General features: G+C 60.9%; 51 protein-coding genes (1 of these 51 running past the window's edge). 22 read left to right on the forward strand and 29 right to left on the reverse strand.

Annotation, left to right across the window (positions count from 1 at the left end; genetic code table 11):
- Positions 1-312: 312 nt before the first annotated feature.
- Complete coding sequence (locus tag ACIPQ1_RS16435) at positions 313-1,026, reverse strand: FadR/GntR family transcriptional regulator (protein ID WP_446534443.1); 714 nt, start codon at positions 1,024-1,026, stop codon at positions 313-315.
- 336 nt (positions 1,027-1,362) lie between these two features.
- Here ACIPQ1_RS16435 and ACIPQ1_RS16440 point away from each other — a divergent pair, with 336 nt between their 5' ends.
- Positions 1,363-2,709 (forward strand): MFS transporter, encoded by a 1,347-nt coding sequence (locus tag ACIPQ1_RS16440; protein WP_446534444.1) that lies wholly within the window; start codon positions 1,363-1,365, stop codon positions 2,707-2,709.
- 29 nt (positions 2,710-2,738) lie between these two features.
- Positions 2,739-4,082 (forward strand): glucarate dehydratase, encoded by a 1,344-nt coding sequence (gene gudD, locus ACIPQ1_RS16445; RefSeq protein WP_411385085.1) that lies wholly within the window; start codon positions 2,739-2,741, stop codon positions 4,080-4,082.
- A gap of 306 nt (positions 4,083-4,388) precedes the next feature.
- On the opposite strand, the gene glgB is transcribed toward gudD, so the two are convergent.
- The 3 genes from glgB to ACIPQ1_RS16460 form a co-directional block, all read right to left on the reverse strand.
- Complete coding sequence (gene glgB, locus ACIPQ1_RS16450; protein ID WP_186708576.1) at positions 4,389-6,623, reverse strand: 1,4-alpha-glucan branching protein GlgB; 2,235 nt, start codon at positions 6,621-6,623, stop codon at positions 4,389-4,391.
- Between the two features lie 11 nt (positions 6,624-6,634).
- On the reverse strand, positions 6,635-9,979 hold the full coding sequence (gene treS / locus ACIPQ1_RS16455) for a maltose alpha-D-glucosyltransferase (protein WP_411385087.1): 3,345 nt from the start codon (positions 9,977-9,979) through the stop codon (positions 6,635-6,637).
- Between the two features lie 223 nt (positions 9,980-10,202).
- Entirely contained in the window at positions 10,203-12,200 is a 1,998-nt protein-coding gene (locus ACIPQ1_RS16460; RefSeq protein WP_411385088.1) for an alpha-1,4-glucan--maltose-1-phosphate maltosyltransferase, read from the reverse strand.
- Between the two features lie 211 nt (positions 12,201-12,411).
- Between ACIPQ1_RS16460 and ACIPQ1_RS16465 the strand changes: the two genes are divergently transcribed.
- Complete coding sequence (locus ACIPQ1_RS16465; protein WP_411385089.1) at positions 12,412-12,576, forward strand: hypothetical protein; 165 nt, start codon at positions 12,412-12,414, stop codon at positions 12,574-12,576.
- 233 nt (positions 12,577-12,809) lie between these two features.
- Here ACIPQ1_RS16465 and ACIPQ1_RS16470 read toward each other — a convergent pair whose 3' ends face one another.
- Positions 12,810-13,310, reverse strand: a complete 501-nt coding sequence (locus tag ACIPQ1_RS16470) for an MgtC/SapB family protein (RefSeq protein WP_186708554.1) — start codon at positions 13,308-13,310, stop codon at positions 12,810-12,812.
- 135 nt (positions 13,311-13,445) lie between these two features.
- On the opposite strand from ACIPQ1_RS16470, the gene ACIPQ1_RS16475 reads away from it, so the two are divergent.
- From ACIPQ1_RS16475 to mapR, 3 genes are all read left to right on the forward strand, one after another.
- The gene (locus ACIPQ1_RS16475; RefSeq protein WP_411385090.1) at positions 13,446-13,682 is read left to right on the forward strand and encodes a DUF3203 family protein; all 237 of its coding nucleotides are present in this window, start codon (positions 13,446-13,448) and stop codon (positions 13,680-13,682) included.
- A 401-nt stretch (positions 13,683-14,083) separates the two neighbouring features.
- A complete protein-coding gene (ccoG, locus tag ACIPQ1_RS16480) occupies positions 14,084-15,496 on the forward strand; it encodes a cytochrome c oxidase accessory protein CcoG (RefSeq protein WP_250965329.1) in 1,413 nt (470 codons plus the stop codon).
- Between the two features lie 155 nt (positions 15,497-15,651).
- Positions 15,652-17,061 carry a GntR family transcriptional regulator MpaR gene (gene mapR / locus ACIPQ1_RS16485; protein WP_250965328.1) on the forward strand — a complete coding sequence of 470 codons (1,410 nt, stop codon included), beginning with the start codon at positions 15,652-15,654 and terminating at the stop codon, positions 17,059-17,061.
- Between the two features lie 150 nt (positions 17,062-17,211).
- Here mapR and ACIPQ1_RS16490 read toward each other — a convergent pair whose 3' ends face one another.
- Both ACIPQ1_RS16490 and ACIPQ1_RS16495 read right to left on the reverse strand, forming a co-directional pair.
- A complete protein-coding gene (locus ACIPQ1_RS16490) occupies positions 17,212-17,958 on the reverse strand; it encodes an SDR family oxidoreductase (RefSeq protein ID WP_186708540.1) in 747 nt (248 codons plus the stop codon).
- Positions 17,959-18,035: 77 nt separating this feature from the next.
- On the reverse strand, positions 18,036-18,914 hold the full coding sequence (locus tag ACIPQ1_RS16495) for a Dyp-type peroxidase (protein WP_250965327.1): 879 nt from the start codon (positions 18,912-18,914) through the stop codon (positions 18,036-18,038).
- Positions 18,915-19,141: 227 nt separating this feature from the next.
- On the opposite strand from ACIPQ1_RS16495, the gene ampC reads away from it, so the two are divergent.
- A complete protein-coding gene (gene ampC / locus ACIPQ1_RS16500) occupies positions 19,142-20,290 on the forward strand; it encodes a class C beta-lactamase (protein WP_446534445.1) in 1,149 nt (382 codons plus the stop codon).
- A gap of 177 nt (positions 20,291-20,467) precedes the next feature.
- On the opposite strand, the gene ACIPQ1_RS16505 is transcribed toward ampC, so the two are convergent.
- From ACIPQ1_RS16505 to ACIPQ1_RS16520, 4 genes are all read right to left on the reverse strand, one after another.
- Positions 20,468-21,016: a DUF4174 domain-containing protein gene (locus tag ACIPQ1_RS16505; protein WP_446534446.1), complete on the reverse strand. Its 549-nt coding sequence runs from the start codon at positions 21,014-21,016 to the stop codon at positions 20,468-20,470.
- Between the two features lie 136 nt (positions 21,017-21,152).
- Positions 21,153-22,511 carry an erythromycin esterase family protein gene (locus ACIPQ1_RS16510; RefSeq protein WP_446534447.1) on the reverse strand — a complete coding sequence of 453 codons (1,359 nt, stop codon included), beginning with the start codon at positions 22,509-22,511 and terminating at the stop codon, positions 21,153-21,155.
- Between the two features lie 69 nt (positions 22,512-22,580).
- On the reverse strand, positions 22,581-23,366 hold the full coding sequence (locus tag ACIPQ1_RS16515) for a sulfite exporter TauE/SafE family protein (protein WP_186708523.1): 786 nt from the start codon (positions 23,364-23,366) through the stop codon (positions 22,581-22,583).
- A gap of 106 nt (positions 23,367-23,472) precedes the next feature.
- Entirely contained in the window at positions 23,473-24,177 is a 705-nt protein-coding gene (locus ACIPQ1_RS16520) for a hypothetical protein (RefSeq protein WP_250964640.1), read from the reverse strand.
- Positions 24,178-24,518: 341 nt separating this feature from the next.
- Here ACIPQ1_RS16520 and ACIPQ1_RS16525 point away from each other — a divergent pair, with 341 nt between their 5' ends.
- Positions 24,519-25,667, forward strand: coding sequence for an aldose epimerase family protein (locus tag ACIPQ1_RS16525; protein ID WP_446534448.1), 1,149 nt, complete (start codon positions 24,519-24,521; stop codon positions 25,665-25,667).
- Positions 25,668-25,828: 161 nt separating this feature from the next.
- Complete coding sequence (locus tag ACIPQ1_RS16530) at positions 25,829-26,650, forward strand: aldo/keto reductase (protein WP_250964639.1); 822 nt, start codon at positions 25,829-25,831, stop codon at positions 26,648-26,650.
- A 148-nt stretch (positions 26,651-26,798) separates the two neighbouring features.
- Here ACIPQ1_RS16530 and ACIPQ1_RS16535 read toward each other — a convergent pair whose 3' ends face one another.
- Positions 26,799-29,162, reverse strand: a complete 2,364-nt coding sequence (locus ACIPQ1_RS16535) for a DNA polymerase II (protein ID WP_446534449.1) — start codon at positions 29,160-29,162, stop codon at positions 26,799-26,801.
- A gap of 375 nt (positions 29,163-29,537) precedes the next feature.
- Here ACIPQ1_RS16535 and ACIPQ1_RS16540 point away from each other — a divergent pair, with 375 nt between their 5' ends.
- The 5 genes from ACIPQ1_RS16540 (at position 29,538) to ACIPQ1_RS16560 (ending at position 33,493) form a co-directional block, all read left to right on the forward strand.
- Positions 29,538-29,978, forward strand: coding sequence for a CBS domain-containing protein (locus tag ACIPQ1_RS16540; RefSeq protein WP_030138503.1), 441 nt, complete (start codon positions 29,538-29,540; stop codon positions 29,976-29,978).
- Positions 29,979-30,047: 69 nt separating this feature from the next.
- Entirely contained in the window at positions 30,048-30,644 is a 597-nt protein-coding gene (locus tag ACIPQ1_RS16545) for a paraquat-inducible protein A (RefSeq protein WP_186708496.1), read from the forward strand.
- Positions 30,641-31,300, forward strand: a complete 660-nt coding sequence (locus tag ACIPQ1_RS16550; RefSeq protein ID WP_411385094.1) for a paraquat-inducible protein A — start codon at positions 30,641-30,643, stop codon at positions 31,298-31,300. Before ACIPQ1_RS16545 ends, ACIPQ1_RS16550 begins: the two co-directional genes overlap by 4 nt.
- On the forward strand, positions 31,281-32,939 hold the full coding sequence (locus tag ACIPQ1_RS16555) for a PqiB family protein (RefSeq protein WP_411385095.1): 1,659 nt from the start codon (positions 31,281-31,283) through the stop codon (positions 32,937-32,939). Before ACIPQ1_RS16550 ends, ACIPQ1_RS16555 begins: the two co-directional genes overlap by 20 nt.
- Positions 32,940-32,956: 17 nt before the next feature.
- Positions 32,957-33,493: a PqiC family protein gene (locus ACIPQ1_RS16560; protein ID WP_446534450.1), complete on the forward strand. Its 537-nt coding sequence runs from the start codon at positions 32,957-32,959 to the stop codon at positions 33,491-33,493.
- 103 nt (positions 33,494-33,596) lie between these two features.
- Here the strand turns inward: ACIPQ1_RS16560 and ACIPQ1_RS16565 are convergent, their stop codons facing one another.
- A complete protein-coding gene (locus ACIPQ1_RS16565) occupies positions 33,597-34,226 on the reverse strand; it encodes a glutathione S-transferase family protein (RefSeq protein ID WP_250964634.1) in 630 nt (209 codons plus the stop codon).
- A gap of 221 nt (positions 34,227-34,447) precedes the next feature.
- On the opposite strand from ACIPQ1_RS16565, the gene ACIPQ1_RS16570 reads away from it, so the two are divergent.
- Positions 34,448-34,921 (forward strand): phage infection protein, encoded by a 474-nt coding sequence (locus ACIPQ1_RS16570; protein WP_446534451.1) that lies wholly within the window; start codon positions 34,448-34,450, stop codon positions 34,919-34,921.
- 199 nt (positions 34,922-35,120) lie between these two features.
- Here ACIPQ1_RS16570 and ACIPQ1_RS16575 read toward each other — a convergent pair whose 3' ends face one another.
- The 8 genes from ACIPQ1_RS16575 to ACIPQ1_RS16610 form a co-directional block, all read right to left on the reverse strand.
- On the reverse strand, positions 35,121-36,215 hold the full coding sequence (locus tag ACIPQ1_RS16575; RefSeq protein ID WP_411385098.1) for a DUF1615 domain-containing protein: 1,095 nt from the start codon (positions 36,213-36,215) through the stop codon (positions 35,121-35,123).
- Positions 36,216-36,745: 530 nt separating this feature from the next.
- A complete protein-coding gene (gene hemB, locus ACIPQ1_RS16580) occupies positions 36,746-37,720 on the reverse strand; it encodes a porphobilinogen synthase (protein ID WP_186710862.1) in 975 nt (324 codons plus the stop codon).
- A 116-nt stretch (positions 37,721-37,836) separates the two neighbouring features.
- On the reverse strand, positions 37,837-38,694 hold the full coding sequence (locus ACIPQ1_RS16585; RefSeq protein ID WP_411385099.1) for a PhzF family phenazine biosynthesis protein: 858 nt from the start codon (positions 38,692-38,694) through the stop codon (positions 37,837-37,839).
- On the reverse strand, positions 38,691-39,389 hold the full coding sequence (locus ACIPQ1_RS16590; protein ID WP_411385100.1) for a glutathione binding-like protein: 699 nt from the start codon (positions 39,387-39,389) through the stop codon (positions 38,691-38,693). Before ACIPQ1_RS16590 ends, ACIPQ1_RS16585 begins: the two co-directional genes overlap by 4 nt.
- Positions 39,390-39,518: 129 nt before the next feature.
- Positions 39,519-40,685: an alkaline phosphatase family protein gene (locus ACIPQ1_RS16595; protein ID WP_250964629.1), complete on the reverse strand. Its 1,167-nt coding sequence runs from the start codon at positions 40,683-40,685 to the stop codon at positions 39,519-39,521.
- 10 nt (positions 40,686-40,695) lie between these two features.
- Entirely contained in the window at positions 40,696-42,135 is a 1,440-nt protein-coding gene (locus ACIPQ1_RS16600) for an FAD/NAD(P)-binding protein (RefSeq protein WP_411385101.1), read from the reverse strand.
- Entirely contained in the window at positions 42,132-43,154 is a 1,023-nt protein-coding gene (locus ACIPQ1_RS16605; RefSeq protein WP_411385102.1) for an AMP-binding protein, read from the reverse strand. Before ACIPQ1_RS16605 ends, ACIPQ1_RS16600 begins: the two co-directional genes overlap by 4 nt.
- On the reverse strand, positions 43,043-43,741 hold the full coding sequence (locus tag ACIPQ1_RS16610) for an AMP-binding protein (RefSeq protein ID WP_446534452.1): 699 nt from the start codon (positions 43,739-43,741) through the stop codon (positions 43,043-43,045). The genes ACIPQ1_RS16605 and ACIPQ1_RS16610 overlap by 112 nt, the downstream gene beginning before the upstream one ends.
- Positions 43,742-44,642: 901 nt before the next feature.
- On the opposite strand from ACIPQ1_RS16610, the gene ACIPQ1_RS16615 reads away from it, so the two are divergent.
- Positions 44,643-45,317: a histidine phosphatase family protein gene (locus tag ACIPQ1_RS16615; protein ID WP_411387534.1), complete on the forward strand. Its 675-nt coding sequence runs from the start codon at positions 44,643-44,645 to the stop codon at positions 45,315-45,317.
- A gap of 182 nt (positions 45,318-45,499) precedes the next feature.
- On the opposite strand, the gene mnmH is transcribed toward ACIPQ1_RS16615, so the two are convergent.
- Positions 45,500-46,603, reverse strand: coding sequence for a tRNA 2-selenouridine(34) synthase MnmH (gene mnmH / locus ACIPQ1_RS16620; RefSeq protein ID WP_446534453.1), 1,104 nt, complete (start codon positions 46,601-46,603; stop codon positions 45,500-45,502).
- A complete protein-coding gene (gene selD, locus ACIPQ1_RS16625) occupies positions 46,603-47,637 on the reverse strand; it encodes a selenide, water dikinase SelD (protein WP_411385105.1) in 1,035 nt (344 codons plus the stop codon). Before selD ends, mnmH begins: the two co-directional genes overlap by 1 nt.
- 184 nt (positions 47,638-47,821) lie before the next feature.
- On the opposite strand from selD, the gene ACIPQ1_RS16630 reads away from it, so the two are divergent.
- The 3 genes from ACIPQ1_RS16630 to ACIPQ1_RS16640 all read left to right on the forward strand — a co-directional run bounded on the left by ACIPQ1_RS16630 (position 47,822) and on the right by ACIPQ1_RS16640 (position 49,793).
- Entirely contained in the window at positions 47,822-48,106 is a 285-nt protein-coding gene (locus ACIPQ1_RS16630) for a hypothetical protein (protein WP_250964624.1), read from the forward strand.
- Positions 48,107-48,334: 228 nt separating this feature from the next.
- Complete coding sequence (locus ACIPQ1_RS16635; protein WP_250964623.1) at positions 48,335-49,120, forward strand: hypothetical protein; 786 nt, start codon at positions 48,335-48,337, stop codon at positions 49,118-49,120.
- Positions 49,121-49,205: 85 nt separating this feature from the next.
- Positions 49,206-49,793, forward strand: a complete 588-nt coding sequence (locus ACIPQ1_RS16640) for a hypothetical protein (RefSeq protein WP_250964622.1) — start codon at positions 49,206-49,208, stop codon at positions 49,791-49,793.
- A gap of 387 nt (positions 49,794-50,180) precedes the next feature.
- On the opposite strand, the gene ACIPQ1_RS16645 is transcribed toward ACIPQ1_RS16640, so the two are convergent.
- The 4 genes from ACIPQ1_RS16645 to ACIPQ1_RS16660 form a co-directional block, all read right to left on the reverse strand.
- Positions 50,181-50,897 carry an alpha/beta hydrolase gene (locus ACIPQ1_RS16645; RefSeq protein ID WP_446534454.1) on the reverse strand — a complete coding sequence of 239 codons (717 nt, stop codon included), beginning with the start codon at positions 50,895-50,897 and terminating at the stop codon, positions 50,181-50,183.
- A 65-nt stretch (positions 50,898-50,962) separates the two neighbouring features.
- A complete protein-coding gene (locus ACIPQ1_RS16650) occupies positions 50,963-52,075 on the reverse strand; it encodes a succinylglutamate desuccinylase/aspartoacylase family protein (protein ID WP_446534455.1) in 1,113 nt (370 codons plus the stop codon).
- Between the two features lie 103 nt (positions 52,076-52,178).
- On the reverse strand, positions 52,179-52,958 hold the full coding sequence (locus ACIPQ1_RS16655) for an ABC transporter substrate-binding protein (RefSeq protein WP_446534456.1): 780 nt from the start codon (positions 52,956-52,958) through the stop codon (positions 52,179-52,181).
- 363 nt (positions 52,959-53,321) lie between these two features.
- Positions 53,322-53,756: a rhodanese-like domain-containing protein gene (locus tag ACIPQ1_RS16660; RefSeq protein WP_446534457.1), complete on the reverse strand. Its 435-nt coding sequence runs from the start codon at positions 53,754-53,756 to the stop codon at positions 53,322-53,324.
- Positions 53,757-53,859: 103 nt separating this feature from the next.
- Here ACIPQ1_RS16660 and ftrA point away from each other — a divergent pair, with 103 nt between their 5' ends.
- On the forward strand, positions 53,860-54,819 hold the full coding sequence (gene ftrA, locus ACIPQ1_RS16665) for a transcriptional regulator FtrA (protein ID WP_186710052.1): 960 nt from the start codon (positions 53,860-53,862) through the stop codon (positions 54,817-54,819).
- A 210-nt stretch (positions 54,820-55,029) separates the two neighbouring features.
- Here ftrA and cobF read toward each other — a convergent pair whose 3' ends face one another.
- Together cobF and ACIPQ1_RS16675 are read right to left on the reverse strand one after the other, a co-directional pair.
- Positions 55,030-55,788, reverse strand: coding sequence for a precorrin-6A synthase (deacetylating) (cobF, locus tag ACIPQ1_RS16670; RefSeq protein ID WP_446534458.1), 759 nt, complete (start codon positions 55,786-55,788; stop codon positions 55,030-55,032).
- Entirely contained in the window at positions 55,785-56,363 is a 579-nt protein-coding gene (locus ACIPQ1_RS16675; protein ID WP_250964616.1) for a histidine phosphatase family protein, read from the reverse strand. Before ACIPQ1_RS16675 ends, cobF begins: the two co-directional genes overlap by 4 nt.
- 300 nt (positions 56,364-56,663) lie before the next feature.
- Here ACIPQ1_RS16675 and ACIPQ1_RS16680 point away from each other — a divergent pair, with 300 nt between their 5' ends.
- Positions 56,664-57,518 carry a MurR/RpiR family transcriptional regulator gene (locus tag ACIPQ1_RS16680; RefSeq protein WP_411385112.1) on the forward strand — a complete coding sequence of 285 codons (855 nt, stop codon included), beginning with the start codon at positions 56,664-56,666 and terminating at the stop codon, positions 57,516-57,518.
- A 2-nt stretch (positions 57,519-57,520) separates the two neighbouring features.
- On the forward strand, positions 57,521-57,671 hold the 5' end (the start) of the coding sequence (locus tag ACIPQ1_RS16685; protein WP_250964614.1) for an isochorismatase family cysteine hydrolase. Its footprint extends 494 nt past the window's final position; 151 of the gene's 645 nt are visible here — the first part of the coding sequence; it begins with the start codon at positions 57,521-57,523; its stop codon lies beyond the right edge, outside the window.

A 57,671-nucleotide genomic window follows, 5' to 3' on the forward strand; every position in this document is an offset into this window, starting at 1 on the left:
CCGCTGATCCTTTGTGGGAGCGAGCCTGCTCGCGATGGTGGTGGGTCAGTTGAGGGAGATGTCGGCTGGACCGCCGCCTTCGCGAGCAGGCTCGCTCCCACAGTGGTTTTGAGGGGGTCTCAGGTATCGCTGCACCGCTGATCCCTTGTGGGAGCGAGCTTGCTCGCGATGGTGGTGGGTCAGTTGAGGGAGATGTCGGCTGTACCGCCGCCTTCGCGAGCAGGCTCGCTCCCACAGTGGTTTTGAGGGGGCTCAGGTATCGCTGCACCGCTGATCCTTTGTGGGAGCGAGCCTGCTCGCGAAGGCGGTGGGTCAGGCTCCCGCGCCGAATCGGTCACGGCTGTTGGTCAGGTGCAGCCACATGGCGGCGCGGGCGGCGTCCGGGTCCTGGCGCTTGATGGCGTTGAAGATCGCCTCGTGCTCAAGGCTGGCAAACTGCGCCAGCTTGCCCAGATCCGCCTGGCCGCGCTCGGCCACGTTCACACGGGTCCTGGGAATCATCGCGCTGCCCAGGTGCTGCATGATCTCGACAAAACAGGCGTTGTCCGTGGCTTCGGCGATGAGCAGATGGAAACGCCGGTCAGCTTCGACACAGCTGTCGTTGTTGCTGGACAACCGCTGGTAATCCTCCAACGCCTGGCGCATCTGCTGCAGTTGGTGTTCGCTGCGACGCTGGGCCGCCAAGGCGACGGCCTGGGTTTCCAGGCCCAGACGCAGTTCCAGCATCGCCCGCACCCCCGCAGCGGTGTCGACATTCAGCCGCAGCCCCTGCTCGCCAGTTTGCGCCAGCACAAAGGTGCCGATGCCGTGGCGAGTCTCCACCAGCCCCGAGGCCTGCAATTTGGAAATCGCCTCACGGACCACCGTACGACTGACGCCATGGGCCTGCACGATGGCACCTTCCGACGGCAACTTCTCGCCCGGTTTCAACTGCCCCAGCAGGATGCTCTGGCTCAGCTTCGCCACCAGGTCATGGGCCAGGTTGTGGGTGCGCTTGCGCAGGGGCGCTTCGGTATCTTGCGGCATCGCCGGGGTTCCTTGAAAACAGGCTGGCTGATCGTATCACCAGCGGGCGCGGGAAATCTCCTCGGCGAACCCTCAACTTGTATGACAACACTCAAGATCAATCGATTTTCATTGAAATCCGCACTCATTAGATAGTGCTACCGATACCTTCAAAAACCCTGAATAAAATCGACGACTTCGGCAAAAGCCAACAAACACGCAATAAAAACCTTTCCCACCCAATCCAATCATGCTGAAAAACTGCTTGTCATCCAAAAAAATCAAGTTGTATGATGTCTATCAACATCGACACATAGACGATGCCCCGCATAAAAATAACGAGTGGGAGAGAAACCAGTGAACACATCCAGCCCCAAGGCGAATGCCGGAGCGGATCCGGTGCTGCTGTCGGCCATCGCCAAGGTCAAGCGCCATATCCTGCCGCTGTTCGTCATCATGTTTATCGTCAACTACATCGACCGCGTGAACATCGGCTTCGTGCGTGCCCACATGGAGCACGACCTGGGCATCGGTGCGGCGGCCTATGGCTTTGGCGCCGGCCTGTTCTTCATCGGCTATGCGCTGTTCGAAGTGCCGTCCAACATCCTCTTGCAACGAATCGGTGCACGCATCTGGCTGACCCGCATCATGCTCACCTGGGGCCTGGTGGCTGCGGGCATGGCCTTCATCCAGAACGAAACCCATTTCTACATCCTGCGCTTCTTGCTGGGCGTGGCCGAAGCCGGGTTTTTCCCCGGGGTCATCTACTACTTCACTCGCTGGCTGCCCGGCGTCGAGCGCGGCAAAGCCATCGCCATCTTCCTCAGCGGTTCGGCCATTGCCTCGCTGATCTCCGGCCCGCTGTCGGGGCTGCTGCTGCAAATCAATGGCCTGGGCATGCACGGCTGGCAATGGATGTACTTCATCGAAGGGATGTTTTCCGTCTGCCTGTGCGTCTTCGTCTGGTTCTGGCTGGATTCCAAGCCCCACGACGCCAAATGGCTGAGCCGTGAAGAGCAGGATGTGCTGGTCAAGGCCATCGACGATGAACAGCGCGCTCGGGAAGCCGCCTCGCCGATCAAGCTGTCCATCGGCCAGTTGCTCAAGGACCGCCAGATCATCCTGTTTTGCCTGATCTACTTCTTCATCCAATTGACGATCTATGCCGCCACGTTCTGGCTGCCGAGCATCATCAAGAAAATGGGCGAACTGAGCGACATTCAGGTCGGGCTGTTCAACTCGATCCCGTGGCTGCTGTCGATCGTCGGCATGTACGCCTTCGCCTCGCTGTCGGCCAAATGGAAGTTCCAGCAGGCCTGGGTCGCTGCGGCCCTGTTGATCGCCGCGGCGGGGATGTTCATGTCCACCACCGGCGGGCCGATCTTTGCCTTCGTCGCCATCTGCTTCGCGGCCCTGGGCTTCAAGTCGGCGTCGTCGCTGTTCTGGCCGATTCCCCAGGCCTACCTGGACGCCCGCATCGCCGCCGGGGTGATTGCCCTGATCAACTCGGTGGGCAACCTCGGCGGGTTCGTCGCCCCAACCACGTTCGGCCTGCTGGAAGAGCACACCGGCTCGATCCAGGGTGGCCTCTACGGCTTGGCGGCCACCTCGATCATTGCCGCGATCATCGTGTTTGCCGCACGCAACACGCCCAAGCCCAAAGCGGTGACAACGCCGGTCGACCCGGCCACCAGCCACGTCTGATCATTCGATTGTCCAAGGATTAAGTACAAATGAGCCTTCCAGAAACCAGCAAAGCCCCGATCATCACCAGCATGCAGGTCGTACCCGTGGCCGGCCACGACGGCATGCTGCTGAACCTCAGCGGCGCCCACGGTCCGTTCTTCACCCGCAACATCGTCATTCTCAAGGACAACGCCGGTCACACCGGCGTGGGCGAAGTACCCGGCGGCGAGCGCATTCGCCAGACCCTCGAAGACGCCCGTTCGCTGGTGGTCGGCAGCCCTATCGGGACGTACCAGAAGATCCTCAACACCGTGCGCCAAGCCTTTGCCGACCGCGATGCCGGCGGCCGTGGCCTGCAGACCTTCGACCTGCGCATCACTATCCATGCGGTCACTGGCCTGGAAGCGGCCTTGCTGGACCTGCTCGGCCAACACCTGGACGTACCGGTCGCCGCGCTGCTCGGCGAAGGCCAGCAGCGTGATGAAGTGAAGATGCTCGGCTATCTGTTTTACGTCGGCGATCGCCAGCAGACCGACCTGCCCTATCGCAACGAACCGGACGCCGACAACGACTGGTTCCGCGTGCGCCACGAAAAAGCCCTGGACGCCGACGCCGTGGTGCGCCTGGCCGAAGCGGCCCAGGCTCGTTATGGCTTCCAGGACTTCAAGCTCAAGGGCGGCGTGCTCCAAGGCGACGCAGAAATCGAAGCGGTCACGGCCCTGGCCGAGCGCTTTCCACAGGCGCGCATCACCCTGGATCCGAACGGCGCCTGGTCACTCAAGGAGGCGATCCGTTTGTGCCGCGACCAGCACAAAGTGCTGGCCTATGCCGAAGACCCTTGCGGTGCCGAGAACGGCTATTCCGGGCGCGAGGTCATGGCCGAATTCCGCCGCGCCACGGGCCTGAAGACCGCCACCAACATGATCGCCACCGATTGGCGCGAAATGGGTCACGCCATCACCTTGCAGTCCGTGGACATTCCCCTGGCCGACCCGCATTTCTGGACGATGCAGGGCTCCGTGCGCGTGGCGCAGATGTGCAACGAGTGGGGCCTGACCTGGGGTTCCCATTCCAACAACCACTTCGATATTTCCCTGGCGATGTTCACGCATGTAGCCGCCGCGGCACCGGGCGACATCACGGCCATCGACACCCACTGGATCTGGCAGGACGGCCAGCGGTTGACCAAGGCGCCGCTGCAGATCCAGGGCGGTTGCGTGCAAGTGCCGAAAAAACCAGGGTTGGGGATCGAGTTGGACACCGACCAACTGGCCAAGGCCCATGAGCTGTACAAAGGCATGGGCCTGGGTGCGCGGGACGATGCGGTGGCGATGCAGTTCCTGATCCCGGGCTGGACGTTCAACAACAAGCAACCGTGCCTGGTGCGCTGAGTCGACTCTCCCCTGTGGGAGCGGGCTTGCTCGCGAAAGCGGTCTGGCAGTCAACATCGAGGGCGACTATCAGCCCCCTTCGCGAGCAAGCCCGCTCCCACATTTGGATTTAGGGTGGCCTTTTATTTTATGAGCGCCACAAACACCTGTGGCGAGGGAGCTTGCTCCCGCTGGACTGCGTAGCGGCCCCCTTCCGGCGGTTGCTGCGCAACCGAGCGGGAGCAAGCTCCCTCGCCACAGTCATCATCGCCTTCAAGCATCACCCAATCAGTTGCCAGCTCTCCGCTCGGCCTCGGGCATTCAGGCTCAACCCTCCGGCCGCAGGATCAACACCGCCAACGGCGGCAGGTTGAGCTCCAGCGACAAGGCCTGGCCATGGCTGGGCACTTCTTCGGTGGAGGCTCCGCCGCCGTTGCCGTAGTTGGAACCGGCGTAGGTGTCGGCATCGCTGTTGAGCAATTCGACCCAGCGCCCGCCGAACGGCACGCCGACCCGGTAGGCCTCGCGTGGCACCGGGGTGAAGTTGGCGACCACCAGCACCGGCCGGCCATCCTTGCTCCAGCGCAGCCAGGCGTAGACGCTGTTGAGGGCATCGTCACCGATCAGCCATTGGAAACCCTGGGGCGCGTCATCCTGGTCATGCAGCGCCGGTTCTTCGCGGTACAGCCGGTTCAGATCGCTCACCAACTTCTGCACGCCCCGGTGCTCCGGGTATTGCAGCAGGTACCAATCCAGCTGCTGGTCGTGGTTCCACTCGCGCCATTGGCCGAACTCACAGCCCATGAACAACAATTTCTTGCCGGGATGGCCCCACATGAAACTCAGGTAGGCCCTGAGGTTGGCGAACTTCTGCCAGCGGTCACCGGGCATCTTGTCGATCAGCGAGCGTTTGCCATGGACCACTTCGTCGTGGGAAATCGGTAGCACGAAACGCTCGGACCAGGCATACACCAGGCCAAAGCTCAGTTCGTTGTGGTGATGGGCGCGGTACACCGGGTCTTGCTGGATGTAGTGCAGTGAGTCGTGCATCCAGCCCATGTTCCACTTGTAGGCGAAACCCAGGCCGCCCTGCTGGGTGCTCTGGCTGACGCCCGGCCACGCGGTGGACTCTTCGGCGATGACCAAGGCACCGGGGGTTTCCAGCGCCACCACATCGTTGAGGTGCCGCAGGAAATCGATGGCTTCGAGATTTTCCCGCCCGCCGTGACGGTTGGGCACCCACTCACCGGCCTTGCGCGAATAGTCGCGGTACAACATCGAGGCCACGGCATCCACCCGCAGGCCATCGACGTGGAAATGCTTGAGCCAGTGCAACGCCGACGCCAGCATGAAGCCGTGCACTTCGGTGCGGCCCAGGTTGTAGATCAGCGTGTCCCAATCCTGGTGGAAGCCTTCCAGCGGGTTGCCGTATTCGTACAGAGCGGTGCCGTCGAACTGGGCCAGGCCGTGGGTATCGGTGGGGAAATGCGCCGGCACCCAGTCGAGGATGACGCCGATATTGGCCTGGTGGCAGGCGTTGACGAACGCAGCGAAATCGTCCGGCGAACCAAAGCGTGCCGTCGGCGCGAACTGTGACAACGGCTGATAGCCCCAGGAGCCGCCGAACGGGTGCTCCATGATCGGCATCAGCTCGATGTGGGTGAAGCCCAGGTCCTTGACATACGGAATCAACCGCTCGGCCATTTCATGCCAGTTGTATTGCCGGGCCACCTCCCCCGCCTCGTCGATTTCGCACTGCCAGGAGCCAGCGTGCAATTCATAGATCGACAACGGCGCGCCCGGTAGCTGGCGTTCGCGCCGGCTTTGCATCCACTCATCGTCGTGCCATTCGATGTTCAGCGGCGAGGCGACCTTGGAAGCGGTGTCCGGCGGCATCTGCGTGGCCAGCGCCACCGGGTCGGCCTTGAGGGGCAGGATGCCGTGGGCGCCGAGGATTTCATACTTGTAGCCTTCGCCAGCACCGAGCCTCGGGATGAAGATCTCCCACACGCCGGATGGATAACGGATGCGCATCGGATGCCGCCGTCCGTCCCAGACGTTGAAGTCCCCCACCACCGACACCCGTCGCGCGTTCGGTGCCCAGACCGCGAAGCGCACGCCGTCGACGCCATCGACGGTCTTCAACTGCGCCCCCAGGCAGGCGCTGAGATCACGATGGTTACCCTCGGCGAACAGGTAAAGGTCCATCTCCCCCAGCAACGGGCCGAAGCTGTAGGGGTCTTCGGCAACCTGCTCGCCGCCAGCCCAACGGGTGCGCAGCAAGTACGCCTGGGCGCGAGGGAAATGGCCGACGAACAGCCCCGGGGTTTCGGTGACTTGCAGCTCACCCAGTTCTTCGCCGCTGTCCCGGGCCAACACATGTACGCTCAGGGCACCGGGCAGGTAGGCACGGATGAACTGGCCGCCGGCGCCGTCGCCATGGGGCCCAAGGATGGAAAACGGGTCGTGATGTTCGGCACGCACCAGCGCGTCGATGTCATGGGGCGCCGGCAACAAGGACTCCTTGGCCTGCCCCTGGGGTTCTTTATTCGAGACACTCATGATTCTCTCCACTAAATCGGTCCGGCTACGTCGGAAAAGGGTTGCAGCCCCTTCAACAACCCGACCAGGCCGTGCAGCGGCACGGGCAGCCAGGTGGGGCGATTCTCGGCTTCATAGGCCACTTCATAGGCCGCCTTCTCCAGGCCGAACAACGCCAGCGCGGCGTCTTCGCCTTCAGCATCCTTCCACTCATGGGCAAGACTAGCTGCCGCCAGCCGATATGCCTCGACAAATGCCTGGCGAGCCTCTTTCAAATAACGATCGGCGACCCGTTGCCGCGCCGCATCGGCATCGGCCGTGCTGTCGACGGTGTGCAAATGAATCGCCATGGCCGCCGCATAATCGAAGGAACGCAACACGCCACTGACATCCTTGTACGGGCTGTGCTTGCCCCGTCGCTCATGCAATGGCCGCGCCGGCTCACCTTCGAAGTCGATCAGGTAAGCATCGCCCTTGATCACCAGGACTTGGCCCAGGTGCAGGTCGCCATGGACGCGAATGCGCAAGCCACCCGCGGCCTTGCCGGCCAGTTCCTGGACATGGGCCAGGACGGTTTTCTTGTGCTCCAGCAAGCGTGCGACCATGGCCTGGTCGGCGGGGTTCAATTGGCCTTGGTTCTGCTTGAGCAGGCGCAAGGCGTTTTCCACCTGGGCGGCCACGTCCTTGCCGATGGCCTGGGCTTCCTTGACGTTGGTGGTTTGCGGTGCGAAGTCCGGGTCGTCGGTGGCCTGGGCCAATACCTGGTGCATTTCCCCCAGGCGTTGGCCGAGCATGCCGGCGAAATCCTTCAGCTCGCCCAAGGCGTTGTAATGCTGCTCCTGCTCGGACACAGCGTCCGCCAGCTCATCGCGCAAGGCGCGTTCGAGGTTGTTCTGAGTCCATTCCCAGGCGTCGCCCTGGTTGCTCAGGTAGCCTTGGGCGATCATCAGCAACGCATCTTGGCCTTGGGCGTCGCGGCGAATCACCGAGCCCAGCAGCGGTGAAATATTGCTGAAGCCGGCAGCGGTCAGGTAGGCACTCATTTCCAGTTCCGGGTGCACACCCGAGGCGACCTTGCGGATCAGCTTGAGGACGAGGCTGCCCCCCACCACCACCGAACTGTTGGATTGTTCGGCGGACAGGTAGCGCACCTCCGGCTCGTCTCCCAGGTTCAACGCGGCCAGGCCTTCGGTCGGCTCGAAACGCAACTCACCTTCGGCGAACGGCAGCACCGTGGCGGCCTGCATGCTGTGCAGCACCGCGCGCACGAAGCTTTCCAGGCTGAAGGCATCGGTGATCAAGCCCACCTGGCGCACCCGGCGTACCCGGGACAAGGCCAGTTGCTGCGGCAACGCGGCGCCGACCTGGTCCTCGGCAAGCAAGCCGAACGGCAATTGGTAACGCAGGGTCTGGCCGCCACTGGTGACATCGATTTCACTGAGCAACACCGGATGCTGTGGATCGCCGAAGCGCACCCCATAGACAATATCGACCTTCTCGATCGCGCTGTCCTTGCCGGCGAACCAGCGCCGGTTCTGCAACCAGGTCGGCAGGATGGTTTGCTCCAACGTGGTGCGCGATGGCGCTTCGAGCAATTCTTCCAGGCGTTTTTTCAGCACCAACGTGGTGAAGTCCGGCAGGCTCTGGGCCGGCTCCACGTGCCAGCTCGGCATCTGGTTTTCTGCCGCCAGGGCGAACCAATAGAAGCCGTACGGCGCCAGGGTCAACAGAAAGTTCAACTGGCCGATGGGCGGGAAGGCATTACCGCCGAGCATCTCCACCGGGACCATGCCGGCGTAGGCCGACAGGTCCAGCTCGGCGGCTTGGGCGCTGCGGGATACGTTGGCCACGCACAGGATGATTTCGTGCTTGCCGTCGGGCCCAGTGTATTCGCGGGTATAGGCCAGGATTCGACGGTTGCTCGGCGAGAGCATCTTCAGCGTGCCACGGCCGAAGGCCTTGGACTGCTTGCGCACCGCCAGCATGCGCCGGTTCCAGTTGAGCAGCGAGTGCGGGTCGCCGGCCTGGGTCTCGACGTTGACCGACTGGTAGCCGTACAGCGGGTCCATGATCGGCGGCAGCACCAGGCTGGCCGGGTCGGCGCGGGAGAAACCACCGTTGCGGTCGATGGACCACTGCATCGGCGTACGCACCCCATCGCGGTCGCCCAGGTAGATGTTGTCGCCCATGCCGATTTCATCGCCGTAGTACAACGTCGGCGTACCGGGCATCGACAGCAGCAAGCTGTTGAGCAGCTCGACGCGACGACGATCGCGCTCCAGCAGCGGCGCCAGGCGCCGGCGAATGCCCAGGTTGATACGCGCCCGACGGTCGGCCGCATAGTAATTCCACAGGTAGTCGCGTTCCTTGTCGGTGACCATTTCCAGGGTCAGCTCATCGTGGTTGCGCAGGAAAATTGCCCACTGGCAATTGGCCGGAATCTCCGGGGTCTGGCGCAAAATGTCGGTGATCGGGAAACGATCTTCCTGGGCCAGGGCCATGTACATGCGTGGCATCAGCGGGAAATGGAAAGCCATGTGGCATTCATCACCGTTCAGCCCTTGGGCGTCGACATCGCCAAAGTACAACTGGGTGTCTTCCGGCCATTGGTTGGCCTCGGCCAGCAACATGCGGTCGGGGTAGTTGGCGTCGATCTCGGCGCGGATCAGCTTCAGGACGTCATGAGTCTCGGGCAGGTTTTCGTTATTGGTGCCGTCGCGCTCGATCAGATACGGGATGGCATCCAGGCGCAGGCCGTCGATGCCCATGTCCAGCCAGTAGCGCATCACCGACAACACGGCCTTGATGACCTGCGGGTTGTCGAAATTGAGGTCGGGTTGGTGGGAGTAGAAACGGTGCCAGAAGTACTGGCCCGCCACCGGGTCCCAGGTCCAGTTGGACTTCTCGGTGTCGAGGAAGATGATGCGCGTGCCGTCGTACTTGTGGTCGTCATCGGACCAGACGTAGAAGTCCCGCGCCTTCGAACCTTTCTTGGCTTTGCGCGCGCGCTGGAACCAGGGGTGTTGGTCGGAGGTGTGGTTGATGACCAACTCGGTGATCACCCGCAGGTTGCGCTTGTGGGCTTCGGCAATGAACCGCCGGGCATCGGCCATTGTGCCGTAGTCGGGGCTGACGCCGCGGTATTCGGCGATGTCATAACCGTCGTCGCGCCGGGGGGAAGGATAGAACGGCAGCAGCCAGATGGTGTTGACGCCCAAGTCGGCGATGTAGTCGAGTTTTTCGATCAGGCCGGGAAAGTCGCCGATCCCGTCGTTATTGGAGTCGTAATAGGATTTAACGTGAACCTGATAAATCACCGCATCCTTGTACCAGAGCGGATCCTTGATAAAGGTGGCAGACCGGGGTTTCTTCGCCATGTGCAACTCCTGATAATTCATTAAAGCCGCGGGATACAGGCTTGTGGGGTCTTGTTATGCGGCGAGGCCTTGTTCTGTGATGAGGTCTATGTGGCGGGGGGGGGGTGGGCCCCGGGGGGGGGAGCGGGCCCCCCCCCCCCCCCCCTACACACCCCGCCTGCCCCCCCGCGGCGCGTGCCCCCCCCCCCCCGCCACAACAGTCCTCACTCGACATCGCGCGGCATCACGCCACGCTGATCCGCCAAATCCCGAACGGCTGGTACGCCGGGTCGATCCGCATGAACTGGTACTTGCCGTACCAGGTCCAGCGGTGTCCGTTCATCAGGTCCTCGCCCTGGGTCTGGGCGTCGTCGGGCAGGCCCATTTCCCACAGCGGCAATTCGAAATTGGCTTCCTGCGGGTTGTGCGGGTCGAGGCTCACCGCCACCAGGATGAAATTGCTGCCATCGGCCGTGCGCTTGCCGAAATAGAGAATGTTGTCGTTCCAGGCGTTGTAGATCCTCAGGCCCAGATGGGTATGCAGCGCCGGGTTCTGCCGACGAATGCGGTTGAGCTGGGCGATCTCGGCAATGATGTTGCCCGGGGCGGTGAAGTCCCGGGGACGGATCTCATACTTCTCCGAGTCGAGGTATTCCTCCTTGCCCGGTACCGGGGCCGACTCGCACAGTTCGAAGCCCGAATACATGCCCCACAGGCCTGAGCCCATGGTCGCCAGCGCCGCGCGGATCAAGAAACCCGGGCGCCCCGACTCATGGAGAAAGGCCGGGTTGATGTCTGGCGTATTCACGAAGAAATTCGGTCGGTAGCACTCGCGTAACGGCGACTCGTTGAGCTCGCTCAAATAGGTCGCCAGTTCGGCCTTGGTATTGCGCCAGGTGAAATAGGTGTAGCTCTGGGAATACCCGACCTTGCCCAGCCGCGCCATCATCGCCGGCGTGGTGAACGCTTCAGCCAGGAAGATCACTTCAGGGTATTGGGCCCGGACATCGGCGATCAGCCATTGCCAGAACGGCAGAGGCTTGGTGTGCGGGTTGTCGACCCGGAAAATCTTCACGCCTTCCTCGACCCAGCCCACCACAATGTCCCGCAGTTCTTCCCACAGGCTGGGGATCGCATCGGCCGCGTAGAAATCGACGTTGACGATGTCCTGGTATTTCTTCGGCGGGTTTTCCGCATATTTGATCGTGCCGTCCGGCCGCCAGCTGAACCAGCCGGGATGCTGCTTGAGCCAGGGGTGGTCCTGGGAACACTGGATGGCGAAGTCGAGGGCGATCTCAAGGCCGTGCTCAGCGGCCGCCGCCACCAGGCGCCGGAAGTCCTCGCGGCTGCCCAATTGCGGGTGGATGGCCTCGTGCCCGCCCTCCTCGCTGCCGATGGCATAGGGGCTGCCTGGATCGTCGGGGCCGGCGGTGAGGGAATTGTTCGGGCCTTTGCGGAAACTGCGGCCGATGGGGTGGATTGGCGGGAAATACAGCACATCGAAGCCCATGTCCTGGATCACCGCCAAGCGTGAATGCACGTCGTTGAAGGTGCCGTGGCGCTGGGGATCGTCGGTGATCGAGCGGGGAAACAGTTCATACCAACTGGCAAACTCGGCCAGTTTTCGCTCCACATCCAACGGGTATTCGGGGCTGATGCTCAAGTAGGGTCGATGATCGGCCAGGGACATCAGGTCGGCACTGCGTGGAGCCAGGAACAGCGCCACCTGTTCGTTCGGCAACAGGCCGGAGAGTTCGTGGTGCAAGGCCGCCAGTTGCTCGCTCAGTTCACCGCTGCTGCGCTCGGCCGCCATGTGCACGTGATTGCGCCCCTCCTGCAATTCCAGGCTGATGGGCACCCCGGCAGCGAACTTCTTCTCCAGCTCGTAGCGAAAACTGGCGAACTGGTCGATCCAGGCCTCAATGCAGAACACATAGCGGCCTTGCTCCGGCACGGTGAACTGGCCGCGCCAGCCGTTATTGCCCAGGTCGCTCATGACCTCGCTGTTCCATACGTCATCCTGAAGCGAGCGCCAGCGAATGCGCACCGCCAGCTTGTCGTGACCGTCGGCGAACACTTTGCTGGTCACCGTCACGTCCTGCCCAGCCACGGCCTTGGCGGCGAATTGCCCGCCGTCGATCACCGGCATGGTGTTTTCAATCGCGATACGCGGCAACAACAAGGCCTGAGACAACGGCAAATGCGGGTTGTAGGCCAGGTCAGACGGGTGTTCGGCAGTCATCGAGCATCGCTCCTTTTACGCCCCATGGACGCGCTTGTGGCGGTAAAGGCCCAACGGGTCCCTGAAAAAACTCACTTAAACTCCGAACCGGAACGACGGCTAAAAGTTCAGCGGGATTTGCCCCGGGATGCATCCGGGATCAAACCCGGCGCTGGGTGGTCAACAACCATAAGCACGACTCAAGCCATGTGCGTTACGGAGACCCGTCCCGATGAATATTCCCATCCCGGCCGAAACACCCGATCCGAACATCGACGACCCCAACTTGCCCCCGCCCAGCCCTGATCCCGAGCCGATTCCCGAGAAAGACCCGCCGCTGGACCCGCAGCCGCCCAAGGGTGACCCGCCCAGCGAGAAGCCGCCGGAGCGGGTTTGATTCAAGCGTAGTAATAAAGGAACTGGATGACGAAAAAACCTGTGGGAGCGGGGGGGGGGGGGGGGGGGGGGGGGGGGGGGGGGGGGGGGTGGTGGGGGGGGGGGGGGGGGGGGGGGGGGCCCCGCGGCCCCCTCTCAAATACACAAAAGCTCCCCCCCCACCCCCCCCCCCCCCCCCCCCCCCCCCCCGCTCCCACAGGGTTTTGTGTGTGTGTGTTCAGGCTGGTTCTCGTGTCACAGCTTGTCGTCCTTCTCCAGCGCCCGGACGATCATCGGCATCACACTGAAGATCGCCAGGGCCAGCACTGTGCTGAGGACTGCCGTGGCTTCCCGCCCCAGCCCAGCCGCAACGCCGATGGCGGCTGTCATCCAGAGGCCGGCCGCCGTGGTCAGGCCCTTGACGTGACTTTCGTCGCCGTCGTTGTTTTTCAGGATGGTGCCAGCACCGAGAAAACCGATGCCGGCGACCACACCCTGAATCACCCGGCTCATGGCATCGGCCTGGGACCCGGACATCTGCGGCACCAGGACGAACAACGCCGCCCCCAGAGCCACGAGCATGTGGGTCCGCACACCGGCCGCCTTGCCCTTGTGTTCGCGCTCGAAACCCAGGATGCCGCCCAGCAGCGCGGCCATGACCAGCCGCACCGTGACCCGGGTCATCTGCTGGGCATCGGTGATGTCGGCGAATTCCGCCTGCAGGGTTATCCAGACTTCATGCCACCAGGCGTTCATTGACAGTCCTCTTTTGCGTTGGATAAACGATGGACCGCAAGCGAAGCCAGAGGTGCAGCCGACCGCTGATCAGGCGCGACGAACCCTGGCTTGGCCGAGGGACCTAACATTCATGATCCCAGAAGGAGCAACGCCATGACTGTCCGTATCGATGACAACCAGACCTGCCATTTCGAAACCCCCAACGGCACCGAACAGCGCCCCGCCAGCGAGCTGACCATCATCACCGACCCGGACAAAGCCATGTCGGTCGTGGAACTCAATGGCGACCGGGTCTACATCACCGAGGCTGAAGCCGATGCCCTGACCGTGGCCGGTGCGGTCGATGAGCGCAAGCACCTCAAGGCCACGGACAGCGGCTCGGCGATCTGAGCCCACCTGCCAGAGCAATAAAATCCCAGTGCTCAGAGCAATGTATCCCTTGTGGCGAGGGAGCTTGCTCCCGCTGGGCTCTGTAGGAGCTGGCGAAGCCTGCGATCTTTTGATCTTTCGCTCTCGACTCAATTGTCAGTGGAAAGATCGCAGCCTCGTTGCACTCGACAGCACCTACAACCCAGCGGGAGCAAGCTCCCTTGCCACAAAGTGTTGAACGCCCAACCGTCGGTGCGTCAGCCAAAAGGCGTTGTTTGTCCATCCATGGGTGCATCAAAGTGTCGCAGCGCCTGGGTTTCGCGGCATCTGATCCGGTTTTTATCGAAACACCTGAGTCTGTTATGCAAACAGTTCCATGGTCATAGTGCGCCGGCCAGATAGAGGCTGATGAGCGACCGACCATGAGCGATAGAATCCCCGTCCAGTTGATACAGACGTTCGAACCTGCGCCAACCAAGATCAAGGCCAGGACCACCGACGCCCTGATCCACACCCGCAGCTTCACCGGCTTGTTCCGCACCTTGCGCATCAGCGGTGCGGGGATTCTGTTCCTGCTGTTCTTCGGCACGGTGTGGTTGAACTGGGGCGGCCGCCAGGCAGTGCTCTGGGACCTTTCCGAAAGCAAATTCCATATCTTCGGCGCGACCTTCTGGCCCCAGGATTTCATCCTGCTGTCGGCGCTGTTGATCATCGCTGCCTTCGGCCTGTTCGCGATCACCGTGTTTGCCGGTCGCGTGTGGTGCGGCTACACCTGCCCACAGAGCTCCTGGACCTGGCTGTTCATGTGGTGCGAGAAAATCACCGAAGGCGAACGCAACCAGCGGATCAAACTGCAAGCGGCGCCGTGGGGCCTGAACAAACTGTTGCGCCGTAGCGCCAAGCACACCTTGTGGCTGGCCATCAGCCTGCTCACCGGCCTGACGTTCGTGGGCTACTTCACGCCGATCCGCCCCTTGGCCGAGGAACTGCTGACCCTGCAAATGGCGGGCGTGAGCTTGTTCTGGGTGCTGTTCTTTACTGCCGCCACCTACCTCAACGCCGGTTGGCTGCGTGAGGCGGTGTGCATGCACATGTGCCCTTATGCACGCTTTCAGAGCGTGATGTTCGACAAGGACACCTTGACCATTTCCTACGACACGGCCCGCGGCGAAATCCGCGGCCCGCGCAAACGCGAGGTGAATCCGGCCAATATTGGCCTGGGCGATTGCATCGACTGCCAGATGTGCGTGCAGGTCTGCCCCACCGGCATCGACATCCGCGACGGCTTGCAGATGGAATGCATTGGCTGCGCGGCCTGCATCGATGCCTGCGACTCGATCATGGACAAGATGGGTTACGCCCGTGGCCTGATCAAATACACCTCCGAACATCAATTGCAGGGGGGCAAGACTCACCTGCTGCGCCCGCGACTGATCGGCTATACCGCCGTGCTCCTGGTGATGATCGGCGCGCTGGCCGTGGCGCTGGTGCAACGGCCCATGGTGTCGCTGGACGTCAGCAAGGACCGCGGCCTGTTCCGCGAAAACAGCGCCGGCCAGATCGAGAATATCTACAGCCTGAAAATCATCAACAAGACCCAGCAGCGCCAGGCCTATCAGCTGTCCCTGGTGGACGGCGACGGCTTCGTCCTGCAGGGCAAGACCCGGTTGAGCCTGGCCCCGGGGGAAATCGTCGATGTCCCGGTGTCGGTGGCGATGCTCAGCGAACGGCCCGGCAAAGGTTCCCTGGAAATGACCTTCAAGGTCGCCGACAGTGACGAGCCCGACAACTACAGCGTGGCCAAGAGCCGTTTTGTCGCACCGATGAATCGGTGAAGCTTTAAGATGCAGGGTAACTGTGGGAGCGAGCTTGCTCCGGGCGGCGTTCCGACGATAGCAGTGGGTCAGTTTGCATCAATGTTGGATATGCCACCGCGATCGCGAGCAAGCTCGCTCCCACAGTCAAGTTCACAAATGTCACTGGGCCCACCATGAAACGCTACGAGAAATTCGCCGACGACATCGCTGAACTGATCCGCTCGGGCATGCTGGGGCCGGGCCAGCGCGTGCCGTCGGTGCGCTACGCCAGCCAGACCTACGGCGTCAGCCCGTCCACGGTGTTCCAGGCCTATTACCTGTTGGAGCGACGCGGCATGATCCGGGCCCGGCCGCGCTCCGGCTACTTCGTCAACACCCATGCACCGAGCCCGTTTTCCGAGCCGGCGATCAGCAGCCAAGTGCACGAGTCCACCGAAGTCGACGTCAGCGAGCTGGTGTTTTCAGTCCTGGATTCGATCAAGGACCCGAACACCGTACCGTTCGGCTCGGCATTCCCCAGCCCGACGCTGTTCCCGTTGCAACGGCTGTCCCGCTCGCTGTCCAGTGCAACACGGGACATGGACCCGCGGGTGGTGGTCACGGACATGTCACCGGGCAATCCGCAACTGCGTCGCCAGATCGCCCTGCGCTACATGGTTGGCGGGCTGATGCTGCCCATGGAAGAACTGCTGGTCACCAACGGTGCCCTGGAAGCCTTGAACCTGTGCCTCCAAGCCGTGACCGAGCCCGGCGACCTGGTGGCGATCGAGGCGCCGGCATTTTATGCCAGCCTGCAGGTACTGGAACGGCTCAAGCTCAAGGCGGTGGAGATTCCGGTCCACCCGCGCGACGGCATCGACCTGGACGTGCTGGAGCAGACGCTGGAGCGTCACCCGATCAAGGCCTGCTGGTGCATGACCAGTTTTCAGAACCCCATGGGCGCGACCATGCCCGAGGAACGGAAACAGGCGCTGGTGGCGTTGCTGCGTCGCCATCAGGTGCCGCTGATCGAGGACGACGTCTACGCCGAACTTTATTACGGCCAGCAGGCGCCCAAGCCCGCCAAGGCGTTCGACACTGAAGGATGGGTGATGCATTGCGGTTCGTTCGCCAAGAGCCTGGCCCCGGGTTATCGCATCGGCTGGGTCGCCGCCGGGCGCTACGCGCAGAAGATCGAACGGCTCAAGCTCATGACCTCGCTGTGCGCCTCGATGCCGGCCCAGGCCGCCATTGCCGACTACCTGCAACACGGTGGCTACGACCGTCACCTGCGCAAACTGCGCTACGCCCTGGAAGAACAGCAAAACGCGATGCTTGCCGCCATCGCCCGCTATTTCCCGGCCCAGACCCGGGTCAGCCAGCCCGCGGGCGGCTACTTCCTGTGGCTGGAGCTGCCCGAGCAGATGGATTCGCTGAAACTGTTCCAGATGGCTCTGGCCCAAGGCATCAGCATTGCCCCGGGCCCGATCTTTTCACCGACCCGGCGCTTCAGGAATTGCATCCGCTTGAACTATGGCAGCCCGTGGACCGAAGCCTCGGAAAAGGCCATGGAGACGTTGGGGCGGATTATCCGGTCGTTTTGATAGTGGGGTGTCTGTTATTGCCCCATCGCGAGCAGGCTCGCTCCCACATGAGATCTGCTGAGTTCCTGAGATATTCGTCTCTACGCAAATCCACTGTGGGAGCGAGCCTGCTCGCGATGGCGGCAGAACAGGCGACCCGCACTCCAGGACTCAGCGCCCGCCCCCCAGATCCACAAACGTCCCGGTCGCATACGAAGCCTTGTCCGACAGCAGCCAGATAATCGCCTCGGCCACTTCATCCGGACGCCCGCCACGGGCCATGGGAATCGCCGACTCCAGTTTGCTGACCCGGTCCGGGTCGCCGCTCAGGGCGTGGAAATCGGTATAGATATAGCCGGGACGCACCGCATTGACGCGAATGCCTTCGCCGGCCACTTCCTTGGACAGGCCGACGGTGAAGGTGTCCAGCGCGCCCTTGGAGGCCGCGTAGTCGACGTATTCTCCCGGCGAGCCCAGGCGGGCGGCCACCGACGAGACGTTGACGATGCTGCCGCCCTGCCCGCCATGTTTGGGCGACATGCGCAGCACCGCGTGCTTGGCGCACAGGATCGGCCCCAGCACGTTGGTCTTCAGTATCTTGAGGATGCGGAATTCGGACATTTCATCGAGTCGGGACTTATGGGCAACCGTACCGGCGTTATTCACCAGGGCGGTGACACGTCCCAGTTCGGCATCCACCCGATTGAACAGGCCGATGACTTCATCTTCAATGCTCACGTCGGCCCGCACGGCAATTGCCTGTGCGCCCTTGGCCCGAACCTGTTCGAGCACCTCTTGCGCGGCACTTTCATCAGACTGGTAATTGATGCAGATCCGATAGCCCGCTTCGGCAGCCAACAGCGCCGTGGCCGCCCCAATTCCGCGGCCGCCACCGGTGATGACGATGACTTTATCCACGCTTGCTTCTCCCTTCCACGGATAGACGTGCGGCCCAAGAATAGCGTTCGCGTCACGCTTTGCACATACCGCTGCGTCTACCGGGCCAGGGCGCGCAGATCCAGGCGTCCTTCCAACAGCGGCGGGCACCAGTAATAGCCGCCGGTGATCGGGCGGCTCATGCGATACAGACCGTCGGTAATGCCATCTTCCAGGCCACTCATGCGCCGCAATTGCGCCTCGAAGGCGTCAAGGGAGAAACCGAACGCCAGGAACATCAGCCCGGCACGGTCGCCTTCGATCCAAGGCATGGAACGCCGGACCACGAAGGCCTCCGGGGCGAAGCTCTCCTGGGCGGTGCGCTTGACGTGGGCCGATTCCGGCGCGTCGTCGAGTTCTTCGTTGTCGCTCAGGCGCCGGCCCATGATGTTGTCGCGCTCATGGGGCTGCATCGCCGCGAAACCGTCCAGGTCGTGCTGCCACTGCTGGATCGCGGCGAAACTGCCTCCGCGCAGCCCATCGGCACCCGGGGCCAGGGCGGCGGCGACGGCCGCTTCGTCGTGGGGGTTTTCGGTGCCGTCTTCATAGCCGGTCAAGTCGTGGCCGGTCATGTGGCGGAAGGTTTCGTTCATCTGCACCAGGCGCAGTGCCGGGGCCAGCACCGCTTCGATGGCGCGACTGCGGTGCATCAGCTCGCCGCGGTCTTCACCGTGCAACCAGCACCACAGGGCATGCTGGGTCGAGGGGTTGTCCACGCCGACGCCGGCCAACGCAGGAAAAGCCCGCAGGCCATCGACCTCGGCGCCTAGCGCCTGGACCAGCGATTCGCCGAAGCCAACCACGGCCCGGCCATCGAGCAGCAACAGGAGCTTGTCTAGCGCAGCCGGCAGTGCCTCGACCGATTCCAAGGCAAAAAACAAATGACGGGCCTGAGGCGGAACAGGGGTGGCGAGAATGCCGGGCTGGTAGTAACTCATGTGAACTCCTTTAGAAAGAGCGCAAGTTTACCCGGCAGCCGCCGCTTTGTGTGGTTTGGCTTGAAGCCTGACCGCGTCGGGCAACCGGCGATTTTGTGGGAAGGTTCCCCCCGCCCTATCGGAAGACTCAGAAACATGCCTCAGCCTTGATAGCCTCGGATTGCCGGACAGCCAAAAACGCCCTAGATTGACCACCCCTCAAGGAAGGTCAACGAGAGCGCTGCACCATGCACATTGCCAGATCGATACTCGCCGGGACTCTTCTCCTGGCCTGCGGGACGTCCACAGGCTTTGCCCAGGAGCCCATTGAAGACACGGTCAATGCCGTCATCCAGCCGCTGATGAAACAACAGGACATCGCCGGCATGGCCGTGGCGATCACCTACAACGGCCAACGGCATTATTTCAACTACGGCGTGGCCGCCAAGGACACGAAAAAGCCGGTCACCGACCAGACCCTTTTCGAAATCGGCTCGGTCAGCAAGACCTTCACCGCCACCCTCGGCGCCTATGCCCAGGCCCGGGGCAAACTGTCCCTGACGGATCCGGCCAGTCGCTTTGCCCCTGAGCTGCGCGACAGCGCCCTGGAGGGCAGCCGCCTGCTCGATCTCGTTACCTACACCGCCGGTGGCCTGCCCTTGCAGTTTCCCGACGAGGCGGACCATCCGGACCGGATGTTCAGTTATTACACGACCTGGAAGCCGCTCTACCCGGCCGGCACCCAGCGACTTTATTCAAACCCGAGCATCGGTCTGTTCGGTTATCTGGCGGCCCGCAGCCTGGGGCAACCTTTTGACGAAGTGATGGAGCGCACGCTGATGCCAGGGTTGGGCCTCCAGCACAGCTATGTCCGGGTACCGCAGGATCAGATGGACCGATACGCCCAAGGCTATGCAAAAGACGGCAAGCCCGTGCGGGTCGGCCCTGGCGCCCTGGACGCCGAGGCTTACGGGGTGAAAACCAGCTCGTCGGACCTGCTTCGTTTCATCGAGGCCAACCTGCGACCTGAAAAACTGGACGCGGATCTGAAGCAGGCCATCGCCACGACCCATACCGGTTTCTACAGGGTGGGCGGGATGAACCAGGGACTGGGCTGGGAGTTCTACCCCGCGCCGTTCAGCTTGGATGACCTGCTCGCCGGCAACACACCGCAGATGGCCCTGACGCCTCAAAAAGTCGAACCTTTGAACCCACCCCTTCCAGCGCCGGACGGCGCCTGGATCAACAAGACCGGCTCCACCAACGGTTTTGGCGCGTACGCGGCGTTCGTGCCTGGCAAGGACATGGGCATCGTCATGCTTGCCAACAAGAACTACCCGATCGAGGAGCGGGTGAAGGCGGCGCATCGGATCCTGATGGCGTTGGAACACCAATAACTCATGACGCCTCGGGGTGATGAGTTTCTCTGTGGCGAGGGAGCTTGCTCCCGCTGGGTCGCGCAGCGGCCCCAAACCAGTCATTCGATAATCCATTGAAAAAAAGCAAAGGGCTGCTGCGCAGCCCAGCGGGAGCAAGCTCCCTCGCCACAAAAGCGGCCTCGGCGCTAGCGGGAGTCAATCCTCCAATGGCTTCGGCGCCGCCGCCGGCTTGGCGGCCTTGCCAGGCTTGGTGCCTTTCGCATCCTTGACCGGTGCAGGCTCGGGGGCGGGAGGGGGCGCTGGTGGCGTTGCTTCTTTTTCCGCGGCGGGGAGCTTATCGACGGTGTCGAAGAGGTCCTTCAATTCAATCGCGCCGGAATGCTCGAGTTTCTTTTCCCCGTCCTTGCCCACCAGGATGATCTTGGTCTGGGCACCGGCGCCCAGCTTGAGGGAGCGAATCAGTGCCATGGTGCTTTGCGGGTCCAGGTCCTTGCCATCGCGCTGGCCGATGGTATTGAGCACGGTGTAGAGCACCATGTTGCGCTCGGAAAAACCCTGCTTGCCCGCCGGTTCATCCAAGGCCTTTTTCAGGTTGATCCAGGCCGGATCGACCGTGCTGGGCGCAATGACGATCAGGGAACGTGACTTGCCGACTTCCGCCACCAGAGGGGAGTCGCCATCGGCAGCGAACAGGGGGCCGGCGATGGCCAGCAAGGTAGCGAAGGTCAACGACCGAATGAGCATGCGCCTCTCCTTTTGATAGTTACGCTGTACTGATTGCACAGGGCGGCGATTGTTCCGCGAGCGTCGCCCGATACTGCGCCTGCCTGCCTTGAAGCTTAGGCGAGCACGTTCATTGCGCAACCGCCCTGCACAGCGTTCAGAGGCCAAACGGGAACGTATCCTCCTCGTGCTCCAGGACCTGCGGCGCCGGCAATGGCGTAACGGCTTCGCTCTGTTCGAACCAGAGCCAGGCGTCGAACTGTTCCGCCAGCACCGCTTCGAAATAATGGCTCTGACGCTCGGTTTCAGGGCGGTAGATCACACCAATCGCGCGTTCGAGCAGGGGTTCGGACAGCGCGTCCAGGAGTGCCTCGTCAGGATGGGTGCGCCATTGCGTCAACGAGGCATGAACTCCGGCCTGGAGGAATTGGTGCTCCCAACTGCCGTGCAGCGCTGGCCGAACCTGTTTGATCTTCATCGGCGCATCCCAGTCGTCCGCCGCCGCGACACTGCCACGGTCGGTGCCCATGCCCAGCAACACCGCGCTGCGGCCATAAGCCATGCGGCATAGCTGACCAATATTAAACTCCCCTTCCCAGCCCATGCGTGTCGCGGCGGCATTGCCGATGTGGGAGTTATGCGCCCAGACCAACGCCTTCGCATCAGTGCCCCGATGCTCCAACAAGGTTTGAAGGGTGTCGAACATGTGCCGGTCCCGCAGGTTCCACGATGACTTGCCGCCGCGGTACATGGCCCGGTAGTACTGTTCGGCGGAGCGCACGACCCGGGCGTTCTGGGTGGCGCTGAAGAAGGCCTCATCATCACTGATCATCGGATCCAGGCGTTTGGCCAACAAGCTGTTGAGCTGCTCGACCACGGCGTCTTCACACGTCGCCAGGTTGCCGCGCTCGGTGAAATGACCATACAGCGCCGGGTCGTCGTGCCAGGGCGTGAGGCAGCCATAACGGTGACGGGCATCACGGGCCATGTCCGGATGGCTGGTATCCAGGTAGTTCAGCACCTCATCGATGGAGTGACGCAGGCTGTAGACGTCCAAGCCGCGAAACTCCACCCTCTGCCCCATGGGCTGCTCCAGATTGTAATCGCGCAACCAACGGACGAAGCCTTGGACTTCGCAATTGCGCCACATCCAGGTTGGGAATCGGGCGAATGCCTGCTGCTTCCACGCCGACGGCCCCAAGTCGCGTACACAGCGGTCGATTTGCCCGGCATCGGGCCAGTCCGCTTCGACGGCAACGATATTGAAACCGTGGCGCTCTATCAGGTGTCGGGTAATGGCGGCACGGGTCCGATAGAACTCATGGGTGCCGTGGCTGGCCTCGCCAATCAACACGACCTTGGCATCAGCGAAGCGATCGAACATCTCACCAAAGGCCGGGCTGTCCTCGGCAGGCAATGGCTCGGCGTGGTGACGCAGGATATCGGCAATGTCGGTGCGAGGCTCGGCGCCACGCCGGCGTAGTCGTTGCAGCAGATCTCTGGCTGGGCTGTTCATGGGTCTTGGCCTCATCAGTACCTGGTTTACAGGTATGACTGTGGCTATGGACCCATGACTCCGATCAAATCAGAACGCGAGTTTGAAGCCGATCATCGCCAGCATCACCGCCAGGCAAGGCCGTAGGACCTCATCGGAGATGCGTCCCGACAAATGGCTGCCCAGGTAGATCCCCGGCAACGAACCGATCAGCAGGAAACCCAGGATATGCCAATCCATGTTGCCCATGCTCGCATGGCCCAGGCCAGCCACCAGGGTCAGCGGCACGGCGTGGGCGATCTCGGTGCCCACCAGGCGCTTGGTGACCAGGAACGGATAAAGAATGAACAGCGCCACAGTGCCAAGGGCACCAGCACCGATGGAGGTCAACGCGACCATCGTGCCCAGCACGAGGCCGGTGATGACCGTCAGCACATTGAGTCGTGAACCGGAGGGGTTGTAATGACCGCCGGCACGATCATGGGCGAATTGCAGCAGGCGCTTCTTGAACAGGATCGCCAGGGCGGTGGCGAACAACACAAAGCCCAAGGCTTGTTTGATCACCGCGTTCATAGCGTCGGGCGAGCTGTGCAGGCTGCTGAGAAACCACAGCGTCAAGCCGACCGCCGGCACGCTGCCCAGGGTCAACCAGCCGGTGATTGCCCAATCGATATTGCGGTTTTTTGCGTGAACCAGGACTCCGCCAGACTTGGTAATGGCCGCGTACAGCAGGTCGGTGCCCACCGCTGTCGCGGGGTTGATACCAAACCACAACAGGATCGGGGTCATCAGTGAACCACCGCCAACGCCGGTCATTCCAACGATGAAGCCGACCACCAGGCCCGCAACGACTAAACCGACATTACCGAAATCCATTGAACCCGTCTCGACACGACCGCGTGAAAAATCTGGCCGCGAGCATAGCGATTTTTCTTATAACCCCCTATATCGATGTGATCTATCTTTATTCCTTTTTCTCAGCTCACTGGACAGGCAGGAAGTTGAGGAACAGCAGGCTCTGGGCGTAATTCAAGCCGATGCGCCGGTAACGCTCATCGAGCATCTGGGTCAGCAGGTCCAATCGGGCGACGATTTTGCCGAACTCCACGGCGAAACTCAGGTTGCTGCCCTCCTCCGAAATCTCGTTGGAAAACAGCAACGGCGTGCCGTCCTTGTTCTGCCGCTGACTGAGCAGCCAAGTGGCTTTTTCGATGTTGCGCGCCGCATTGCTGACAAAACGCGGGTCGATGGTATCGGTCATGTAGAACTCGAGGCGATTGCCGTGAGCCGTGACCAACATGCTGCCGATGGCATAGATGAACGCCCCGACCCGATCACCGAGAAATTCCGGGCTCATGGCATAGCTGAGGGCGGCCAAGTCCTTCTTGCCCCCCAACGTCGGCAAGGGTTGTTGCTGCTCGATGGCCATGCGCACCTGTTTTTCCGCGGTGCGGGCGTCGAGAAAGCCGGACTTGCGCAGTTCCTCGGGGTTGCGCAGGTACAGCTTGCTCATCAGCAGGTAAAGGCTTTGCAAATTGTCGTGCATCGACAACGTCGCCATGCGGTCGACGCTGGTCTGCAAGAACTCCTGGGGCCTGGCTTCGCTGAACTGCGTGACCATGTCCTGCCCCTGTTGATGGCTGCAGCCGCCGCTGAACAGCATCGACACACCAACCAATCCGGCCATGCAGGCCTGGCGCAACCTCGTCACAGAAGAAAAAACACCGGCCATCGAGTCTCAATCTAGGCATGGGGAAGCGATGGGGGTCGCCGCTTCCAGGCCAAGGATAGAGCTGTAAAAACCGCAAAAGTGCGACGCCCGAGGTGAAAGCGTTCGCTTGGGCAAGCCTCGCCTCGCTCAATTAGTCTTACTTTTTAATTGATAAATCCCGATTTATAGCTATAAATCCCTTTCCAGCCCTCAAATAGAAAGACTACTGAACAGAAAAACCTTCATCGCTGTCCGACCAAGTAACGGACTCGACCGCGTTAAAACAACAACAAAACAACAGGAAGGAAGGTCACACCATGCTTGAATCCAGACATCTGCTCACGGCCCTCGGAGTCTCTCTGATGATTGCCACCTCCTCCCAGGCCGCCGGCCTGACCAATGAACGCGTTGCCTTCGGCAAGACCGACGACGGCACCGCGGTTGAGAAATTCGTCCTGCGCAACAGCCACGGCATCGAGGCGACCGTCATCACCTATGGCGGGATCCTCCAGTCGCTGATCGTGCCGGACAAAAACGGCATGACCGCTGATGTCGTGCTCGGCTTCGACGATGTGCAGGGCTACCAGAAGAACGGCAGCGTGTATTTCGGCGCGACCATCGGCCGCTTTGGCAATCGCCTGGCCGGTGGGGCGTTCGAGCTGGATGGCAAGCGTTACCAGGTGCCGCAGAACGACAAGGACAATTCCTTGCACGGTGGGCCACAAGGGTTCGACAAACGTGTTTGGAAAGCCGAACCGAGCAATGACAAGGATTCGGTGGGCGTGACCCTGACGTACCTGTCGGCGGATGGCGAAATGGGCTTTCCCGGCAACCTGAAGACGGATGTCACCTACAGCCTCAACGACAAGAACGAGCTGCGCATCGACTACAAGGCCACCACCGACAAGCCGACCGTGTTGAACCTGACCAACCACAGCTATTTCAACCTGGCGGGTGCAGGCAACGGTGACATCCTCAAACAAGTCGCGACCCTGCACGCGGCCCGTTACACCCCGGTCACCGGCAAACTCATTCCCACCGGCGAGCTAGCCCCCGTGGCCGGCACACCGATGGATTTCACCAAGCCCACCGCCATCGGCACGCACATCAAGGCTGATCACCCACAACTCAAGTTCGCCGAACCGAAACAGGGCGGCTTCGATTTCAACTGGGTGCTGGATGCCAAGGGCGATGTGGACAAACTGGCCGCCGAGGTGCATGACCCGCAGTCCGGACGACTCCTGCAGCTCTACACCAGCGAGCCGGGCGTGCAGTTCTACACCAGCAACTTCCTCGACGGCACCGTCAAGGGCAAGCAGGACAAGGTGTATCCGCATTGGGGCGCGTTCACCCTGGAAACCCAGCATTACCCCGACTCGCCAAACCAGCCGGACTTCCCTTCGACGCGGCTTGATCCGGGCCAGACCTATACCCAGACGATGGTGTTGAAGTTCTCCACGAAATAGAAAAGCTGCGCAACACCCGTAGGAGCTGTCGAGCGAAGCGAGGCTGCGATCTTTCCCCAGCCAATTGAGTCTGGAGCGAAACATCAAAAGATCGCAGGCTTCGCCAGCTCCTACTATCCTGCTGTCCATTGGATGATGGATCAGCACAACAGGAGAGAGCCATGAGGACGCTGGAATTGGCGGGGGTGTCCGTACCGGTCATTGGCCAGGGCACCTGGCGCATGGGTGAAGAACCGTCCCATCACAAAAAAGAAGTGGCCGCCCTGCGGTTAGGGATCGAACTGGGCATGACCCTGATCGACACTGCAGAGATGTATGCCGAAGGCGGCGCAGAGACCGTCGTCGGCGAAGCGATCACCGGCCTGCGCGACCAGGTGTTCCTGGTGAGCAAGGTCTATCCCCACAACGCCAGCCGCAAAGGCATTCCCCTCGCCTGCGAACGCAGCTTGCGCCGGCTCGACACCGATTACATTGATCTTTACCTGCTGCACTGGCGCGGCCAGTACCCCTTGGAAGAAACCGTCGAAGCGTTCGAGCGTCTGCGCGAAGAAGGCAAGATCGGCCGTTGGGGGGTGTCGAACCTTGACGTCGATGACCTTGAGGAGCTGGCTTCTCCGGTCTGCGCCACCAATCAAGTGCTGTACAACCTGCAGGAACGCGGCATCGAATTCGACCTGCTGCCTTGGTGCCAGCAACAACGCATGCCGATCATGGCTTACTGTCCGGTCGGCCAGGGCGGGCACTTGCTCAAGGATCACACCCTGGGGCAAATTGCCGAGCGCCATCGCGCAACGTCGGCCCAGATAGCACTGGCCTGGTTGCTGCGCCAGGACAACGTGATTGCCATTCCCAAGGCTGTGAAGCCTGAGCATGTGCGCCTGAATGCCGAAGCGGCCAACCTCAGGCTCGATCCCCAGGACCTGGCCGCCCTCGACCTGATCTTTCCCCAGCCCCAGGGCAAGCAGCGGCTGGCGATGGTCTGACCCTCGCGATCAGAAGCTTTTTGTGGCGAGGGAGCTTGCTCCCGCTGGGTCGCGTAGCGGCCCCATTATCCTTGCGATCGCTGCGCAATCGAGAGGGAGCAAGCGGCCGGGCCCCAAAAGCAGTCAGGCGCCACGCAAACGACAGCCGTTAGAACAACCCCATCTGCCCCCCCACCAACGTCGAAAAGTCATCATCCACAAACGGCAGGATCGCGTCCGCCACCGGCTGCAGTTGCTTGGTCACGTAGTGGTCGTAATCGATTGGCGCGCAGCGGGTTTCCAGCGGTTCGGGACCGGCGACAGTGATGACATAGCTGATCCAGCCGCCATTCTGGTATTGCCGCGGACGGCCCTGGCGCTGGTTGAACTCATCGGCCAGCCGCGCGGCCCGTACATGGGGCGGGACGTTGCGTTCATAGTCGTCCAGCGGTCGACGCAGGCGCTTGCGGTAGACCAGCCGCTCATCGAAGGCACCGGACAGGGTCTGCTGCACATAATCGCGCACATAGTCCTGGTAGGGCTTGCGGTGGAAGATCCGCCCGTACAACTCCTGCTGGAACTGCCGGGCCAGCGGCGACCAATCGGTCCGCACGGTTTCCAAACCCTTGTAGACGATTTCATCGCTGCCGTCGGCGCGGGTCACCAGCCCGGCGTAGCGTTTCTTGCTGCCCTCCTCGGCACCTCGGATGGTCGGCATCAGGAAGCGCTTGAAATGCGTTTCGAACTGCAGCTCCAGCGCGCTTTCCAGCCCGAACTCGGTACGCACCTGTTCACGCCACCATTGGTTGACGTGCGCCACCAGCTCGCGACCAATCTTGGCCGCCTCCTCCTGGCCGTGGGCACGGCGCAGCCAGACGAAAGTGGAATCGGTATCGCCGTAGATCACCGAATGCCCCTGGGCTTCGATCAACTGGCGGGTGTGCTGCATGATCTGGTGGCCACGCAGGGTGATGGACGAAGCCAGGCGTGTGTCGAAGAAGCGACAGCCACTGGAACCGAGCACGCCATAGAATGCGTTCATGATGATTTTCAACGCCTGGGACAGCGGCGCATTGTGTTCACGCTTGGCGGTTTCCCGGCCTTCGGCGACCCGCGCAACGATGGCCGGCAGGCAGTGCCGAGTACGGGAGAAGCGCGCCCCGCGAAAGCCAGGTACCGACTCGTCGTCATCCGGGTGGCGCAGCCCTTCGATCAAGCCCACCGGGTCGATCAGGAAGGTGCGGATGATCGACGGATACAGGCTTTTGTAGTCCAGCACCAGCACCGACTCGTAGAGCCCCGGTTGAGAGTCCATGACAAACCCGCCCGGGCTGGCCTCGGGCGGGCGCTGGCCAAGATTGGGGGCAACGAAGCCCTGGCGGTGCATCAGCGGCATGTACAGGTGCGTGAAGGCCGCCACCGAACCACCGCTGCGGTCCGCTGGCAGGCCGGTGACGCTGGCCCGCTCCAAGAGGAACTTGAGCAGTTCGGTCTTGGCGAAGATCCGCGTCACCAGCTCGCAGTCCTTGAGGTTGTAGCGGGCCAGGGCCGGCTTGTCCTCGGCGAACATGCGATTGATCTCGTCCATGCGCTGGTACGGGTTGTCGATGGACTTGCCCTCCCCCAGTAGCGTCTGGGCGACGTTTTCAAGGCTGAACGACGGAAAACTCCAGGTGGCCGAGCGCAGGGACTCGATACCGTCGATGATCAGCCGACCGGCCGCCGAGGCGAAGAAGTGGTTGTTGCGCGCACCGTGCTCACGCCATTGCATTTCTTCGCCACCACGCCCCAGGCGCAACGGTACCGCCAGCCGCCGGGCATGTTCATGCAACACCCGCAGGTCGAACTGCACCAGGTTCCAGCCAATGATCGCGTCGGGGTCGAAACGGGCGAACCAGTCGTTGAGTTTCTTCAGCAGCAGCGTTCGCGATTCGCAATATTCCAGCTGGAAATCCACGCCGGTCTCGTCGCCGTTAGGTGGCCCGAGCATGTAGACCTGGCGCTCGCCGCAGCCTTCCAGGGCAATGGAATACAACTCGCCCTGGGCGGTGGTTTCGATGTCCAGGGACACCAGGCGCAACGGTGGACGGTAATCGGGCGCCGGTTTCATCTGGGCATCTGCCAGCAGGCCATCCGCGGCCGGGGTACCGCCGAACCAGACCGGGGCGGTGATGAAACGCTCCATCAGGTAGCGCTCCGGCGGCCGGATGTCCGCTTCGAACACCTCCACACCGGCGCGGCGCAAGGTGGTGTCCAGGCGCATCAGCTGGGCATGTTGCTGGCAATACAGGCCCAGCACCGGGCGATGCTCGAAATCCAGCAGGTCAAGGGGGCGCAGTTCTATGTCCTTCTCCCCTTGCAGCAAGGCTTCGAGCTGGCCGCGCTGGACCTGCGGCACAAAGGCCACCGACGTTTGCACGGGCAGGCGCACGCGCCGGGGACCGGCGTCGGTCGCCAGCCAGAACTCGACTTCGGTGCCGGCCGAGGTGTCGCGCCAATGCCGGGTCAGGACGAAGCCCTGCTGTAGATCCACCGCTGCAACCTCGAATTTTGCGTAGGCGACGATTCTACCTGTGGCGGGGGAACTTCACCTGCCCAACTGACACACCACCCACCTGCTTAACTGACACCCACCTGCTTTTTGTGGCGAGGGAGCTTGCTCCCGCTGGGGTGCGCAGCAGCCCCAAAACCGACCACCTCGGTATATCGGGCGAATGCCAACAACCAGGGGCTGCTGCGCAGCCCAGCGGGAGCAAGCTCCCTCGCCACAGGGTGCATGGCGTCACTTCGGTGGTGAATTCACCGGCAATGACGTTTTTGGACGATTGGCCGCCGCTTTACCGCTTGCTCTGCGCCGTTGGGTCTACGATGCTTTAACCACCTGCAAAAACAACACCCGAGGCTCCCCATGAAAACCGTCGCGCAGTTGCTCCGGATAAAAGACGAGAAGAACCAGCAAGTGCACACCATCTCACCGGACGACATGGTATTGCAGGCCCTGATGCGCATGGCCGAGAAGAACGTCGGTGCCTTGCTGGTGGTGAAGAACGATGAGGTGCTGGGAATCATCAGCGAGCGCGACTATGCGCGCAAAATGGTCCTGCACGGGCGCTCGTCGGTGGGCACGAAGGTCAGTGACATCATGGTCTCCCCGGTGATCACCATCGACCCGCACCAGAATGTCGAGACCTGCCTGAGCATCATGACCGAGAAGCACTTGCGCCATTTGCCGGTGGTAGAAGACGGCAAACTCGTCGGGCTGCTGTCCATCGGTGACCTGGTCAAGGAAGCCATCGCCGAACAGGCCGACCTGATCCGACAACTGGAGCAATACATTCGCGGCGAATGATCTTGTCCAACGGGTTGCTCATTCTCAACGCACTTCTATATTGAAGGGGTTGTTCCTGCGAGCATCCCGATGGCCGCCACCGACCGACTGATCATTTGTGAACATTGCGATGCGGTGTACGAGCCGGTTGTGCTCGCTCCGCACCAGAAAGCCGCGTGCGTGCGCTGTCACGCGGTGATCCAGCGCTACAACGGCCTGACCATCGAACAGCGCCTGGCCTTGAGCGTGACGGCCGCGGTGTTGTGGGCTTTCGCCAACATTTATCCGGTGATGAGCATCCGCCTCCAGGGCCTGAGCAACAGCGCGACGTTGTGGGACTCCATCGTGGCGCTGAGCCAGGGCCCCATCACTTTCATCGCCCTGGTGACAGCGGTGGCAATCATCATTGCACCGGCCTTCCAACTGGCGCTGCTGCTCTGGGTCCTGGGCCATGCCTACCTCCAGCGGCGGGCACCGGGGTTCGCCCTGTGCATGCGCAGCCTGGAAACCCTGCGGCCCTGGAGCATGCTGGAGGTGTGCCTGCTGGGCGCACTGGTGGCGGTGATCAAGCTCGCCGGCCTGCTGGATGTACTCCCAGGCATCGGCCTGTTCGCCCTCGCGGCCTTGAGCCTGTTGATGATCCGCATTGCCGGACGTGATGTCCGCGACCTGTGGGACAGCCTATGAGCGGCCAGCCGCTGGACACCCCGCCCGAGGCCCGCGACCTGAACCTGTGCCTGTGCCACAGTTGCGGCCTGGCCTGCGACATGACCGACGAACCCGATACCTGCCCCCGTTGCGACGCCGCCCTGCACCGACGCAAACCCAATGCCATCACCCGCACCTGGGCCTACATGCTCGCCGCGCTGGTGTTCTACATCCCGGCCAACCTGCTTCCGGTCATGAACACCCAGATGCTCGGCGAAGGCGCCGACAGCACGATCATCAGCGGCGTCATCGAGTTCTGGCAAGGCGGCGCCTGGGATATCGCCCTGATCATTTTCATCGCCAGCATCGCGGTGCCCGGCATCAAGTTCGTCGTGCTGACCCTGCTGCTGGTGACCGCACAGCGGCGCAGCACCTGGGCCCAGGTCCAACGGGCGAAGCTGTACCGACTGGTGGAAGTCATCGGCTACTGGTCGATGCTCGACGTGCTGGTGGTGGCCCTGGTGGCGGCCCTGGTCAAGTTCCAGGCACTGAGCGATATCGAACCGCGACCGGGTATCCTGTTTTTCGGCCTCGTGGTGTTGTTCACCATGCTGTCGGCCATGAGTTTCGACCCCCGGCTGATCTGGGACACCCAACCTTCCGAGGAGACCATGGATGAAGTCGCAAGTCACTGACGGGCAACAACCCGCACCCGGTCGGGCTCACGTCAGCACCCGTCGCTGGACGGTGTCGCTGGTGTGGATCGTGCCGATCATCGCGGTGCTGGTGGGCATTTCCCTGGTGGTCAACAACTGGCTGCAGGAAGGCCCGACCATCACCATCACCTTCAAGACCGGCCAGGGCCTGACCGCCAACAAGACCCAGGTGAAATACCGCAACGTGGTCATCGGCCAGGTCACCGACGTGCAATTGAGTGAAGACCAGAAGAACGTCACCGCCACGGTCAAGCTCGCCAAGACCGCCGACACCTTCACCCACGAAGACTCGGTGTTCTGGGTCGTGCGGCCACGTATCGGGGCCGGTGGGATCTCGGGAATCGACACGCTGCTGTCCGGCGATTTCATCGGTGCCGACGCTGGCCAGTCGAAAGTGCGCGCCAAATCCTTCACCGGCCTGGAAGCCCCGCCGCCGATCACCTATGGCGAACCGGGCAAACGCTTCACCCTGCACTCCCAGGACCTCGGTTCGCTGGACATTGGCTCACCGGTGTACCTGCGCAAGATCCCTGTGGGCCAGGTCGTGTCCTATGCGCTGGACGCCGAGGGCAAAGGCGTCAACATCGACGTGTTCGTCAACGCGCCCAACGACCGGTACGTCACCGAAAACACCCGGTTCTGGAACGTCAGCGGCGTGGACGTGAACGTCGGCGCCAACGGGTTCGCCGTCAAGACCGAGTCGCTCTCGGCCTTGCTGCTAGGCGGCATCGCGTTCAGGGCACCGGAATACAGTCCAAACGACACCATTGCCAGCGAAGACAAGACCTTCGAATTGTTTGCCGACCAGCAGAGCGCCCTCGCTCCACCCGACGGCAAGGGACAATACCTGGCCCTGCGTTTTGACCAGGCACTGCGCGGGTTGCGAGTCGGGGCACCGGTGGAGTTCCTAGGCGTTGAAGTCGGCCGGGTGGTGGCCATCAACCTGGATTTCGATGAGAAACAACGCAGCTTTCCGGTCAACGTCGGCGTGGTGATCTACCCTCAGCGCCTGGGCAAGGCTCATGAAAAACTGCTCAAGTCGCTCAACCACGATCCGGAAGACGAAGCCGCCGGTGCCCGCCTGATCGGCAGCTTTGTCGAGCGCGGCCTGCGGGCCCAAGCCCGCAGCGGCAACCTGCTGACCGGGCAGTTGTACATCTCGCTGGACTTTTACCCCAAGGCGGAAAAAGTGGCCTTCGACCCCAGCGCCCGCCCCGTGCGGATTCCAACCCTCCCGGGCAGCCTGCAGCAATTGCAGGAACAACTGCAGACGATGGTCGAGCGGATCAACAAGCTGCCATTGGAGAGCATCGCCGGCAACCTGGATGGCAACCTGGTGGAGTTGCGCAAAGGCCTGGCCCAGTTCAACAGCAAGACCCTGCCCGGCGTGCAAAGCACCTTGCAGGACGTCAGCAAGACCCTGCAATCGGCCAACTCGACCCTGGCCGAAGACTCGCCGCAGCGTGAACAACTGACCCAGACCTTGGACGACCTGGGCCGCATGTCGCGCTCGTTGCGCGAGCTGTCGGACTACCTGAGTCGCCATCCCGAATCGCTGCTTCGCGGTCGTCCCAAGGACGCACCGGCACAGAACCTGACCTTGCCGGTGAAAGAATGATCACAGGAGCCCGCCCCATGCCACTGACGCTGAAACTCTCCCTGGTTGCCGTGGCCCTGCTGCTCGGTGCCTGTCGCAGCGATCCGATCCATTACCACACCCTGAGCCCGGTCCAGCCGGAAGGCCAGTCACGCTCTGGCATGGACATCCAGATCGAACAGGTGAGCGTTCCTCCCCAGGTGGATCGCACCCAGATGGTCATTCGCCAAGGCAGCAGCGGGTTGGCGATCCTCGAAACCGAATGGTGGGGCGCCAGCCTGGCGGATGAGCTGCACAGCAGCCTGGACGAACAACTGAGCAACCCTGGCGCGCCGAAATCATCGCTGCGGGTGGATGTGCAGCGCTTTGACTCGATCCCGGGCCGCTACGCCCGCATGGACGTGCAATGGCGGCTGCGAAGCCTGGGCGGCGATACCCGCCCCCTCGTTTGTCGCAGCAGCCTGCAGACACCGTCGGGCGCCAGTATCGACGACCTGGTGACAGCCCATCAGCGGAACGTCCGGCAATTTGTCGACCTTGTCGAGCAGGCGGCTGCGCGCAAGGTCTGTCCTTGACCTGTAGGAGCTGTCGAGCGAAGCGAGGCTGCGATCTTTTGATCTTTCGCTTGAGATTCAAGCGTCAGGGGAAAGATCGCAGCCTCGCTTCGCTCGGCAGCTCCTACAACGGCCAATGCAGCGACAGTATCGGCGCCACGCGTGGATGGCGGTCGATGCGCTCCAACAATCCGTGGAATTGCGGGCGGGCGTTGAGCATCGCCTCTCGCGTATTTCTCCACTTGGTGATCACAGCCGCCAGGATATCCAACGCCCCCGGCTCGGCACCGCCGAGAAACGGCTGGGCCGGGAATTGGTCGGCAAACAGCGCCCAGTTGCGGTAGAGCCGTTGCTGGGTACCTGATACCAAGCGCTGCCGAGTCTCTTCGTCTGCATCGTCCAGCCAGCGCTCCGGAAAATCGATGATGCCGATGGGGGTGTAGCAGTTGGCCGCGATGTAAACCAGGCCTCGTATGGCTTGCGCACGTTGGGCTGCGTCGTCAGGGAGCAGCTTCGAGGCGGGAAAGGTCAGCCCGAGGTGAATCAGAATCGCCGATGCCTCGGTCAGCACCGAGCCATCCGGCAGTTGCAGCGTCGGAACCTGCTTCAGGGGGTTGAGGGCCTCGAGCTCTTTCGCTGCTTCACTTTCTTCCGTCGAATAGGCATCGACCCGCCGATAAGCCACATCACAAAGGTCCAGGGCCACCTCCACTGCCGACGAGCCGGATTGCCTGTGACCGAATAACTGATACATGAGCTTGCCTCCTGCCTGTGGGTTACCCGGTAGAGCCTACAAACCTGGCAGTGTTCCACCCGAAGGACGACGCGCACGCCAGGGGACACCCTCACTGGATCAACCGACATCGAGCTATCACTGCCGTCGATGTTCACCATCATGCCAATGAAGTTCTCTTGATGATCGCCCGGGACAACAATGGCCCCACACAAACCACTGCACCCCCGGAGCACACCATCATGAAACGCCAAGTCATCCTCAGCCTCGCTTTCTCCGTACTGGCCGCCAACGTATTCGCCGCCTCCTCGCAACCCGTCGTCGCCGAAGGCGGTTCTGATCGCCTGATCGAAAACCGCGTCGCTGAAGGTGGCGCTGATCGCCTGCTGGATCGCCGCGTTGCCGAAGGTGGCTCCGACCGCCTGATCGAAAACCGCGTAGCTGAAGGTGGCGCTGATCGTCTGCTGGATCGCCGCGTTGCCGAAGGTGGCTCCGACCGCCTGATCGAAAACCGCGTAGCTGAAGGTGGCGCTGATCGTCTGCTGGATCGCCGCGTCGCTGAAGGTGGCTCTGATCGCCTGATCGAAAACCGCGTTGCCGAAGGTGGTTCCGACCGCCTGATCGAAAACCGCGTAGCTGAAGGTGGTTCTGATCGCCTGTTGGAACGCCGCGTTGCCGAAGGGGGCTCTGATCGCCTGATCGAAAACCACGCATGAGTTGCTTGACCGTAATACCTGAAAACATCGCAAGTCATAGGCAACACACCCCGTGGCGAGGGAGCTTGCTCCCGCTCGGGCGCGCAGCGGCCGCAACGATCGACAAGCCGCTGCGTAGCCCGCCCGACACACCAATCAAGACGACTCCCCCCTAAAAGCCCGGCCTCATCCACCGGGCTTTTTTTTGCCCCGACATCTGCTAACGCCCCGCCGCCCGCGCCATGCAGCGCTGATAACGCTCATCCACCCGCTTGGCAAACCACGCCGTGGTCAGCTTGCGCGTTATCTTCGGGCTCTTGAGCACGATCCCCGGCAATATCGCCCGCGGCAACGGCTTGCCCTCGGCGCGCTCAGCCAGTTCGAACACCCGCTTGTAGAGCTTGCTGTCCTCGAACGCCAGGCTGTCGCCCTGCTCCAACTGATCACGAATGGTCGGGTTGCGCATCCCCAACGACTTGCCCAGCGTGCGAACCGCCAGCTCCGTGCTGCCCGGCATGATCGAGTCATGGGCAACCAGATCGCCATCCAGCGCCAGGGGAATGCCCGACGCCACACTCACCGCATGCTGGAAAGCCGCATTGCGACTGGCGTACCACCCAGCATTGAAATCGGCGAAACGATACAACGGCTCGGTATAGCTCACCGCATAACCCAGCAGATGCGCGATACCGAAGTACATCCCGCCACGGCGACTGAACACTTCGCGACGAATCGAACCATCCACCGTATAGGGGTAATCCCGCGCATTGGCTTGGGCAAACGCGATGCTGACCTGCATCGGGCCACCGGTGTGCACCGGATTGAAACCGCCGAACAGCGTCTTGCCCAGCGGCACCATGCCGATGAAATCATCGAAAATCCCGCTCAGCTCTTTCTCGCTACGCGCCGCATTGAGTCGATCGCTGTAGCTTTTGCCGTTGGGCGAACGCACCTGGAGCGCGCCGCTGACCAACAGCTCCGGAATGTGCACCTTCGCCGCACGGCGGTTGATCTCTTGACGAGCGATCTTGCCCAGCCCTGGCACTGGCGGGTCGGCCTGGAACGTCGACTCCTGTTCGGTCACCGCCAGGACCGCACAGATATTCTGCGTCGTGGACGGAATCTGCTGGGCCGCAAAGGCCACGTAGATGTCAGTCGCCCAACCTTGGCGATCCGTCGTCTTGGCCGGCAACAATTGCACGATCTGCTTCTTGACCTCAGCAGGCTGGCGCTCGGGCTCCTGGGCCTGACGACTGCCACAACCGGCCAGGGCCAGCAACGCCGCGAGGCTGATCATCAATCGGTTGAATTGCATGGGGCTCCATCGGGTTTGTTATTCCGGAGCAACCATACGATCAAAAGTGAATGCGAGCTACAGCCCACTGTGGGAGCGAGCCTGCTCGCGATGACGGCGGCACTGGCACCTTCGATGCAAGCTGGCCCACCGCTTTCGCGAGCAGGCTCGCTCCCACAGGAGAATGGCGGTGTACCAAGATATCCCATCCAACCCAAAACCACTGTGGGAGCGAGCCTGCTCGCGAAGGCGGTGGCACTGGCAATATTGATACAAGCTGACCCACCGCTATCGCGAGCAGGCTCGCTCCCACAGGACAATGGCGGTGTGCCTGGATTTCCCATCCAACCCAAAACCACTGTGGGAGCGAGCCTGCTCGCGAAGGCGGCGGCACTGGCAACATTGATACAAGCTGACCCACCGCTATCGCGAGCAAGCTCGCTCCCACAGGGGAATGGCGGTGGACCTGGATTTCCCATCCAGCCCAAAACCACTGTGGGAGCGAGCTTGCTCGCGAAGGCGGCGGCATTGGCAACATTGATGCAGGCGGATCAGATCCCGCTCAGCGCCAGGTCCATGGCGAAGTAAGTGAAGATCAGATCCGCCCCTGCCCGCTTGATTGCGCCAAGGCTCTCGCGGACCACGCGGGCTTCGTCGATGGCGCCGGCCTGGGCGGCGAATTTGATCATCGCGTATTCGCCACTGACCTGATACGCCGACAGCGGCAGGTTCGACGCCTGGCGAATGTCGCGGATGATATCGAGGTAGGCACCGGCCGGCTTGACCATCAGCGCATCGGCACCTTCCTGCTCGTCGAGCAGGGATTCGCGCAAGGCTTCGCGGCGGTTCATCGGGTTCATCTGATAGCTCTTGCGGTCGCCTTTGAGCGCGCTACCGCCGGCCTCGCGGAACGGGCCATAGAGCGCCGAAGCGAATTTGGTGGAATAGGCCATGATTGCCGTCTGGCTGAAACCGGCGTCATCCAGGGCCTTGCGAATCGCCTGCACCTGCCCGTCCATGGCTGCCGACGGCGCGATCACATCGGCACCGGCGCGGGCCGCCGCCACGGCTTGCTTACCCAGGTTGACCAAGGTCCGGTCGTTGTCCACTTCATCGCCGTGGAGGACACCGCAATGACCATGATCGGTGTATTCACAGAAGCAGGTGTCGGACATCACGATCATTTCCGGCACCGCGTCCTTGCAGATCCCGGCCATGCGCGACACCAGGCCGCGCTCGCTCCAAGTGTCGCTGCCGTCGTTGTCCAAGTGATGGGACACACCAAAAGTCATTACCGACCTGATGCCGGCACGGGCATAGCGCTCGATCTCACTGGCCAGCTTCGACTCAGGGATGCGCACCACGCCGGGCATGCTCTTGATCGGCACAAAATCATCGATTTCTTCTTCGACGAAAATCGGCAGCACCAGGTCGTTCAAGGTGAACTCGGTTTCCTGGAACAGGCTGCGCAAGCTTGCATTGCGACGCAGGCGGCGTGGACGTGCTTCGGGGAACTGGCTGGACATGGGACTCCTGGGCAAAAAAGGGTGCTCGATCACAAAGCGCAAAGCTTATGCCCTGGCCAGCCAGGGCACAAACGCCTGCTGGAAAACAGAGTGTTACCAGCCGAGCAATAATCGCCTCACAAGGTCAACGAGCCATTGATGCACGTCACGACTGCGCCGCCAATCCAGACCTCCTCCCCCACCTGCTCGACATGAATGCGCCCGGCCCGGCCCATCGTCAGTCCCTGACTGACCACGTAGGACGCCGGCGCCAGGCCTTTGTCCAGCATCCATTGCGCGAGCCCGGCGTTCAGGCTTCCGGTGGCCGGATCCTCGGGCATGCCATCACCGGCGATGAAGCCGCGCACTTCAAAGTGGGCCTCAGCGCCGTCCACGGCCCGATCCCAGGGGGCAATCACGCCCACGGCCAGATCCAACAACCGTTGATAATCAGGCTCAAGCGTCAGCACCTGCTGGCGATCCTTGAGCATCACCGCCAGCCAGCCGGCACCGTTGTCGACCCATTGCGCCTCGACAATCGCCTCCGCGGCAAGCCCCAGCCCCTTGCGCACCCGCTCCAGCAGCTCGGCGTCCAGCGGACCGGACTTGAGCAAGGGCGGCGCGAGGAACGCCAACCCATGATCGCTGCGGCGAATCCTGACCAGGCCGACGCCGCACTCCTGCACGATCTCCTGCCCTTTTGGCACGCCGCCGGCTTCCAGCCAGGCGTGACAACTGCCCAAGGTCGGATGCCCGGCAAACGGCAACTCGGTCGAGGTGGTGAAGATACGCACCCGGTAATCGGCTTCCGGGTGCCGCGGCGCCAACAGGAACGTGGTTTCGCTGAGGTTGGTCCAATTGGCAAAAGCCGCCATGTGCCCGTCACCGAGCCCATCGGCCCCCAGCACCACCGCCAGTGGATTGCCTTTGAGCGGCACGTCGCTGAACACATCCAGTTGCTTGTAATCGAAACGGCGGGACGTCGGGCCACTCATTCCGGAATTTTCAACCCGCGCGCCACAGCCGGTCGCGCCAGGAAGCGCTCCAATACCCGCGTCACATTGGGGAAGTTCTGGATACCTACCAGATCACCGGCCTCATAAAAACCGATCAAGTTGCGCACCCAGGGAAACGTGGCGATATCGGCGATGGTGTAGCGCTCGCCCATGATCCAGTCCCGGCCTTGCAGACGGCCATCGAGGACCTTGAGCAGGCGCTTGCTCTCCTCGACATACCGATCCCGCGGCCGCTTGTCCTCGTAGTCCTTGCCGGCGAACTTGTTGAAGAACCCCAACTGCCCGAACATCGGCCCGACCCCACCCATCTGGAACATCAGCCACTGGATCGTCTCGTAGCGCGCCGCCGATTCCTGGGCCAGCAACTGCCCGCTCTTGTCCGCCAGATAAATCAGGATCGCCCCCGACTCGAACAGCGCCAACGGCTGGTCTCCCGGCCCATGGGGATCGAGAATCGCCGGGATCTTGTTGTTGGGATTCAGGGAAAGGAACTCAGGCGACAACTGGTCGTTGCTGGCGAAGTCCACTTTGTGAGGCTCGTACGGCAGGCCGATCTCCTCCAGCATGATCGAGACCTTCAGGCCGTTGGGGGTAGGCAGCGAGTAGAGCTGGAGCCACTCCGGGTATTGGGCGGGCCATTTTTCGGTGATGGGGAACGGGGTCAAGTCGGGCATGGGGTCGGCTCCAGGTGTTTATCTAAAGAACTGGAGCTTAAATCAGAAGGCTCAGCTTTTGGATCCGGAATTTTTCGTTGGATGAATTGGTAGGCCCGTGGCTCTGAGCCGAGCCACGGGCCTATGGAGTTATCCTTTGGAGTAAATCAGAAGCGGAGAAAGCTGATCCTCCTCAGTCAAGGCCCCGTGATGCCCTTTCCATGACGTTTGTTTTTTCTCCGTAAGGCTCTGTACGATGCCACCGCGTCCTGTCGGATATACAATCAGATCTCCCAAGCGCTGTTCGAAGGAGGCTCTCACAGGCCCTCCGAACAAACCCTCATCAACCGCTTGGCTGCGAGAAAGCACCATGAAATCGTCGCCGAGCTTGTTCTTCCAGCGCTCTAATACGGCCGACGTTTTTCCAGCCTCCGCGTAAATGTGCCGGGCACGAATATCACCCGCAATCCACGACACGTCCTCTTGAAGACCGGGGTCGGTATCGAAGTCGAAAATGGCTTCAGAAGAAAGAGTTGTCATGCCGTGGTCGGCAGCGACAAGTAGCTTTGTTCCTCGAACAAGCGCGCTGGCCGTTGAGGAGATCAGAGTATCCACCTGTCGCAGGCTGTCGAGCCAAGCTTCTGAGTTCGTACCATAGACATGACCCACGTAATCCAACTCACCCAAATAAACGTAAATCAACCGTCGCGATGATTTTTTTAACGCCCCTCTAATTTTAAAACCACAATGCCAATAGTCCATATAGGGAGTGATTGTGGCCCCTTTATAAATGGCTTTACTGTAATAGGAGTTAGCAATTTTTAACGGGAGTATGCATTCTATTTTCAGCCCCAGCTCACTGGCACTTTCCCAAGCTGTCTTTTCGACTGTAAAAATTGGAAGGTCAACGGAATGAGCACCGTTTGTCTGACTACGACAAATGCTGCCCGTTTGCCATGACAACGGGGAAAATGCGGTCTGATTATCCAACGCAAAGCGACTCCCAACTATGCCATGCTGACCGCTTCCTTGACCGAGAGCAAAAGAAGCCAAACTGGCCGCGGTAGTGGCAGGGAATCCGACTCCAAAAGACTGACCTGTGCGAAGCAGTGTTTTCAGGAATGGTGCATGGGACTGATACTCGTCGAGCAATAGCTGACCCAAACCGTCAACGATAAAAATGACCAGTCCATTTGTAGGTTGGAGACCGAATCCAGAATCAAATGAGGAAACACCCAGACTCGCCAAAATGGCATGTGACAGTTGAGACAATCCGGACTTTTGAGCGTGACACGCGTTTTGAGTCGATATCTTCATGTCAGCGGTCTCAAGAAAGAATAGCGGAACTGGCAGCGACGCTGTGCATGACGTTGCGTACTACATCGGTGGTTGCCAGAAACTCTCCCTTCGTCAAATCACCCACGACAAAGAGCCCTGGAACCTCATTATTACGATTGGAAAGTGCTTGATAAGTTAGTGGATTGATGGAGAGACCACCCAATGGGTTGATCGTGATCGAGCCATTGGCTAACATACTCCTCAACAAGGGCACCTCTTTTAAGTCCTTATCTCCATAACCAACACCACGCCCATCGATCAAGTACTGAACATTCAAGCATTCGTTTCGACCATGATAGATATCAAAACCCTGCTCAGTTGTTTCGATTCCCTGTAAGTCAGCGTGATTCTCTAACTGCGCACTCTGCATCAATTGCAGTATACGTACAGCACTAGAGGCAGGAAACGCCGCTAAATACGTCATCCAAGGTCCATAGTATTTTTCCATGAACGCAGCTTTCTCTGGATCACTTAGCTTCGCCCACAACTTATCTATGATCGAATAAGAGGCCAACAAAACGCTTTGCCACAGATGATTACCCTGCGAGCAACTGCTTATTTCTCGCTCAAGCTCCTCCATCCGTGTCGCTCCGGGTTTTGCTAGGGTATCCCAGTCAATGAGACCATTTGTGACCCTATCGAGTTCTTTTTTATGGTGCGCAAGAATGGACTCAAGTGTTTGGTCTTTTTCATTCAGCAGAGCTGTGATAAACGTGCTTGGATCATAGCCAGAGTGCTCAGCAATAACCTTGGGTAGTTTGCCGGTTCTGGATACCATGGTTATTTTTCCAGTATGACCTTTTTCTTGTAGTGCCAGCGCTGCATCAATCGCCGTTAACCGAGAACCAATAATCCCCACCGTGGCGTGGGTCGGTATATCCATAGTTTGGTAGGGAGAGCAGAATAGCTTTTGGGGGGCATTGGGTAGCAACGGAAACCTAGGCGCATGCCCGATACAAATAATAACCTTGTCAAAAATTTCTTTGGTGCCGTTGCTAAACTCCACGGAAAACTTTCCAACAGACTGAATAGGTGTTACACAGGAAACCGACGTATTAATAAGTTCCGCAAAAGAGGCGCCGTTCAGCGCGCTTTGTAACTGGTGACCTACATACAATCCAAATAAACGCCGCGATGGAAACTCTGACCATGCCTGTTCTTTATCCGAGAACGCTTCTTGCCATAACGATTGATTTTTTGCGCGCCACTCGACAAACTCTAAAGAATTATCAGGATTAATGCTCATGACTGAAGCAGGCAGATTGATCAGATGACTGCTATAGCCGGTACCAAAAGCCAGACCCGAGCCCGGTTTTCGCCCATCGGCTATAACGTACTCAAGTACAGAATATTGTGTTTCGAGGTGAGAGCATAGCTGAATAAACAGACTAACTCCGGTAGGCCCCGCACCCACTTGAAGAATTCTCATTTGGCCGCTCCTGCTTGCAACGTGATAGCTATCCTATTCGCTTCAACTCGATCTATCTTGCCACTCATGGTCACCGGCAAATCCTTAGCAAAGTAAATATCATTACTGCTGACAGGATAATCCTCAAGACTGGAAACATGCTGGGCGATTGCTTCGCGCTTTAGTTTGGCACTCGTCGGCTTTAGTTTTACCAGCAAAAGTATTTTTTTATTTAAATCGTGTGGTGTTGTGGTAGCAACGCACTCCAAAATATCTTCATGGGCGCGCAAGTGCGCCTCTAACTCTGTGAGGTCTATGAGTTTTCCGTGTACTTTAATCCGAGCATCGGCGCGGCCATGAAGATTGAAATTTTGCCCATCATATGAAGCCAGGTCGCCCGTCCGGTACCATCGAGCATGGCGACCAAGCGGTAGACGACGCAGATATCGACCTGATGTTCTGACGTCATTGTGCAAATACCCCTGACCAACACCACCTCCGCCAATATAGAGTTCTCCCACCTCATGGAGATCAGTATGCGTACCGTCATCTTTTAGAATCGTAATTAAAGTACACGGAAAGGGCACACCAATAGGAAGAGGAGCATCATTTTGGAGCTTACTCAGCGCTTCATGGGTAGCCTCAAAATAGGTGCTATCTATAGTTGTTTCGGTCGTCCCATATGAAAACACCAAGCGACAGTCATCAGAAATTATTTTACGAACATCCTTAAACTCCCTAACACGCATAACATCAGACCCAGCAATCAGCAGTTTGAAACTACTCAGTTTTACGTCATTTCTCAATGCATAACCGCAGAGCTCCCTAAGAATTATTGGAGTAAACTCGGCGCACTCTATTTGGTGGGCAACAATAAAGTCAGCTAGACTTTCAACAACATGTTTCTCGGTTGAAGAAGGCACGTAGATTATGGCTCCGGAACAAAGCCCACGAAGCCAGTCACCAGCAAACACGTCAAAGGAGAGGCTGGCGATTGAAGATGCCTTTTGAGTTTTTTTAATTGATAGACCGCGTCCCACCCCTTGAATATCTCAATCAGATTGGCATGCCCAATAGCTACTCCCTTGGGGTCTCCAGTTGATCCAGAGGTGAACATAATGTAGGCCAAGGGATGGTAGCGTTGCGTGAGGGCAGCACAGGATGCAGGTGTAGGCAGTTCCTTATAGTGGACAAACTCAGGATCATTGATTTTCCAAATATAAGGAAGGCCTTGTTCGGATAGAACGAACTCGACATTGGCTACGGCCAAGGTACGTTGTATTTTTGCAGAAGGCATAAAGGGGTCTATTGGGCAGTAAATGCATCCCGCGTGGAGACACCCCAACATAGAGGCAAGCGCATCACCAATATTATTTTGTATAATCGCAATGACACTACCGATCGCTACACCTCTGCCTTGAATATAAGCCGACACCTTATATATTTTATTTCTGAGCTCTTGATATGTGACAACATCATCACCTACCACAATAGCTGTCGCATCAGGTGAGGAGTAGCAGTGATCCAGTACAAGATCAAGTATCGAATCATGAGGAACTGCCTGAGACATAAATAAACCCTTATATTTATAATTTGGCGCATCAAGCTTTAAGCGTGACGCCGTCAACCAAAGAACACCATGATCTAGAAATTGGAAACAAGGCGCACCAATGCCAGGCTTGATTTTACTAAAGGCATATCTGAATCATATATTTCGTGAAAAACATAAGATTCCGAAGGCCGCAGCAAATTATCCACCACTGAGAGTGGTGTTCCGTAGACACACATCGATGTAAATAATCAGGGAGAGAGTTTGTTAAGACAACAAACATACGCGAGACGAAACCCAGGCGTTATCCTAATCATTTTCCGCCTTCCTTGGCTGTCATCTGAACTCAATGTTTAGCGACTGTTGATCCCCCTGTCAACCCTCAACTGTTTGTTTAGGCGAACTAACCATACGCAGTGGGCGTTTCAAAGTTATTCGCAAAAGCCACAAAATGTAACAGCACCTTCGCAAACTACTTAGGAGTCGCCACACTCCATGCAAAAGATATATCGAAAGTAAGCATCATCAAAAAAATACAGCACCAATATTTTGCAGGCCTAGGTAAGACACCTGTCAGATAAGTACGACACCTAATTAAACAAAAGAGCAGTCAGTAGCTGAGATGCAGAACCTTGCAGTGCCGGACGAACATGAGACTTCTGTCGAGGCTGAGGAGATGAGTCAGGGAAAGAAGCGGTGAACGCAGACGATTCGCTAAATTCAAATTTCCATGGCCCCGTCACAGAATTCACACCACCCCTTCTTAAATCCGCAACATCCTGTCGCTAACATTCGCCCTACCTCCTCGCAGGAGGCCTTACAGTGCAGCCAAAATCGAACCAAAGCGCTCAAAGGGACTCTGAGCAATGCCCCCGAGAATTCGACGAGGCGTAACGACAGGGAAAACACCCGAAGCCAGGCGCCTCGCGGTGCCAGGGTTTGTCAGCCTGACTCACGCGTGCCGAAGACTATTTATTCGATGATGAACCCACTGAATTTCGCCAGACGTTTCAAACACCGTTCGTGGCTGATGCTGCCGACGCTGCTTGTGGTCTGTGGCCTGGTGTTGTCGCTGGAGTCCAGCGTCAGTCGTGCCCAGCCAGCCGACGGTGTACAGACCCTGGTGTTCCTGCGCCACGCGGAGAAACCCGCCGGCGGCCTGGGCCAGCTCAACTGCCAGGGCCTCAACCGCGCCATCGACCTGGCCACCCTGTTGCCGGAAAAATTCGGCAAGGCCGATTACGTGTTCGCGGCCAACCCTACCCGCAATGTCGAGGAGGGCGAGCTGGACAACTCCTACAGCTACATTCGCCCGCTGATGACCATCAGCCCCAGCGCCATCAAGCTCGGGTTGCCGGTGAACATCAATTATTCGGCCAACGACACCAGCGACCTGGCTGATGAACTGCTGGACGACAAGTACCACAACGCCACCATCTACACCGCCTGGTCCCATGGTTACCTGCCGGAGCTGATCAACGAAGTCGCCGGGGAGGCCTTGGGCAAGAAGCAGACCATTACCGATGACTGGGCCTCGGGAGACTTCGATTCGCTGTATGTGCTGACCCTGACCTGGCACAACGGCAAGGCCAGCCTCACCAGCCAGAGCTATAAGCAGGGGTTGGATAATGGCCAGGAGACCTGCCCGACCTGATCAGCGAGCCTCTCCCACAGGGGAATTGGGCAAGGCATCAATATCTGGCAGCACCACAGAACAGTGTGGGAGCGAGCTTGCTCGCGATAGCGGTGTATCAGCCAACATCACCGCCACTGATCCACCGCTATCGTCGGATCGCCGCCCGGAGCAAGCTCGCTCCCACAGGGGATTTTCGGTGGTCACCCGCCCCTCAGCGCCCGCTCGCGCAAGTACGCCAGCACCGCCGCCTGCTCCCCCGAGAACTCGATCCGCAGCCCTTTCTTTTCCCGCTGGAACACGTACATCGGGTCGTAATACTCACGCAACAGACCTTCGATCCACCCGCGATGCAAATCGACGGCGCCGCTGTTGGCCTGTTCGGCCAAGGCGGCTTCCAGGATGTCCTTCAGGCGTCGGTGGCGGTCGCCGCCCAGGCGTTTGTGGATGTTGTCCAGGCTTGCCAGCAGTCGCTCGGAAAACAGCGAGAAGCCTTCGTCGCCGTGCACCGCGACAAATTCCGCGCAAAGATCGACGACGTAATCCTGCAGGATCCGCTCGACCCGACGCTCCACGCTGTCCTCCAGCCAGACCATCGGAACCTGCTGCATGCGCTGATACAAGGACAGCGGCAAGGCGCAACTGCCGACCGCACGACTCTCATCTTCCAGCACAAATTGCCCGATACCGGCGGCGCGCTTTTTCAGCACGTCCACGGCCAGGCGATTCTCGAAATCGATGTTGGACGGCTGGCCCGTGGCGCGTTTGCCGAAGCTCGAACCGCGATGGTTGGCATACCCTTCCAGGTCCAGGCTGTTGCCCAGTTGGCCCAGCACTTGGGTCTTGCCGGTGCCGGTCATGCCGCCCAGCAGCACCAGGTCGCACTGGGCGACTGCCTGCTCGATGGTGTCCAGCAAGAACGTGCGCATCGCCTTGTAGCCACCGCCAACCCGAGGGTAGTCGATGCCCGCTTCGTCCTTGAGCCACTGTTGGACGATCTGCGAACGCAAGCCGCCGCGAAAGCAATACAGCAAGCCTTCGGGATGGGCCTTGGCGAACGCGGCCCAAGCCTGGATGCGCTGGGCCTTGGTCTCGCCGGACACCAGTTGATGGCCCAGGACGATGGCGGCCTGCTGCCCCTGCTGCTTGTAACAGGTACCGACGCGTTGCCGTTCGTTGTCGGTCATCAACGGCAAATTGACCACGCCGGGAAAGGCACCCTTGATGAATTCCACCGGGGCGCGCGTGTCCATCATCGGTAAATCATTGAGGAAGATGTCGCGGTAATCGGTGATGTCATGGCTCATCAAGACACCTCGACCGCGTGACTCTGTCGCTCGACCAACTCGCCGATGGGTTCCAGCGCCAGACCGAGTTCAGCGGCCACCCGCAGGAACTCGCCCTCGCCTTCGGGGGTGACGGCAACCAACAAACCGCCGCTGGTCTGCGGGTCGCACAGCACACGCTTGTGCAGTTCCTGGACCCGACCGACCTTGCTGGCGTAGCTGTCGTAGTTGCGCAGCGTTCCGCCCGGCACGCAGCCCAGGTCGAGGTAGTACTCGACGCCTGGCAAACGCGGCACCGCGTCGTAGCGGATGCGCGCGGTCAGTTGGCTGCCGTCGGCCATTTCCACCAAGTGCCCGAGCAGGCCGAAACCGGTGACATCGGTCATCGCGGTCACGCCGTCGAGCTTGCCGAAGCGGCTGCCAGGCTTGTTGAGGGTGCACATCCAGTCACGGGCCAGGCCAACATCGGCGGCGCGCAGCTTGCCCTTCTTTTCCGCCGTGGTGAGGATACCGATGCCCAGGGGCTTGGTCAGGTACAAGCGGCAACCAGCGGTGGCTGTGTCGTTGCGCTTCATGTGGCGCTTTTGCACCAGGCCTGTCACCGCCAGGCCGAACATCGGCTCAGGCGCATCGATCGAGTGCCCGCCCGCCAGGGGGATACCGGCCTCGTCGCACACGGAACGACCGCCGCGAATCACTTCCCGGGCGATTTCCGGGGCCAACACGTTGACTGGCCAGCCGAGAATCGCGATGGCCATCAGCGGGTCACCGCCCATGGCATAGATGTCGCTGATGGCATTGGTGGCAGCGATGCGGCCGAAATCGAAGGGATCATCGACAATCGGCATGAAAAAATCGGTGGTCGAAACCACTCCACGCTCCTCGTCGATGGCGTACACCGCCGCGTCGTCGCGAGAAGCATTGCCGACCCACAGCTTCGGATCGAGGTTCTGCGCACCACTGCCGGCGAGGATCACTTCCAGCACTTGGGGCGAAATCTTGCAGCCGCAACCGGCGCCGTGGCTGTACTGGGTCAGGCGAATCGGCTCGCTCATGGGCATCCCTCTATTCAGTCAATGGGCCGATTCTAGCAGCAACGCCACCGACTCAGTGCCGCGCCGAGCATTCACCCATACAACAGGTTGGGGCGATTCCCCCCTCAGCCCATCAGATGGAATTTTCCATTTCTGAAGGGATCACTTGAACATCACCCCCGCTTATCCACCCAGGAGACTGCCGATGCGCCTCGCACCCGCTGCTGCCGACAGCACTCATATCGATTACGGCCTCGACACGCTATTTGGTCGCGAAACCAAAAGCGTCCACTGCCAGTTCGATGTCAAACGCCTCGACGACGGCGAACCGCCCTGGTTCGCGCTGCACCTGCGCCCGCCATTGCCGACGGATCTGGAAAAGGCCCAGATCGTGGTATTCAGCGCCGAAGGCAAACGCATCAGCGGCATTGTCCGGCGAGCCGAACGCCTGGCTGATGACAGCCTGCTACTGGACGTGGAACCCGACTGAGGTTTCCCAGGCACCGCGGCCTGATAAGCGTCATGGCCGTCCCGCCGCTATCGCGAGCAAGCTCGCTCCCACAGGGGCAATGGCGAGATCCACACCGCCTCACTGTGGGAGCGAGCTTGCTCGCGATGACGTTAGCCCAGACGCCCCAATCCTGTGGGAGTGCGCTGTATAGGGCATTGAGCCAGACGGTGCTAACGTGGCGCTTCTACCACAGACAAGGATGACCGCGTGCTGCTGCTCAAATTGCTGGTGATTCCCATGTTCCTGCTGCTGATTTCCCGGGCTGGCAGGCGCTGGGGGCCGAGCGTGGCCGGCTGGCTGTCGGGGTTGCCAGTGGTAGTGGGGCCGATTCTGTTGTTCCTGGCCGTGGAACAGGGCGAGCTGTTTGCCGCGCAGTCGGCGACCGCGGCATTGGCGGCCATGTTTGCGATGATTGCCTTCTGCGTGGTGTACGCCCAAGTCGCCCAGCGCCGTAACTGGCCGTGGGCGCTGGGCACCGCGTTGGGCGTCTGGGCCGTGGTGGCGTTGATCCTGTCCTGGCTACCGGCTTCACTGCCGTTGTCGAGCCTGATCGCCTTGGTCGCGCTGTTGGCGGCGCCGTATCTGTTTCCGACGGTCCGACCGGCGATGAACGGGCCGGCGGTAAAATCCGACAAGTTGCTGCTGCGCATGATCGCCGGCGCACTGTTGACCCTGGCGGTGACGCTGCTGGCCAGCACCGTGGGCGAACGCTGGAGCGGGCTGCTCGCGGTGTTCCCGGTGCTGGGCAGCGTCATGGCGGTGTTCTCCCAACACACCCGCGGGCCGGCCTTCACCGTCACGCTGCTGCGAGCGACGGCCACCGGCATGTATTGCTTCGCCGCCTTCTGCCTGACCCTGGCCCTCGCCCTGCCTGTGATGGGCATGCCGGCTTTTGCCTTGGGCGTCGCGGTGTCGGTGGCCATGTTGCTGGTGACCCGACGCCTGCTGGCGCGGGCACCCTCCGGCGTTACCACACTCCTTTCGCCGAAATGACGCCTCTTCGGCACTGGCGCTGGAGTCCGGTGCGACGCCCATGGGATGATCGGCCTTCAAGCGCGACCATCCGTGGAGAGTTTCAATGTCATTGCTGAGTAAACAAGCCGCCGCCCTGTTGCTGGGGGCCATCGCCAGCCTGGTCGTGGCATCCGCCCAGGCGGCCCCGGCCAAACCTGCCAGTGATGCGCCGGCGCAGAAGGTATCGATGCTCGGCGGCAAGTTCATCTTCACCTTGCCCAAGGGCTTCACGGCAATGCCATTGCCCGCCGGCGAGGCTGCCCAGGGCACCGCCGGGGCGACGGGGACGATGTACAGCAATGCCACCAGCAGGACCGTGGTGATCGCAGCGGAAAACGTCATCATCAACGGCGCGAATGTGAAGGATGACGATGGTGCGTTCCTCGACACCACCATGGCCGACTTCGCCGTTCAGCGCCTCAAGTCCCTGCCGGACGCCAAGATCCTCAGCGAAAAAAGCCTGAAGCAAAAAGGCACCGGCCTGGGCCTGCGACAGCTCGACACCCAGGCGACCCAGGGCGGTGGGCCGACCCTCGACAGCACCTTGCTGGCTGCCTCCGGCACTCGCATGGCGGCGGTGCAAATCATCTCCCGGGCCAGCGACAAGGCAGGTCATGAAGCGTTGGTGAAACAGATCGCCAGCGGTCAATAAGCGCCCCGGAACCTGTGGGAGCCGGGCTTGCTCGCGATGGCGGCGGCCCACATGGCATCGATGCAAGGTGACACACCGCTATCGCGAGCAGGCTCGCTCCCACAGTGGACTTGGGTGTACGCAACATCTAAGTCGGTCGCTGAACCTTGTGGGAGCCGGACTTGCCCGCGATGGGCCTCAACAGTCAGCATCTTAGTGACAGACACACCGCTATCGCGAGCAAGCTCGCTCCCACAGTGGACTTGGGTGTACGCAATATCTAAGTCCGTCGCTGAACCCTGTGGGAGCCGAGCTTGCTCGCGATGGCGTCGGCCCACATGGCATCGATACAAGCTGACCCACCGCTATCGCGAGCAAGCTCAGCTCCCACAGTGGACCTTCTTGCAGTCAGGGATTGAGCCGTTCCAGCCAGGCCCGCAGGTCTTGGACTTCCAAGGCAGTGATGCTGTGGCCGACGCCCGGGTAGGCATGGAATTCCGGTTCCAGCGCCAGCGTTTTCAGGAAACTGTTGGCCTCGGTGCCATCGTGATACGGGATGATCGGGTCTGCCGTGCCATGACCGATGAACACCGCCAGCGTCCGGCGTGACTCGTCGGGGGTCAGCTCCGCCCGCAGCACCGACAGGACCCGCCCGCCCATCGCTGCAATGCCGCCGACGGCTTCAGGGTGTCGCAAGGCCACTTCATAGCTCATCATCGCCCCCTGGCTGAACCCCACCAGGTAGACCTTGCTTGCATCGGTCGAATATTTGGCCCGGGCCTTGTCGATGAAGTCCAGCAGCATCTGGCCGCTGGCCTTCAGGTCCGAAGTGTCACCGTCATAAGCGCCGTCGCCCTTTTTCGCGAACCACTGGTAACGGTCCTGCTCCATGCTCTTCGGCGCGCGCACCGAGAGGTAGTTGTAGTCACGGGGTAGCTCGTCCTTGAGTTCGAACAGGTCCTGCTCGTTACTGCCGGAACCGTGCAGGAAGATCACCAGCGGTCGGTTCCGGGCGTGCTCATCGGCTTGGGCCAGGTAGTTGAGCGGCAAGTCCGTGTGCAACGAGGGTTGGGCCTGCAACCCGGATGAGACCAGCAACAGAAACAGGGCGAGCGCTTTGAACATCGATCTTCCTCCATCGTTTCGACAGCCGCACGGCAAGGCGCGTGCGGTGAGGTAGACAGCAGTTATCAGTCGTTGATCAATTTCCCCGTACGAATCGGTTCACGCCCGGCGACTTTAGCCTGCCAGATACCCGGCTGCGTATAACGTCCACGGTCCAGGGCGAACAACACACCGCTGGTGCCGGCCCGCACGGTGGTGACCAGATCGCCCAAAGGGTCGACCACTTCAAACAGCGGATCGCCCCGCTCCACCCATTCGCCGGCCTCCCGCAGAAAACTCACCACGCCATGGTGCGGCGCGAACAGGTATTGCGTGCCTTCGAACGGAAAGCCTTCACAGCACTGCTCTGGCGCGGGCGGCCATTCCCCGGCGATGAAACCTTGCTCGGCCAGGAACCCGAGGATGGCTTCACAATTGGCCTGGGCCTGCTCCACCCGGGTATCGCCCATGCTGCCCAGCTCCAGCGTTGTCGCCAGGTTCGCCGGTGGGATTGCCGCCACGGGAAAGGCCTTGGCCAGGCGCAGCCAGGGCGCGGAGCAGGATTCATCGAACGAACTGCCGCCCGAATCCTCGCACAGCAACGCCACACCCGCTTTCAAGCGTGCGGCCAGGGAACGCCATTGCGGCCACTGTTGCGGCAAGGCGTACAAGTGGATAGCGGCCTCGAAATCGCAATGCAGATCCAGGGTAATGTCGGCGTCGCAGGCGTGGCGCAGCAGCAGGCGATGCAGCGCTTCGAGTTGCGAGGGAGGTGGCGGCAGGTCGTCGAGGACCTCGGTCATGGCCTGGCGGATCAAGGTGATATTGGCAGCCGGATCGTCGCCCAGGCGCTCACCGATACGCTGCGCCACCGGTGCGCTGAGCTCCACGAAGGAACGGTTGAAATTCTTGCCGCTGCCCAGTTCGAAACGCCCCATGTGGGCACTTTGCAGATGTTGATCCAGGCCGATGGGGTTGGCCACCGGCACCAGCTCGATCACGCCCTTGAGCATGCCCTGGGCCTCCAGGTCGTTGAGCCGCTGCTTCAGCTCCCAGGCGGTACGCATGCCCGGCAGTTCATCGGCGTGCAGGCTGGCCTGGATGTAGGCCTTGCGCGGGCCGTGGCCGTAACGAAACACACTGAGCCGGCGTTCGGTGCCCAGGTGACTCCATGGCAGGGTATGGTCGATGCGTTGCATGAGGAACTCCGAATGGCGGCATGACGATAGGCGCAGGGTAAACAATCGCCCATGAAAAAGGTGGCCGGCCGGGTCAACGGCGGGCCACCTTGGGGTTCAGCGATTAATGCCCGTAGACGTCAAAGGCGAAGTATTTGTCCTGCACCTTCTTGTACGTGCCGTTGGCGCGGATCTCGCTGATGGCGGTGTTGAATTTGTCGGCCAGGGCCTTATCGCCCTTGCGCACCGCTATGCCGGCGCCGCCGCCGAAGTATTTCGCGTCTTCATAGGTCGGGCCGACGAAGGCGAAGCCTTTGCCGGCGTCGGTTTTCAGGAAGCCTTCGTCGAGGTTGACCGAGTCGGCCAGCATGGCGTCGAGGCGACCGGAGACCATGTCCAGGTTGGCTTCCTGCTGGGAGCCGTAGCGCACCAGGTCGATCCCGGCGGGTACCAGCACTTCGGTAGCGAAACGGTCGTGGGTGCTGGCGCGCAGCACACCGACTTTCTTGCCCTTGAGTTCGGTCAGCGGATCCTTGACCGCGGTGCCCTCCTTCATCACGAAGCGGGCCGGGGTGTGGTAGTACTTGATGGTGAAATCAACGTTTTTCTTGCGATCGTCGGTGATGGTCATGGACGACAGGACCGCGTCGATTTTCTTCACTTTCAGCGCGGGGATCAGGCCATCGAACTCCTGCTCGACCCAGACGCACTTGACCTTCATCTGTTCACACAAGGCATCGCCGATATCGACGTCGAAGCCGGCCAGCTTGCCGTCGGGGGTTTTCATCGAAAAAGGTGGGTAACCGGCTTCGATCCCGAGGCGGATCAGCTTGGCGTCTTCGGCCACGGCCGACAGGGACAATACGGACAGTGCCAAAGCACCGAACATGGCTAGCTTCTTCATTTTCGCTCCTGAGTGCGCAGGTATTTTATTGGATCGTTATAGGCAGATTCATAGCAGCATTCGGTCAGCAAAAACCGAAGTGGCCGGGAGTCTAGAGGGGCACTCAGGAGGGGAATTATGTTGAGGCGACAAATAGTTATAAAAACAGCCAGGTGCGGCTGGCGGTCAAGGGATTTGCGAAAAGCCTGACAGGGAAACACTCCAAAGGCAGGTAAACACCCTGTGGCAGATACCCCCTGTGGCGAGGGAGCTTGCTCCCGCTGGGGCGCGCAGCGGCCCCAATAAAGGCGAGGCACCAAGGGGCTGCTGCGCAGCCCAGCGGGAGCAAGCTCCCTCGCCACAAAAGCCTGGTTGCAGGAGGCATCAGCAATCGCAGCTGATCGCCTCGTCCGCCACGCGCTCCACCGAGCCGGTCAGGCGAAAGCCTTCGTCGAGCCAGCCCATGATGCCGCCGATCATTTCCTTGACCGGGTAGCCCAAGGTTGCCAGGCGCACCGCCGCCTTGTTCGCGCCATTGCAATGGGGGCCGGCGCAATACACCACGAACAAGGTGGTCCTGGCATAGGCCGCCAGTGCCTGGGCGGTGAGCGTGCGGGTCGGCAGGTTGATCGCCCCGGGGACATGGCCGCGCTCATAGGCCAGCGGTCCGCGAACATCCACCAGCACAAAATCGACATGACCGGCCTGTTGACTGGCGTGAACGTCGGAACAATCCGTTTCGAACGACAAGCGACGGCTGAAATGCTCCAGGGCAATATCGGAAGGGGCGGCAGGCACTTCGCGAACCAGGCTGGTCATGGGTGTGTACTCCAAGGGTAGATAAAGGCGTGGAGAGACTTTATCCCCCCGATGCTTGCCGCTACAGTGGCGTACAAGACACTCTGTGGGAACTTTCCGACAAATGCAGCCTATCCCGGGTTTGGTCGCGATCCTCGCCTACGACGGCCTGTGCACCTTCGAATTCGGTGTCGCCGTCGAGATTTTCGGATTGGAACGGCCGGAATTCAATTTCCCTTGGTACGAGCATCGGATCGTCGCGGTCGATGATGGCCCGATGCGCGCCATGGGCGGCTTCCAGGTATTGGCCGATGGCGGCATGGAATTGCTCGAAACCGCCCGGACCATCGTCATACCAGGCTGGCGCAGCCGCAGCGAGCCACCGTCCCAGGCACTGCTCGACGCATTGCGCAGGGCCCATGCCCGTGGGGCGCGCCTGTTGTCGATCTGCTCCGGTGCCTTCGTGCTGGCCGCCGCCGGCCTGCTCGATGGTCTCGGCGCCACGACTCACTGGCGCTACACCGACGAACTGGCCAAGAGCTTTCCCGCCGTGCGGGTCGACCCGGATGTGTTGTACGTCGACTCGGGGCAGGTCATTACTTCGGCGGGCAGCGCCGCCGGCATCGACGCCTGTCTGCATCTGGTGGCACGGGACTATGGTCTTCAGGTCGCCAACACCGTGGCGCGCCGGTTGGTGATGACACCGCAACGGACCGGCGGCCAGGCGCAGTTCATCCCCTCGCCGGTCAGCCGTACGCCACGCAGCGACCTGTCGAGCGTCATGCAATGGGCCCGCGAGCGCCTGCACGAACCCCTCGGCGTGCGCGAGCTGGCCAGCCAGGCGGCCATGAGCGAACGCACTTTCCTGCGTCACTTCACCCAGGCCTGCGGTGTGTCGCCCAAGGCCTGGCTGCAACACGAGCGCCTGGCCCGGGCCCGCGAGCTGCTGGAAAGCACCGGCGACAACACCGACAACATTGCGCAACTGTGTGGTTATCGCTCGGTGGAAAGCTTTCGCGTGGCGTTTCGCAGCGTGGTGGGGTTGGCGCCGTCGGTGTATCGGGAACGGTTTGGGCGGGGATAAAGATGCCGGGAAATCATGCCCCTCCGTGGCGAGGGAGCTTGCTCCCGCTCGACTGCGCAGCAGGCGCTGTAGGAGCTGCCGAAGGCTGCGATCTTTTATCTTTCCCTTGGGACTCAAGTGCCTAGGGAAAGATCGCAGCCTCGTTGCACTCGACAGCTCCTACAGACCCAGCGGGAGCAAGCTCCCTCGCCACAGGGTGAGGTGCAAGCGTCATCGTGGCTTACGCAACAAATACGTATCCATGATCCACCCATTGGCCTCTCGCGCGGCCTTGCGGGTGCGTTCGATATCATCGGCCACATCTCCCAGCCGGCCGGCGATCAGGATTTCCTCCGGCATTCCCACATAGGCGCCCCAATAAATCTGCGTATCGGGATCGCTGACGTGGCGATAGCCATCCTCGGCATCGAGCATCACCACCACACTGGCCGCATCGCCCACCTGCCCCGCCACCAAACGGCGTCCGGTGGTGATTTCCAGCGAACCGCCAATGGTGTTCAACGGCACTTTGTGCCGGGCGGCCAAGGCCTGGACACTGGTGATGCCGGGGATCACCTCGAATTCGAAAGCGCAGCGGCCCGCCTCGAGAATCGCCTGCAGGATGCGCACGGTACTGTCGTATAACGCCGGATCGCCCCACACCAGAAAACCGCCCTGCTGGCCGCAGGACAGTTCTTCATTGATCAGCCGTTCGAAGGTGGCCTGTTTGGCGCGATTCAGCGCTTCGACGCTGTCCTTGTAGTCCACGTCGCCGCGTTGGCGTTCCGGGCTGTAGGCTTCGACGAAACGGTAGGGGCGATCAACGATGTAGCGTCGACAGATTTCACGCCGCAGGTCCAACAGTTTGTCCTTGGCCGGGCCCTTGTCCATGAGGAAGACCACGTCCAAGCGGTTCAAGGCTTTCACTGCCTGCATCGTCAAGTGGTCCGGATCGCCGGCCCCGATACCAATGACGGATAACTGCTTCATCGCGGCGACTCCTGGCCAGGTTCCTGGGCGCGCAATCGCCATACGCCGTTGAAACGCAACTCCAGGGTGGACAACGGTTCGATGTCGATCCGGTTGAACGTGGCGGCCGGGCAACCCAAGACGGTCATCAGCGCGGCACGAATCACGAAGGGGTGGGTGACGGCCAGCAGATGCCCCGGTCGGGCTTCCAGACTGGCCAGCCAGTCTGCGACACGGCGACACAACCGGGCGACGGATTCACCGCCATGGGGAGCCGCCTCGGCATCGTCGAGCCAGGTTTGCAGGGCCTGCGGTTCAACCTTGAGCAATTCATCGATGGACAATCCGCGCCAGCGTCCAAGGTCACAATCGGCCAGGGCCGGGTCCACCTGAGGCTCGTCGCCGAACAGCGCGGCGGTCTGGCGAGTGCGCAGCTCCGGCCCGCAGAGCAGTTGCCTGACGTTTCCATAGCCATGCTCGATCTGCCCACGGCGCCCCAGCCAGCCGGCGTCCAGTGCTTCGTCCAGACCGAAGCGCGCCTGCTTCTGGGCAACGGTGCGGGCGTGGCAGATCAACGTCAGGCGAGTGGTTTGCACACTGGATTCTCGGGTAATCGGACGGGGCCCATGGGCTGAATGTTCACGGGGTTTAGTTGTACAGCACCTTATACGAAATCAAATAACTGAGACAAAAAGGCGTTATTTCCGACAACTTCATGAGCAACGACTGACATACCAGGCCCAGCTGACCAAGACCAATTCCTACAGGGCTTTCGCACAACTTTGGAGCATTTTAAACGGAACGTAAAAACCACTGGACATGTAGCACTAGCTACATAAATACTGTTTTCAGGAGTTATGAAAGAAAACCAACATTCATCCAGGCAAGGAGCACGGATGCCGCCCCTCAGAGACCTGATCACCGATCCCGGCCTGGTATTGACGCCGTCGGAACGCAAGGTCGTACGTGCCCTGCTCGATCATTACCCACGCAACGGCCTCGGTCCGATGTCACGCCTGGCAGACCATGCCGGTGTCAGCGACCCGACCATCGTGCGGCTGGTGAAAAAACTCGGGTTTGGCGGTTATGCCGAATTCCAGGATGCGCTGCTCAGCGACATGGACCATCGCCTGCGCTCCCCCCGCACCCTGTTGCAACCACGGGCCAAATTGCAGCAAGGCGATACCTGGAGCCAATACCTGGCCGCCAGCCAACGCAACCTCAACGACACCCAGGCGCTGACGCAACCCGAAGACGTGCGCATTCTCGTGCAGTGGTTGCTCGACAGCCGCCATCAGGTGCATTGTTTCGGCGGCCGCTTCAGCAGCTTTCTAGCCCATTACTTGCTCAACCATTTGCGGCTGCTACGTGCCGGCTGTTTTGCCCTGGAAGACAACGCCCAACTGCCTGACCGGCTGTTCGACGTGCAGCGCCAGGACGTGGTGCTGATCTTCGATTACCGTCGCTACCAGGCCCAGGCCCTGCGCGTGGCCAGCGCGGCCAAGGCGCGGCACGCCCGGGTCGTGCTGTTCAGCGACGTCTATGCTTCGCCGTTGCGCGAGCTGGCGGACCTGATCATCAGCGCCCCGGTGGAATCGGTCTCGGCCTTTGACAGCCTGGTGCCGGCGCTGGCCCAGGTCGAGGCCCTGATCGCCTGCCTGACGCTGCAATGCCCTGAGCTGGCCGAACGCCTGGAAGGCATCGACGCCTTGCGCACGGAATTCAACACGCACCTGTTGGAGGAAAAATAAGGATGTTCTCGCTCCCCCACCGCTCGCCTCGGGATCTGCCATTCACCCGCCAACACACGGCATTGCTGTTGGTGGACATGCAGCGCGCCTGGCTGGAACCGCAATTCGATGCCCACCTGAACAGCCCCGAGGCCGCGTACTTCCTCCAGCGGG

The organism is Pseudomonas sp. LARHCG127, assembly GCF_052871455.1.

Bases quoted from the DNA above. Each gene is read 5' to 3' on its own strand.
- ACIPQ1_RS16435 (WP_446534443.1), bottom strand. From the start codon at position 1,026: ATGCCGCAAGATACCGAAGCGCCCCTGCGCAAGCGCACCCACAACCTG.
- gudD (WP_411385085.1), top strand. From the start codon at position 2,739: ATGAGCCTTCCAGAAACCAGCAAAGCCCCGATCATCACCAGCATGCAG.
- glgB (WP_186708576.1), bottom strand. From the start codon at position 6,623: ATGAGTGTCTCGAATAAAGAACCCCAGGGGCAGGCCAAGGAGTCCTTG.
- treS (WP_411385087.1), bottom strand. From the start codon at position 9,979: ATGGCGAAGAAACCCCGGTCTGCCACCTTTATCAAGGATCCGCTCTGG.
- ACIPQ1_RS16460 (WP_411385088.1), bottom strand. From the start codon at position 12,200: ATGACTGCCGAACACCCGTCTGACCTGGCCTACAACCCGCATTTGCCG.
- ACIPQ1_RS16465 (WP_411385089.1), top strand. From the start codon at position 12,412: ATGAATATTCCCATCCCGGCCGAAACACCCGATCCGAACATCGACGAC.
- ACIPQ1_RS16470 (WP_186708554.1), bottom strand. From the start codon at position 13,310: ATGAACGCCTGGTGGCATGAAGTCTGGATAACCCTGCAGGCGGAATTC.
- ACIPQ1_RS16475 (WP_411385090.1), top strand. From the start codon at position 13,446: ATGACTGTCCGTATCGATGACAACCAGACCTGCCATTTCGAAACCCCC.
- ccoG (WP_250965329.1), top strand. From the start codon at position 14,084: ATGAGCGATAGAATCCCCGTCCAGTTGATACAGACGTTCGAACCTGCG.
- mapR (WP_250965328.1), top strand. From the start codon at position 15,652: ATGAAACGCTACGAGAAATTCGCCGACGACATCGCTGAACTGATCCGC.
- ACIPQ1_RS16495 (WP_250965327.1), bottom strand. From the start codon at position 18,914: ATGAGTTACTACCAGCCCGGCATTCTCGCCACCCCTGTTCCGCCTCAG.
- ampC (WP_446534445.1), top strand. From the start codon at position 19,142: ATGCACATTGCCAGATCGATACTCGCCGGGACTCTTCTCCTGGCCTGC.
- ACIPQ1_RS16505 (WP_446534446.1), bottom strand. From the start codon at position 21,016: ATGCTCATTCGGTCGTTGACCTTCGCTACCTTGCTGGCCATCGCCGGC.
- ACIPQ1_RS16510 (WP_446534447.1), bottom strand. From the start codon at position 22,511: ATGAACAGCCCAGCCAGAGATCTGCTGCAACGACTACGCCGGCGTGGC.
- ACIPQ1_RS16515 (WP_186708523.1), bottom strand. From the start codon at position 23,366: ATGGATTTCGGTAATGTCGGTTTAGTCGTTGCGGGCCTGGTGGTCGGC.
- ACIPQ1_RS16520 (WP_250964640.1), bottom strand. From the start codon at position 24,177: ATGGCCGGATTGGTTGGTGTGTCGATGCTGTTCAGCGGCGGCTGCAGC.
- ACIPQ1_RS16525 (WP_446534448.1), top strand. From the start codon at position 24,519: ATGCTTGAATCCAGACATCTGCTCACGGCCCTCGGAGTCTCTCTGATG.
- ACIPQ1_RS16530 (WP_250964639.1), top strand. From the start codon at position 25,829: ATGAGGACGCTGGAATTGGCGGGGGTGTCCGTACCGGTCATTGGCCAG.
- ACIPQ1_RS16540 (WP_030138503.1), top strand. From the start codon at position 29,538: ATGAAAACCGTCGCGCAGTTGCTCCGGATAAAAGACGAGAAGAACCAG.
- ACIPQ1_RS16545 (WP_186708496.1), top strand. From the start codon at position 30,048: ATGGCCGCCACCGACCGACTGATCATTTGTGAACATTGCGATGCGGTG.
- ACIPQ1_RS16550 (WP_411385094.1), top strand. From the start codon at position 30,641: ATGAGCGGCCAGCCGCTGGACACCCCGCCCGAGGCCCGCGACCTGAAC.
- ACIPQ1_RS16555 (WP_411385095.1), top strand. From the start codon at position 31,281: ATGAAGTCGCAAGTCACTGACGGGCAACAACCCGCACCCGGTCGGGCT.
- ACIPQ1_RS16560 (WP_446534450.1), top strand. From the start codon at position 32,957: ATGCCACTGACGCTGAAACTCTCCCTGGTTGCCGTGGCCCTGCTGCTC.
- ACIPQ1_RS16565 (WP_250964634.1), bottom strand. From the start codon at position 34,226: ATGTATCAGTTATTCGGTCACAGGCAATCCGGCTCGTCGGCAGTGGAG.
- ACIPQ1_RS16570 (WP_446534451.1), top strand. From the start codon at position 34,448: ATGAAACGCCAAGTCATCCTCAGCCTCGCTTTCTCCGTACTGGCCGCC.
- ACIPQ1_RS16575 (WP_411385098.1), bottom strand. From the start codon at position 36,215: ATGCAATTCAACCGATTGATGATCAGCCTCGCGGCGTTGCTGGCCCTG.
- hemB (WP_186710862.1), bottom strand. From the start codon at position 37,720: ATGTCCAGCCAGTTCCCCGAAGCACGTCCACGCCGCCTGCGTCGCAAT.
- ACIPQ1_RS16585 (WP_411385099.1), bottom strand. From the start codon at position 38,694: ATGAGTGGCCCGACGTCCCGCCGTTTCGATTACAAGCAACTGGATGTG.
- ACIPQ1_RS16590 (WP_411385100.1), bottom strand. From the start codon at position 39,389: ATGCCCGACTTGACCCCGTTCCCCATCACCGAAAAATGGCCCGCCCAA.
- ACIPQ1_RS16595 (WP_250964629.1), bottom strand. From the start codon at position 40,685: ATGAAGATATCGACTCAAAACGCGTGTCACGCTCAAAAGTCCGGATTG.
- ACIPQ1_RS16600 (WP_411385101.1), bottom strand. From the start codon at position 42,135: ATGAGAATTCTTCAAGTGGGTGCGGGGCCTACCGGAGTTAGTCTGTTT.
- ACIPQ1_RS16615 (WP_411387534.1), top strand. From the start codon at position 44,643: ATGATGAACCCACTGAATTTCGCCAGACGTTTCAAACACCGTTCGTGG.
- mnmH (WP_446534453.1), bottom strand. From the start codon at position 46,603: ATGAGCCATGACATCACCGATTACCGCGACATCTTCCTCAATGATTTA.
- selD (WP_411385105.1), bottom strand. From the start codon at position 47,637: ATGAGCGAGCCGATTCGCCTGACCCAGTACAGCCACGGCGCCGGTTGC.
- ACIPQ1_RS16630 (WP_250964624.1), top strand. From the start codon at position 47,822: ATGCGCCTCGCACCCGCTGCTGCCGACAGCACTCATATCGATTACGGC.
- ACIPQ1_RS16640 (WP_250964622.1), top strand. From the start codon at position 49,206: ATGTCATTGCTGAGTAAACAAGCCGCCGCCCTGTTGCTGGGGGCCATC.
- ACIPQ1_RS16645 (WP_446534454.1), bottom strand. From the start codon at position 50,897: ATGTTCAAAGCGCTCGCCCTGTTTCTGTTGCTGGTCTCATCCGGGTTG.
- ACIPQ1_RS16650 (WP_446534455.1), bottom strand. From the start codon at position 52,075: ATGCAACGCATCGACCATACCCTGCCATGGAGTCACCTGGGCACCGAA.
- ACIPQ1_RS16655 (WP_446534456.1), bottom strand. From the start codon at position 52,958: ATGAAGAAGCTAGCCATGTTCGGTGCTTTGGCACTGTCCGTATTGTCC.
- ACIPQ1_RS16660 (WP_446534457.1), bottom strand. From the start codon at position 53,756: ATGACCAGCCTGGTTCGCGAAGTGCCTGCCGCCCCTTCCGATATTGCC.
- ftrA (WP_186710052.1), top strand. From the start codon at position 53,860: ATGCAGCCTATCCCGGGTTTGGTCGCGATCCTCGCCTACGACGGCCTG.
- cobF (WP_446534458.1), bottom strand. From the start codon at position 55,788: ATGAAGCAGTTATCCGTCATTGGTATCGGGGCCGGCGATCCGGACCAC.
- ACIPQ1_RS16680 (WP_411385112.1), top strand. From the start codon at position 56,664: ATGCCGCCCCTCAGAGACCTGATCACCGATCCCGGCCTGGTATTGACG.